The organism is Neptunomonas japonica DSM 18939 (genome assembly GCF_000422765.1).
GTDB lineage: Bacteria > Pseudomonadota > Gammaproteobacteria > Pseudomonadales > Balneatricaceae > Neptunomonas > Neptunomonas japonica.
In genome coordinates, this window is record NZ_AUGR01000014.1 from 57672 (window position 1) to 115342 (window position 57671).

The window sequence follows — 57671 nt, forward strand, 5'->3', positions numbered from 1 at the left end:
GATATCGCCAGCCCATGACTCTTCGCAAACAAACAACAGACCTTCACCGGTAACTTCTTCTACTGGATCTTCAACGTTAATATAATTCGTAATTGAATCTGGGTCTTTAAGAGTTTCATAGAATCTTTTCTTTCCCTGAAGAATCACCCAATTTCGAAAGTCTTCAAATACATCATCAGATATAAAACTGATCAATACAAAACTAGCCTTAAGCATCCGCCAAGTATATCCCTTACATAAAAGCTCTATATGGATATTTGCAAACGCTACTAAAACTTCTTTTGGCTCGCCTGTAAGCCGTTCAATTATGTTTTCACATTGCTCATCAGGTGAGCAGCTATCCGGCGAACCAGAAGACTCTATAATCTCCCAAAAATCATCTTCACTCACGTTATATCCTCAAGAGAGTTAACGCCCAAAGCACGCACCAAGTACCGGAGCTTTGTTTTTGTGCGAGTATCTCTTCGCACAAAAGCGAAGTGGAGAGTATTTGGTCGCAGTGACTTTGCTTGTTAAGTTTTTACCCACTGATTTACGTAAACACCTACCCCAAGACGAAGGCAATCACCTAGCTCTTTAGGCTCAACACCACAGTATATAGACTGAACAATCATTGTGTGATTTTCATCACCAGAGAATGCTAGCTCATACCCGTGACCATTCCAGACATCACCTATTTGCCGAGCTTGTGCGATGGTTTTCCCTACAAATTGCTCAAATGGTTGATGCATACAAATAATGTAGCCGTCTTGATTGGTTATCTCTGGTAGATCAGGACACTCATGAACACCAAGATATTCCCCGCCAACTTCACCTTGTAGCGCAAACACTCCATTCGAAGTGCCGAGGTAAACTACGTTAAATTCTGGATCTATTACATTGATCAAGACGGTATTCAAGACTGCTCCTTCCAGCTTGGGAAGGAGCTTGCTCGATTCTTTGGTATAACCTTCGTAATCTTCGTGCATAGTCATGTTTTAAACTTAACAGCTTATTCAAGAGCCTATGGCTTACTATCACTTTGGCACCCTATTTGGGTTTCAAGCAAAAGCACCATAAGCATTAATTTATTGAAATTCAAAGAGATAGGATGGTTTAAACAAACGTGGTTTTTATAAAAAAGAGCCAATCCTTTGCCCAATACATTCAATCCCTATCCTCAGATAATAGTTCGTTCATTATAAATATCAATAACTTAACTCTTCATTTCTTTGTTCAAGAGAAAAGGGTCTCGTTATTTGGGTCAAATTGGGTAGTTTTTAGTGACCACAAAAAGATGCCTTTGCTATTTAATGTTCTGCTTGAAAGGCAAAGTTCATGCGTTATCGGAAACCTGCTCCCTGCCCCACAAGCCATTGCAGCACCTGCCTTTGTTGCTGCTCATTTAATTGCATAGCTAAGCATTGTTCTTGTATGACGGCTAATTCATCAGGGCTACTTTGATAGGCCAGTACGATAGGTGCAAGCGGAACGCCATTAAGGTGCCACACACCTAATGGCTGGTCTGGCGAGGTGACTACATCTACTGCCTCAATCAAACCCTGATTAACCACTGGCAATGTTTTTACGCGTAACTGGGTTATATCAGGCTGTTGGTGCATTGGTTGTTTATCTGGCCATTGGGCACGCGCTTCCCAAAAAGGCTGTTCCTGCCATTGCTCTTCCATGGCATAAAAGTCGCGCCCTATACGAGCAAAACGAAAGAATAGTTCCGTTATACGTAATTGGTGAAACCGCTGCGCTAACAGCGCTTTTTCAGGTTCACGTAGCAGTGTATTGATCACAGCAGGCGCTTGTAGAGATGACGACAGTGCTTGGAAAATACCATTACCGGATAGTGGATCAACAGCCATGGCTGCATCACCAACTCTGATCCAGTTATCACCTACGGCTTCTTGGCATAATATAGGTGTGCTGGTACGCGCATGTATCTCACCCGTTGAGGTCGCATTAGCGAGGTAAGGTTGTGCTTGCTCTAAGGTGTTTAGTTTTTCAATGCAAAACTCAGCTAAACGGGATTTCTCAGGCAGTATTGATGAGGCCACATCAAACGTTAGCTGTAAGTAGCGTCTGCCTTTTTCATCCGCTGCCATCCATGCCCAGCCATCTTCAAAGCTTTGTACCGCCGACTGGCGCTCTCCCGGTTCACCTTCCCAGTACTGTAAAATTGAAACCGTTTCAGCGCCACGTAAGCGCTTAAGTTTAGCTGCGGGAGCGGCTCTACCTCGGGCTTCTACTAAAAAGTCGGCATTTAGCTGTATGCTTTGCCCTGACGAATCAACACTGACTTTATGCCCTGCGGGTGTAGATGCTACCTCTCCTGCACGGCCTTGGATAACGTGAATACCTTGCATCGCAAGATCCATTAATATGGCCGAATCAAATGCCGCACGATTAATCAAGCGCTCGGTATTGGCTTGGCTGGTAACACCATTCCAGGTAACAAAACGTGCCGATGCGGGCGGGAGTTTTTCTAATGCATGGCTAAAACCAGCACCACGCAAGCCATCTACAACACGCTCAGAAACACCTTCCATCGCACAAAAAGGGCGTGGTTCCCCCACTATGGTGATGTTTGTATAACCCAGTTTTTTTAAACCTAGGGCAACCGCACCACCGGCAGGCCCTGCACCAAGAATAACAATGGAAGTAGCTTCTACCGCTGTCATATCAACATAACTCCTAATGAATAAGGGTATTTTAAATTAACCTGCGTTCTGGGCCTTTATAACTCGCTTGCTGTTGCAGGGCTTTAATAACAGTCTCTGAACTGGCATCCGGTAAAGCCTGCAATAATCGAGTAATGTGGCCTGTCATATGTGCGCATCCAAGGCTCGCCCCTGCTGTTTGCTGTTGCTGGTCAAAGCCTAAAACATGCCCGCCAAAATCGGCATACTGGGTATTAAGCCATGATATCTCATCCAAAGCACAGCGCGCATCTCCGGTCATTCGTATCACGCCATCATAGGCTGAAGGGTATACCGGCTCGCCTCTGGCTGGCGATGATGCACACAAAATAACACCTGCTGATAACGCTTTATTAACCGCTTCTTTTAAAACGGGGCGATCATCGCGTAAGCCTAAACTCAAATTTATCACGCGTACCTGTTGGCTCACTAACCAATCAATCGCCGCCGCAACCTGTGCTGCTGTGGTTGTATTACGTTGATTAAACACCTGTGCTGCATAAAAAAGCGCTTCTGGGGCATGGTGATGAATAATATCTAATAACCGCGATCCATGGTTGATTGGATCTTCACTGGGCTCATCCATCCACAGTGCACCTTCGTGCAGTATAAATGCCGCGCCATCTTCAACCCAATCTTGTTGGTCCACACGAAACCCGCTATCAACTATTCCTACTCGAATGCCTGCTTGCATTCCGCCATCAATAGGTTCGCTCATGCCGTGAGGCCCTCACCCGCAATTAGCTTTCCATTTTCCAGAGTTAAACGCTGTTCAGCACCAGCGAGCGTTGAAGCACGATGACTAATTAATATACGTGTACGGCCAGCAAACAGCTTATCTACAGCATCTATCACCTGAGCCTCAGTGGCTTCATCAACAGCCGCTGTAGCCTCGTCTAATACCAGAATAGTTGGGTTTTGTAGCAAGGCTCTGGCAATAGCTATACGTTGTCGCTGCCCGCCAGAAAGCTGCTGCCCTCTCTCTCCAATAATACTGTCGATGCCTTGTGGCAACTCAGCAATTAAGCTCTGTAACTGAGCCTGTTCAGCCGCCGCTTCAACTTGTTGCTCACTTGCTTGAGGGCTGGCATAACGGATGTTTTCACGTAATGAGCCTCTGAACAGAATAATATCTTGGCTCACTACCGCTATTGTTTTACGTAGCTCTAGCGGATTAATGGTACGAATATCAATACCGTCTAACAAAACACTGCCGGATTGGGGGTCGTAGTAGCGCTGCATTAGGTCGATTAATGTCGATTTTCCTACTCCCGATGGGCCACTGAGTGCCACCTTACTGCCTGCCGGTAAGCTGGCCGATGCGTCAGATAAAATCAGTTGCTCACGGCCAGGATAAGAGAAACTAAGGTTATTAAACTGTAGCTCCCCTTTAATGTTATCCGGTAGTGGTTTCCAATTAGCATCAAACGGGATTTCTGGCTGCTCTATTCGCAGCTCATTAACACGCCCTAGACTGACGCTCATTCGCTGAATCGCTACATATAAACCTAATAAGCTGTTTACCGGGCCAACAGCCATTCCTAAATAGGTAGAAAAAGCGATCAAAGAGCCTAATTGCCAGCTTCCTTCTATCACCCAGTAGCCACCGATTAAAAAAGCAGAAGCACGCGTTAGCGATGTTAACGTACCGGGTATCGCCTGAGTAAAGAACTCTGTCACCTGTAGTTTAAGCAAATCACTCAAATAATTTTCATTGAGGTTGCTCAGTCGTTCCCGCTCACGATGCTCTTGGCCTACCGACTGGATAAACTTCATGGCGGGTAGTGTTTCTACCAAAAAGCTCGACAAGTCAGCAGAACGCTCACGAATAGTACGTACTCTTACTTCAACCTTGCGGCGCATCCAACGTAACCACAACACCTCTAGCGGAATCATAATCACGACTAATAGCGACAGCTTCCACGATAATGCCAACAGCATGACAACAGAGCCGATCAAACCCAAAATACTGCTCACAGCAGAAAACATACTATCCACGGCAAAGCGCTGGATTTCGGCTACATCACCGTCAAGTCTTGAAAGAAGATCACCGATACGGCGTTTTCCATAAAAGGTAGGGGATAGTGTTTGTAAGTGATGGTAAAGATTATCGCGCAGTGCAAAAAGAATTCGACCGGATAAACGCGTGTGTAAATAGCGAGTCACACCCGATAACGCCGTACTAACAATACCCACCGAGATCATCAATAAAGCAACGCTCACTAGCGTGCCGTAATCTTTGGCAATCAAACCGTCATCGATTAGCGTTTTTGTTAACCAGGGTTGAAACAACACCATGCCTGATACAAATACCGACAATAACATTAAGCCCATAATTGCTCTGGTTTGGGGCTTAACAAAGGTATAAAGCCAGCGAAACGCCTCTTCTAAACGGTCGCCACCCTGACCATCAATTGCGGCGCTTAACCATTTGAACATGATATCTCCACTTTCTTGCAGATTTAAAGAGCCGTCTCATCACGCCAATACTGCGTTAAAATACAAAAGGGCTGTCATCAGACAGCCCTTTTTAAACTCGTCTAGTTCACCCAGACTTACTTCTAAAAGAAGGGGTTAACCCTATACTATATCCTAAACTGTACGCCCTACAATAAGCGCGCAATACGCAGATCAGAAGTCGTCATATCACCGGGTAACTGAATCGAGCCAATCTTCTCTAACGTATCAGGGTTATGTACCGAGATGTCGCTAGAAGTCCCGCCGATATAGATAGTACGATCACGATCCATATTGATGCTGTAGAAGGTATGATCCAGGTCTTTTACCGCGATGGTCTTCTTTTTGCTGATGTCGTGCTTAGATAGCTGATTGAACGAGCCATACAAAATATTGCTGTCAGCAGGGTCTGTAATCCAATTGAACACAATAAACTCAAATGGCACAGTTTCACGCTCATCCACTTCACCGGTAGCCACATCTATACGGCTCATGCCCCACCAGAACTCAGCTTTCTCCATGTCACCGGGCTCACCGTTCCACTTAATGGTGAAGTACGGCATGATGTATTCGCCTACATGCTCACCTTGAGTAAACATGGCAAAAGCATCCGGTGGTATCCAGTCAGCACCACGCGCCCAATTTTGCAAAGCACTCAGCACTCGGGTTTCACCGTTGGCAGGATTAATCGCTTTAATATCTGCACCGCCCAAAATCACTTCGCCATTTTTCATGGTCATGATTTTGGTAATACGACGGTCAACGGGGAAGGTACGTACCGATTTAGCATTGAGCCCATCTTCTGTATTAAACACCGCCAAGCGAGGCGCTAGTACTTCATAACGGTCATTTAGTTTGCGCGTCGGATTTTGTACTGTGTACAGCTCCTTACCATCGCCACTAATCGCTAAAGAAACGAAGGTTTTAACCCGCTCTCCGTTCTGAGATTGCTTAGCAGAGAACACCATTTTACAATCTGTAATATCAAAGCCGTAAACATCTTCTACTTTATTAGACAGCACATAAGCGATACGGCCATCTGGCGAAGGTAAAACGGCTCCAGCACCAAAAGTACCGGGTACATCACAACTACGTATTAGTTTTTTTGTTTCAGTATCAATGATATGCAACTGGTTAGGGCGGCTCATCGTCAATAGATATTCATGGCCACCGGCCTTCATTCCATTCACTTGTGCTGTTTCGCCTACTGCATAACCAGACAACAATACGGTACTACCTGCAGCACCTAGCAACGCTGCCGCTTTTAACATTTTTAAAAATTTCATCTGCGCCTCCGTTACTTCTGTTCTTCTGGAAAGATGCCGTCCAGCTTGCGCCAGTCTTCATTGGCCTTAGATACATCTTGTGACCAGTCTGGATACTGGCTAATCGTATCTGGCACCTGAGCAGGCCACCAGCAAGCATCAGCACAGCCATACAAATCAGATTCCATTGGCTGGCACAGTGATCCCAAACCACCAAAAGGGTCAACTTCCCAACCCGGATCATTCGTGGAAGTACAGCCCACCACAGACTGCATCGCTACAACGTCTTCAACTTCATCAGGTGACGTTGTTCGGTCGAGCATTTTCGCTTTCTTATTGAAAGATTTAAGGTGTTTCATTTAAGCACTCCTTCTTGGAGAGACATGGGCTTCAAAAAACCCTGGATTCTCTAGCATGATGCGCGTGTACGCTTCTACACCGAAGTCGACCCAATCTCGTAACAGGTCACAGTAGTGGTAAGAAGGTACGGTCGCATCACCGTATTTTGCGTAACTTTCGTGATAGCAACCGCCAGAACAAATATTGCGGATACGACAGGTTTCACAGCCTGTTTCAGTGCGATCTAGCCGGGTTTCAATAAACTCTGCTAATGCAGGCTTATCCAACCCTTCACTCACATCACCAAACAATGCTTGATCAGACCCGGTAAAGCGGTGACAAAGATTTACACCGCCCTGAGTATCGACTGCTAATAAACCAACACCAGCACCACAAGGCAGCTGTTTCTTATTGCCTTCATGAATATCAGTCATCAGCATATGCATATTGCCAAACCCCATATTCTTACCGTCAAGCGCGGCTGCCAGATACTTTTTACCTAAGCGTTTCATGCCTTCGAACACTTCAACCATCTCATCGCCAGTCAAGTTGAACGAGGATATGTCACCTGATGTTACGGGGCCAAAACCAACTTCAGTGAAACCTAGTTCGCTATACAGATGATCAAAAATTGCTTCAACATCGGTAATACCGCGAGTTAAGGTCACTCGACAACCCACAGGACGAGCGTTATAACGAGACAGCAGCATTTGTGCTTTCTTTTTAACGACCTCATAAGTGCCCTGACCACCGACAGTGATGCGGTTTTTATCGTGCATCGCTTTAGGTCCGTCCATCGAAATGGTCAAGCCAAAACGATGCTCGTTCAACCAGTCCACCAGCTTCTCATTGAGCAAGGTGGCATTGGTCGTCATAGTAAAACTGACATCGGCTTCTAAGCTGGCAAAGCGCTCTTCACAGTACGCCACAACATTGCGAATTAATGGCAGGTTGCTCAGTGGCTCACCACCAAAGAACACTACGTTATACTGGCGCTGATCAGGAGATTCTTTGAGCATCATCTCTACCGATTGCACGGCTGTTTCATAGCTCATCTTGTCACCCTTAGATGGGGTGGTCAGATCTTCTTTGTAACAGTAAGTACAGCTCAGGTTACAGCCTGTATTGGTGTTCAATACGATGGTGGTCAATGGGAACTGTGTCACCGGCTGCGGCTCGATATTTATCTGCGCCTTATTGGCAGCAACCATATCGGCATCCGCTACGATTTTAAGCGTCTTAAACTCTTCCAACGTATCGACAACATCAGCAGCACTAAAGCGGCCATCAAAGCGTTCTCGAAGTTGTGGGGCAGAAACCTCCTTCTGACCTGAGAATAGTTCGATCATCTCCCTACTCAAATCATCCAGTTCAAACAGGCCACTCGTAGGTACATGGAACAGCATGCGCCGCGCCTCTACATCTACCAGATGCAAGTTTGGTTTTACCAGCGTTAAAGATCCCATGTCAGCCTCGCTTCTTTTTATTGGTTATAGCTGTTATTGGCAGTCGATTTGTTTCAACAGTCGCTATCACTAGATCAATTACTGAATGGCTCGTTTGATAAAAGTAGGTACTGTTACCAACAGATGTGCTTCGCCTTCAACCTTGTTATCTCCATCAGCAACCTGAGCAATCACTTTCAGATTTCCCACGTTGTTTGTAGAGAATTTACGTTCAGGGTTCAGTCCCGCATCACCGGGGGTAAAGATACCGTTGCCATCAATTGTTCCTGCATATTTCAGGTCATTCTCATGATCAGCAACTTCATCAAATGGCAGTAGTGACCATTGAGCTGGCATGTAGCCCAAACGCATGTCATCTTCGGTGCCAGGCTTTCCATCACTACCCGCACTAAACGCTAAAGCGCGGTAAGTCGATTGCACTTTCGCTAACTTACCGCCGTTACCACCAATACGCGCTATGGACTCATTAGGTGTCACTTGAATGGTGGCAATGCTGTCATACACGGCTAATTGTGCGTTTGCTTTCGTTCCACCAACGGCAACATCACGTAAGCCAACAGAGGCACGGGTTGATGCTTTTGCCAAAACAACAACGCGGTCAGCGTCACGTGACAATACCTTCACAACCTGAACATCTTTACCCAAAGAAATATCACCTTTGAGGCCACTACCGATGATAGTGATTTCTTGCTGTCCACCTTGCTTAATGGCTGAAGGAGACAATGCAACAATGGCTTTACCATTCATCGCGTTGAGTTCACCACCGATCTCGTCATGCGCTGCTTGGTACATGCGGCCAGTTAGCGTAGTGCCGTCTTCTGAGGCTGCCATCACTTGGCGCATTTTCACACCATCAAGCGTTAAGCTTGCGCGCCACTCGTAACCAGAAAAGACCTTCGCTTGGCCACTTCCTTTCAGAGGACTACCGTCAGCATAATGACCGGTCATCACGAGCGAGAAGTTATCTTTAGATACTTTAGTAATGTTCAATGTAGCGCTGTAGTTACCCTTGCCAGCTATAAAGCCTGCAACACTCCAGCTTCCTGCTAGCTTTGGCTTCGACATCTGCTGCCATTTTTTCCAAGCCGGGTCATTAAAGGCATAGTCCGTTGCTAACTTAGGGGCAACATCGTTATAAGCAATGTCATACCAAGAGCGATCTCGTGCCAGCGCATGTAACTCAGTGGTGGGGTTGATCGCCATGTGAGTATTCACATGCAGCTTCCACTCATCTTCGGTACGACGCTGCAAACCAAAACGTGCATTAGAGTGGCAACGCGCACACATCTCGGCATAAGCAGGATCCACGTTCTCAACTACATTCGGCTTTTGCTCCAACACGTAACGGTGTGGTGCTGACTCAGAGGGAGCCAAACCTTGCGTATCAGACAGGTACTTAATCACAGCTCGCTCTTCATCTGACGAGATAACTAAACCGTTCAAGCGCTGCATGCGGTTAATGGTCATCTGCCAGCCTTCAGGCGTTTTACGCTGCTCGCTTATGCGTGAGTATGGTGTTTCAGGATTGCCTGTCTGGGTATGACACAGCAAACATTTTTCTTGTATAACACTCTCACCATCCACCGCTACAACCGCGCTGGAAAGACCCATAAAAGCTATAGCGCCACTAAAATATAGTGCTCGCTTCATCATTGGTTTTTTCAAGACTATCACTCCTGGCTTTCGGTGATATTTTTATAGTTATCCATACATACAGCTCAAGCTTTAAGCTATCAAGGATGGGGTCTAGATAAAGTACGCTTCCCATGTAAATAAAGTACCGGCTATATGTAGTCTTTTGTTGTTAAATGTAACTAAATGTAACTGCCGCTCAAAATAGCCAACTAACTATTTGATATAAAAGAGTTATAATAATAATTATCAAGAAAAGACCTCGCTTTTCTTTACTCATCTGCATTGCTAGACTCAAACAAAGCCTCTGGATGAACTCTGCTCTATGACTAGCCACACAAACCATAAATACAGAATACTGATTGTTGAAGATGATTTTGCCTCACGATCGCTTCTTTCTAGCTACCTAGAAAAAGAAGGCTACTTCGTCAGTGAGACTGAACAAGCCGATAATCTGTGTGAGCGAGTACAACAAGAGCAGATTGATCTTGTGCTGCTTGATATCAACCTACCCGGAAAAGATGGACTAACTCTCACCCGGGAGCTGCGGTCAGTATCCAGCGTAGGTATTATTCTGGTTACCAGTAAAGGCGATGAAATTGACCGTATCGTCGGTTTAGAGCTTGGAGCAGACGATTACGTCACTAAACCCTTTAACCCACGAGAGTTACTAGTACGGGCAAAAAACTTACTATGGCGTGTCAAAGACAGCCAACAGGCTCGCCAACAAGAGAGCACTCAAAAGTGGAAATTTGAAGGCTGGGTATTAGATGCAAATAAACGCTTACTCACCTCCCCCACGAGTGTTGATGAGCGCCTACCCGAGGGTGAATTTAAATTACTTAGCGCACTGCTCTACGCGCCTGGCGCTATACTTTCACGTGATCAGCTAATGGATGCGATCCATGATCGCGAATGGACACCCAATGACCGCTCCGTGGATGTTATGGTGGGGCGCCTGCGACGAAAACTAGGCGACAATCCTTCTAATCCACACTTTATTTTGACTGCACATGGTGCCGGTTATGTATTTGCCGGTGAGGTACGTTAAATGCACACCAACGGAATCTCTCTTGTGCAGGAGTTGATTCATCAGGGTAAACGCAGCCGTGTTTCACGCGGTGTATCTGAAAGTAATCAAGCAGTTGTCATCAAACAACCCAGCCATCATGCCAACCCCATTGCAGCAAATCGGCGCTTACTCCATGAAGCTGACATTTTAAGCGAACTCAACATTAACGGGGTGATTCCGTTAGTAGAGTGCCTAAAATCTGATACAGACCATAGTCTGGTATTTTTGGATAACGCAGCGATTAGCCTACGCGAGTGGTTGTTGTTAGAACGGCCCGACCTTATAACACGCTTAACAGTAGCGCTAAGCCTTAGCAAAACATTGGGGCAAATACATGAAGCGCGGATTACCCACAAACAGGTAACACCCGATAACATTCTTATTAACCCAGCAACTGTGCAAGCCTATATTATTGACTTCTCGATGAGTAGCCGACTCAGCCGAGAGCACCCATCATCGAGCGCTCCACAAGCTCATTCAGACAACCTATCCTACATAGCCCCTGAACAAACAGGGCGTATTAATCGTTACATTGATTACCGTACCGATTACTACAGCTGGGGTATCACACTGTACGAGATATTTACTGGCTGCTTACCCTTTACACAACAAAATAACCAAGAACTCCTGCACTGTCACATCGCTCGCCAACCTAAAGCACCACACCTTATTAACCCAGAGCTACCCTTAGTATTATCTAATATTATCTTTAAGCTAATGGCAAAAGATGCAGCACAGCGTTACCAATCCAGCTACGGGCTATGCCACGATATAAATGCCTGCTTGGAGCAAGTGCACTCTAAAAATCTACAAGATTTCGCCGTCGGCTCTCAAGACGTTTCGGAGCGGTTTGAGCTACCACAAACACTGTACGGCCGTGCCTCCACCGTCACCCAACTAAAAGCCTGCTTTGATAATGTCTGCGCAGGCAAACAATCAATGGCCTTAATCACTGGCTATGCGGGTGTCGGAAAATCCAGTGTTGTGCATGAGTTACGCCATTATATTTCGCAACACCATGGCCTTTTCGCCAGTGGAAAATTCGATCAATATCATCGAAACCGACCTTATACTGCTATTTATCAGGCGATGCAGACGCTTATTCGCCAGCTACTAACAGAACCTGACGAGCGTATTAAACACTGGCGATCAAACCTTCAAGAAGCCTTTGGCAGCAATGCAGAGGTGCTACTAAAGCTGATTCCTGAACTTGAACTCATTATTGGCGAACAGCCACAAGCACCGCGTTTATCACCATCTGAGGAGCAGCATCGCTTCTCGCATATTTTTCGCCAAATGTTGAAAGTATTTGCTACAGCAGAACACCCCTTAGTACTTTTCTTTGATGATTTACATTGGGCCGACTTATCGTCATTAACACTATTAGAAAAACTGGCGCACCACCCGCAACATCCACACCTTTTTATTATTGGAAGTTATCGGGATAACGAATTCAACAAGCATCATCCGTTTCAACTATCACTCCAGCGCCTTAAAAGCTCACCGCTTGAGTTGTCTTTATTTGAAATCAAAGCCTTAACTCTTGAGGATATTCAGCTATTAATTGCCGATACACTGAGTCATTCAGTGGCGCAGAGCAAACCACTAGCTGAAATATGTTTTGAAAAAACTCAAGGCAACCCCTTCTTTTTAAATCAGTTTTTACTCGATTTATATGAGAAGCGCCTTATCCATTTTCAAGGAAGCCTATGGTCATGGAATGAAGAAGAGATTCGTGACTGTGAAATAACCGATAACGTTATTAGCTTTATGGTGGATAAAATCCGCCGCTTATCGCCACAAACACAATCGGTCATACAGATAGCTGCGTGTATCGGGAACCCTGTTGCTTTGCCGATTCTTGCTGCGGTATGTGAGCAATCACCTGAACAAACCGCTACAGATCTATGGCAGGCTATTTCTGAAGGTCTGATCTTCCCATTAGAAGCAAACCACCACGCCAAGAGTAAAGAGCAAGCAGAACAGCTGCGCTACCGCTTTGTACATGATCGTGTTCAGCAAGCGGCCTACTCTCTCATTCCTGACGATGACATTACCAACCTTCACTACCGCATAGGCCAAATACTACAAACAAAAACACCTCGCCACGAACAGGGCCGTCGTATTTTTGATGTGACGAATCACCTAAACCAGGCACAAGCATTAATTGAAACAGCAGCAGAAAGAGTAGAACTCACCCGCCTTAATTTGCAGGCGGGCTTACAGGCAAAAGAGGCCGCCGCGTTTGAATCAGCCTTTGACTATTTTCGAAAAGGAATTGAGCTCCTAACAGCTGATTGCTGGGAAAATCAGCCATCCATTGCTTTATCGCTATACCAACATGCAGCAGAAGCTGCCTATATCAAAGCAGACTTCGCTACACTGCACCAGCTTGTTGATACAGCGCTTCCACATTGCCATCAAATGGCCGATAAGGTACTGCTTCAGGAATTACAAATTCAGGCGTTGGTATCGACCAACCACTTTGATGATGCGCTAACAGTCGCCTTACATTTATTGAAACAACTCAATTTTCCACTCCCTAATGCCCCCGGAGCATTCGCTATTAATCGTGCGAGGCTCAGTTCATTGGTTAGGCTTTACCGCTATTCGGATGAGAAAATCCTGAGCTTACCGAAGATGGAACAGCCAGAAGCCCTAGCCGCTATGCCTATTCTGACCAGTATGTTTGGCGTGGTGAAATTTTCAAGTTCGGGCCTGCGTCCCTTAGTGATGGCGAAAGAAGTTGAATTAACATTACGCTATGGCCTAAGCACGGAATCAGCCATGGCATTTGCCGGTTACGGTGGTGTACTTTGTGGTAAATACCAGCAAATAAAACAGGGGTTCCGCTTAGGCGCGCTGGCTATTAAGCTCGCACAACAAACAGATAACAATCGAATAGAACATAAAGTCCAATCTCTGTTCAACACCTATATACGCCATTACAAAGAGCCACTTACACTATGTTCTGAAGCATTATTAGAAGCGCATAATAGCGGCTTAGAAACCGGAGACATAGAATGGAGCGCTTACTCATTAGCGGCACATATTCAGTACAGCCTGCCACTGAGTAACAACTTCGATCAACTCGCCATTAAACTGCAGGGTTACATTCTGCAGCTACAAGAAACCGGACAAAAGCAGTCACTACAATACTCATTAATGGCTCTGCAGTTTGTAGAAGTGCTAAGAGACCCCACTGCGACAACAACACTGAATGGCGAGTATTACGATGCTGAATTAATGCTCATCGAGCATCATGAGAATAATCACAAGACAGCTATCTGCTTACATTTTTTCTATCAATCCTTGCTCGCCTTTATTTTTAAAGAACACCAAAAATCGGACGATTACAGCCAACAGGCACTAGAGTTTAGCCCTTATATTAGCGGCACCTATACCGAGCCTTTTTTAGATTATATAAATGTCATCAATACCATAATGTTACTGGCCTCTTTACGTGAGGCTGAACAAATGCAGCGCATTAAAGAGATCAATGCTTACCTCAAATCCAGCAACAAACTGGCAGAACAGTGCCCACAAAATCATGAACACCGTCAACTGCTCGTAAAGGCAGCACTGCTAACTTACGAGCAATCTTACAGCGAAGCTATTGACCTGTTTGACCAGGCTCTTGCGTTAATGCAGGAAAATTCTTTTCATCTGGATTTTGCCATTGCCAACGAATTAGCTAGCCAATGCTACCGTAGCTGGGGAAAGCACAGCATTGCTCACCACTATATAACGCAGGCTTATCAAGCTTATGAGCGCTTAGGAGCAAACAGCAAGTTACGGCACCTAAAAGCTGAATTTAGCGACCTCAACCCAGTGCCTAATCAGCATAAGCAAACTGACTTTTCTGATTCAGCACTTTCAAACGAGCCAACAGAACAACCAAGCCGTGCATACGATGTCTCATCTGTTATTAAAGCATCACAGGCCATATCAGATGAGATCGTGCTTGAACCACTTCTCAGCCGCCTTATTAAGCTCGCTATTGAAAACGCAGGCGCACAGCGTGCCGTGCTACTGCTCAACCGAGAAACATTAGTTATTGAAGCAGAAGCCGGCATTGATGGCCCGACGCAACACTATGACGCGATGCCATTAGATGATGGTGCACACTTACTGCCAACCAGCATCATTCATTATGTTGCGCGCACAAAAGAAAATGTAGTGTTAGGCCATGCTAGCCAACATGAAATGTTCCAACAAGACGCTTATATTCAAGAGAAACAACCTCTCTCGCTGCTCTGTATGCCTATCATGTATCACGGAGCACTCACCGCCATTCTCTATTTGGAGAACAGCCAAAGTCGTGATGTTTTCGACAGAAACCGCTTAGAGGCACTACAAATACTATCGGCACAGGCCGCTATCTCGATAGAAAATGCCAAGCTATACCAAAGCTTGGAAAAATCCGAATATAACTATAAATCACTGTTTATGAACGCAGTAGAGGGAATTTTTAGAGCCGCTCCCCAGGGACGATTTATCTCAGCAAACCCTGCGCTTGCGACTTTATTGGGCTACCCTACGCCAGATGCTTTTCTTGACGAAATAACTGATATCGCCAGCCAATGCTTTATTGATGATACTGATCTTCGCTCTTTTATGGATACATTGAGCTCCCAACAAAAAATCATAAACTTTGAAACTCGCTGGCAAACAAAGTCTGGCTTTCCTATTTATGTCGCCATTTCTGCTCGCATTGTGCATAACTCACAAGGTGACCTTGAATACTACGAAGGCTCATTAACAGATATTAGTGAGCGCAAAGCAAAAGAAGCAGCAGAACAAGCGCGCAGTAAAGCAGAAGCCGAAAATGAAGAAAAATCACGCTTTCTTGCTACCATGAGCCATGAAATTCGCACACCCATGAATGGCATTTTGGGAATGACACAGTTACTCAAAAAAACTAATTTAGACGCCACCCAAATTGAGCAAGTCGATACTATCTTTAAAGCGGGACGATCTCTTTTAACCATTTTGAACGATATTCTCGACTTCTCTAAAGCAGAATCAGGCCAACTAGCGCTAGAGACTAACCCTTTCAAAATCGAAGATGTGCTTGATGAGGTATATTGTTTGTTCATGCCTCTGGCACAAGAAAAGTCACTACAAATTGTGCCTCAAATTGACCGCATGTTACCAACCGTTGTAGGTGATCGACGTGCCCTCACACAAATACTCATGAACCTCTGCTCCAATGCATTGAAATTCACACATGAGGGTTACATTACCTTAAAAACCATAAATCTAAAGCAAACCGACAACGATATTAGCGTGCGAATTGAGGTAAAAGATACGGGTATTGGTATTGCTGAAGCATCACAAAGTAAAATATTTCAGCACTTCATCCAAGCTGACAGCACTATCACCCGTCGCTATGGCGGAACCGGACTAGGTCTGGCAATTACCAAGCGAATGGTAGAGCAACAAGGAGGAAATGTCGGCTTTTCAAGTACACAGAGCCAAGGCTCTACATTCTGGCTTGAGCTGTCCTACCCTCTCTGTAGTGATGCAACGCTACCCGACATTGAAAAGAAAACAGCGGCAACCCCAACAGTACCAATGGATATTCTTCTCGTTGAAGATACGCCTATTAACCAGCAAGTCGCTAAAGGGTTACTCGAAAGTGATGGGCATCATGTCAGCATTGCTGAAGATGGTTTCACAGCACTTTCTATGCATAACGATCATCTTTATGATCTTATCCTGATGGATATCCACCTGCCCGATATGGATGGTATTACCACCACAGAAAAAATTCGCTCCCACCCAAACCCTAAATATGCCGCCATTAAGATCATTGCGCTAACCGCATCTGTATCCCAACATGAAATAGAGAAATACAAGCAAGCAGGCATGGATGGGGTACTCGCAAAACCTATTCAATTTGAAGCGATGCAGCAACTCTTAAACGACAAGATGGCAATAGACTCTGATCATATGCAAACCAAGCAAGGCAAATACCTAAACACCACACTACTCGATCAACATCAACAGCTACTAGGCACAGAACGTATTCACAAACTTATTGAACAGTTTTATCAAATGGCGAGCACATTACTGCCAGAGATAGAAAAAGCGGCAAAACAAAATCAACTAACACCACTGAGCACTGCTGCACACACGCTTGCTGGCGCTGCTGCAAACTTTGGCTTTGAAGCATTGCATGCACACTGTCAAAAACTAGAGCGCGCCGCTCAAGCCGACTTACTAAGCGAGGCGTCTGCTCTAGCAGAACACACCAAGCGTTTATATAACGACAGTCAAACAGAGCTTGCTCTCTATTTTGAACAACAAAAGGAAAGCGATGCAATGTAGGTATATAGATAAAGGGTATGGGGGAGATAAAAAAACCAAATGCCACGGAGAGAATACTAATGGCATTTGGTAAAGGTAAACCTAAGGGATCACTTATAACGAGCGACTAGCGACTAGCGACTAGCGACTAGCGATTAATATTCAAAAGCTGCGGAACTGTATATTCCAACAACCCTTCCAGCCCAAACTCAACACCAAAACCAGACATTTTACAGCCACCAAATGGCGCATGAGGTAACACTTCTGCATGACCATTAATCCATGCCGTACCGCACTCAAGCTGTGAAGCAACCTCTTGAGCTTGGTTAATATCGGCTCCCCATACTGAACCACCCAAACCATTTTCACTGGCGTTAGCACGGGCAACAGCATCATCAATATCGCTGTATTTAATCAGCGGCAGAACCGGGCCAAACTGCTCCTCATCAACAACACGCATACCATCCGTCACATTAGTAACGATCGTTGGCGCAATAAAGTACCCAGCGCCTTCAGGAACAGTAGCACTTGGGTGAACGACGCCACCATTAGCCTTTGCATCAGCAATCAATTCATTAACTAAATCGTATTGATCTTTGTTTTGAACAGGACCGAAGGTAACACCCGGTGTAGCGCCATCACCTACAGTTTGCTGCTGTGCAATTGCTATTAATTCCTGACTTAATTCATCATAAAGAGATTCGTGCACATACAGACGCTTAAGTGCTGCACATGTTTGCCCCATATTCAGAAATGCCGTTTGAAAAACGCCTTGAGCAATCGATTTCACATCTGTACCGGGTAAAACGATCGCAGCATCATTGCCACCCAACTCAAGCGTTAAGCGCTTCAAGTTATCAGCAGCATTACGCATAATATTTTGGCCTGTTGGCGTAGAACCTGTAAAAACAATCTTACGGATTTTTTTATGGCCACTCATCGCACGCCCTAAACCACCTTCACCTGTCACGATATTAGCAACACCTGCAGGAACAACTTCGTTAATAAGTTCAACCAACCGCATGGTGTTAAAGGGTGTCATTGAAGAAGGCTTAACAACAATGGTATTTCCTGAACGCAGAGCCGGCATAATATGCCAAACAGCAATCATCAACGGCCAGTTCCATGGCAAGATCGACCCCACCACACCTAATGGTTTACGGTGAAGTTCAATTCGCTTGTTCGGGCTGTCTTCAATCACTTCAACAGGGATTTCCAAATCAGCGGTGTAACGCGTCCAAGCAACAGCACCACCCACTTCCATCTGCGCTAGCGCCTGTGGTTTACCCTGCTCACTAGTAATAATATTTGCCAGCTCTGTTGCATGCTCTTCAAGCTTATCTGCAATTTTATGCAGCATGGCTTGGCGGTCTGTGTGGTTAGTTTTCTGCCATGTTATAAACGCCTTTTCAGCGGCGTCCACTGCCAGATCAAGTTGCTCTAGCGACGCAGCAGGACATTCTGCAAGCGCCTCTGCTGTCGCTGGGTTTATCACAGCAAAAGGTGTGTTTTCACCGGCTACTGCTTGCCCGTCAATCATCATTGAATAGTCATTTTTCATAGAAGAACCTGCTTATCAAAATAAATATAACCGGGCTCATTGAGCCCGGCATTTAGCAACGTTAGCTTTCTTGTTTCAGCATTAGAAAGGTACGATCGCTATCATCTGGAAATAAGTATTAGTATCGGAATTACCTATTTGAACACCGGCATTGTCTGGCGTATAGAAACCTAACAGAGGGCTGATTATCAAATGTTCATTCACCACCCACTCAGCATAAAGATCAACCTCTTGCCCATCTAAAGAGCCGTTACCCGCGGTATCACCAAAGTCAAAGAATAGGGCACCAAAGGATAAGGTTTCACTCGGGCTGGCTTTCAAGGCTAGATGATGAACATCAGTTTCGCTGTTAAAAGGACCTGCGTAATTAGATGCCACTTCACCTTGGAACCATGTTCCATAGCCACGGTTAAAGCCGAAGAACAATGGGTCAAAGCCTTCTTCAAAGGTACTATAACGATAATTCACACTCGGCGACCAAGGCACTTCTGCAAAGGTCCAACCTGCTTCTACATACCATGCATTAGCATCTTTTCGCGTATCATCACCCTGTTTTTGAGTTACAAACTCAGAAGACAAGAAGAGGTTTTCAACACCTGCATTACCCTGAAAACGTAAACTCAATGTATCTTGGCCATCGCGGTGGGTATTACCAAAGTCTTCGTTTACATCGAGGCCTTTTAAATACATCGCCCCAAACGTGCCCTTTTCATTACTATATTCAACATTAATACCGGCGAGTTCAGTTTCTGACTGTGCTTTGTTATCTGAGGCAATCCAGAAAATATCAGAGCGTAGTCCTTTACCATTAGCAATTTTTAAGACAGCGGTTTGATCAAATGCTTTGCGCGCTGCTAACCAATATGCGCCACCTCGGTTTAGCTCTTTACCCAAAGCATCACCAAAGTTAAGAGCGTCACCATTGATTAGAAATCCATCACCAAATGATAAGTTTTGACGCCCAAAAGAAAACTCTAACCCGTTCTCACCCAGAGATGAGATCATATTCCCTGAACGCCAACCTAGGTACGCATCCTCAACCTTGGTTTTACGCTCATCTCCGCTGGTAAAACCACCCGCATCACCATCTCCGAATGTTCCTGAACTCAGTAGGTTTAATGCGCCGTATAGGGTTGCTCCCTGATTCAGGTTACGTGTAGCACTAAGGCCATATTTGACATATGCCTCCTGCCAGTTTGAACTTCCCTCATCGTTAACTGCAGCACCCGTGACGTCATAGCTTTCTTGGCTACTAAACGTTCCTAGAATGGCTTCTATATCAAGGTTCACTTCACCTGCGTCACTGGTATGCAGATTATAAGCATGAGCAGGAAAAGCCATTACTGCAGCTACAGCAGCACCAAGCAGGTACGGTTTACGAATTTTGAAGGGGGTCTTCATCAGGATAGTTCCTCCACGGAAACAGTCGCTATTCTTATTAGTTATTGATGATTCCAGTTAATGAATCACTTTATAACGTTAAGCATACTGTTGTGGTGTAAACCAGCTTTGAGCTAAATGTTTGAAGTTGTTCTCAAATGTAATTAGATGTAACAGGCAAGGCCTATTAGGCCTCACACTCTCTTAACTTGCGGTAAATTGTTGCTCGGCTAATACCTAATGCGCTCGCTGTTGCAGAGACATTTCCTTCACATTGATCCAACGTATTGCGGATAAGCTCTAACTCAGTGACTTTAATAGTGCCTGCTCGGCCAGATGAGCTATTGGCATTTAACTCATCAATAAAGTCATCTGTTAAGTGATCAATGGTGATCTGTTTTTCTCCATCATCCAAAAAGGCGACGGCCGCTTTCATCACCATCTCTAACTGGCGAATGTTGCCCGGCCAAGCATACTGGCGAAACATATCAAGAACCTCAGCATGCACTGTGACATATGTGGCGCCCATACGTGCTAACAGGTCAGTTAACAAAGCTTCTAAGTCAGAACGTGCTCGTAATGCAGGCAACTGCACACCCACCCCGTTTAGGCGATAATAAAGATCTTCACGAAAATCATTATCTTTGACGAGTGATTTGATATCCCGGTGAGTTGCGCAAATTAAAGCAATATCAAGGTCGACCTCTTCTCCTCCACCTAGCGGAGCGACTCTTCGCTCTTGTAATACGCGTAATAACCGCGCCTGCAGAGCCAGTGGCATGTCACCAATTTCATCAAGAAATAAAGTACCGCTGTTAGCTTGTTGAAAGCGCCCGATCATCCCGCCTTTACGCGAACCTGTAAATGCACCCTCACGATAGCCAAACAATTCTGACTCAATTAAACCTTCAGGAATAGCCGCACAATTCACGGCTATAAAAGGTTTATCCGCACGCTGACTCTGGTTATGCAAGGCACGTGCAACAACTTCTTTACCGGTACCGGTTTCACCATTGAGTAAGATTGGCAGGTCATGATCAATCCCCTTTAACGCCATACGGAGTGCTTTAGCGAGGCGTGGATTCTCGGCACCGACCTTTTGTAATGAAGGGTGGCTTGATTGGCGTTTTAGTTTAGTGGGACCTTTAGAGAAAGACTCACTTCTAGCGGGTAAGCCTGTCAGTTGGCGAGGAAAGTGTAGTAATTCACAATAAAGAACAACATCTCTAAGCTGCAATGTTACACCGGTATTACGCAGTAACTGATTAAGCAACACCGTTGGCGCTTGGCCTGTAATAGTTTCAATCGGTTGATGTTGTAAGTTTTCGCGTGATTTTTTTAATAACTGACACGCCTGTTCATTCAGCGCCAGAATCATCCCCTCCATATCAATAGCAATAAGCCCTTGCCATGCAGAGTGCAGGTACTCTGTGCGACTATGAAAGGCAATAATTACATGTTCTTGAAAGTGGGAAATAAATAATCTGTTTTCTATATTGCGCGCCGCCAGCTGAACCGCACTCATATTACCTTGTATATGTTGAGCATTGGCTTCGGTGGTTAAATCAAGCACGCCCAATAGCTGACCATCCACACCTGAAATGGGCGTTGATGTACAAGAAAAGCACCCCGCACCATCAAGAAAATGCTCAGTACCGTTGATCATTACCGGTTTACCATCGACCACCGCTGTGCCTAACGCATTAGTGCCGTGCGTATCTTCAGACCAACAGATACCTGGATCTAGAGCATACTCCCCTGCATTTTTCAAAGAGCGCCTATCACCTAGCAAAGAGAGAATGGTGGCGTTGTCATTAGCAAGAATGACCATTCCTTTATCACGGTTAAATTGTCGCGACAAATGATCCATTTCAGGCGCAGCCATAGAAATTAGTGTCTGATGGTTCTCTTTTAATTCAAGCACATCACAAACAGAAGCATCTTTTGCAATCAATGGATCTTGAAAACGAACTCCCGCTTTAATGCTACGTTGCCAAGATGCTTCGATCTGGGCACGTAAAAACCCACCGGGAAGCTCCCCTTCTAAAAGAAGCCTTTCACGAGCACGCTGCGCATCATGAAGAGGATCGCTGTAAACCCTCTGCTCTAACTTATAAGACATAGAACATGGCCTCTTCATTATTGTTATTGGGCTGGATGTCTTTGAATAAAACGCTAATCGCTACCACTCTAAACCGACTGCAAAGCAAAATGCAATATCGACACATCTCAGAAGAAAAGCAGCCACTTCAATGAAGGGGGATTAAAGTGGCTAGCGTCCTTTTATTGCTTAAAAGAAATACATCACCACGGCTTGCGCATAAATATTACTATCATCATTACCTTGAGCTGCGACAACCGCATCACCATCAGGCATATATACCCCAAGTAACGGGCTAAATATCCAGTTATCTGTAATGCTCCAAAGTGCATACAGATCTACTTCGCTGCCGGCTAAATCAGGGGCATCATCTTGCGGTGAAAACTTCCAGTATTGTGCGCCCACTTGTAGATCAGCTCGCGGGGAAGCGGATATTTCTATACGGCTAACATCATTGCCGCTGTTAGCAGGGCCGGCATAATTTGAAGCTACTTCTCCTTGGAACCAAGTACCAAAGCCTCGCGTAAAGCCGAAGAACAATGGGTCAAACGCTTCGTTTTTAGTCGTTTCCGTTTTATCACCCGAGAATTGCGCATAACGATAATTTACATTAGGTGACCATGGCACATCCGCAAAAGTCCAACCAGCTTCTACATACCAGGCATTACCTGCATTTTTAACTGCTGAGTCTCCACCACTTTCCTTTACATACTCAAACGATAAAAAAAGATTTTCGACACCTAACGAACCTTGCCCGCGAACACTGACAACATTCATACCTTTGCGCTTATCCCACAAGCCCAGACCTGAGCCTTGGTCAACATCAAGTACCGAAAGATAACTAGCTCCTAACGTACCGAGTTTTTCATCAACATATTCAAGATTAACACCTGCCAGTGAAGTATCTTGATGATATGGGTTATTCGATTGTAACCAGAACATATCTCCTCTGAAGTTACCTTCAGGGTTGAGTTTCAATATGGCGGTATTACTAAAGCTTTTTTTGCCTGCCAGATAATAAGCACCACCACGATCAACATCGACACCCGGAGCGCCTAAATCACCTAAGCTAATAGCATCTCCAGCAATCAAAAAGCCATCACCTAGTTGAAAGGTTTGCTGCCCTACTGACAGATCTATTAGGTTACTTGAGGACCTAAACCCCAAATAAGCGTTTTCCAAATCAACCTGCCCTTCATTACCACTGGTTAACCCGGCAGCATCACCATCGCCCGCGGTACCGAGCGCGATAGCACCCAGCCCTGCGTATGCTTGTATGCCATTGGGTAACTTATGCGACACAACAAATGTTGGTTTAATAAAACCTTCTTGCCAAGTACGACCGTCATCACCGACATAATCTTCTGACGCTGAAAATACACCAGCCATTGCTTCAACATTGAGCTCAAATTGAGTCTCATCGGATGAGCTTAATACAGCAGATTGAGCTGTTGCAGCCATCGCCGACGCGACCAACCCCACTACGATTCTTTTTTGGATCATCATTTTTACACACCATTTTTATTATTTCAGGCAAAAAAGCCCCTAGGAGACCGAAAACGGTCTCTATTAGGGGAATAACCAGAGGATGTATTCAGGTATTAGCGGATAAAGATTTGAGAGGTACTTATCGCCATGTCACCACCTGGTAACTGGATATTGCCAAGCTTTTCTAAAGAGTCTGCATCATAGATAGCAACATCGTTGAATGTGCCACCCAGATATATTTTGCTGCCATCATGGTTCATAGCAATGCAGTAATAAGAATGATCAAGAGCCGCTGCTTTAATCAGCTTTTTCTCTTTAACATCATATTTAGCTAAACGATTAAGCACACCAAACACAATATTAGGGTCTTTAGGAGACATCATGCCCGTGAAGTAGATTTCAGTAATCGGCCCAAAATCAGTCGTTTGGGTTTCACCCGTTTCTAAGTTCACATTCATAAAGCCATAAATCCAATCCGCAGTATCTAGGTTGTACGAGTCATCCTGAAACTTAGCGGTGGTATAAAGAATCGTGAAATCTTTTGACGGTGTCTGGATCGGCCAAGCATTTAACACATCCGGTGGCGCGTACAATGGACGCTGCCAACTTCGACTAGCAATAGCCGTAGTATGTTTGCCTGTGTGCACATCAAATTTGTAGATATCGGCACCGGCCATATACAAACCACCATCTGCGCCAGTCGTCATCACGGTGACTTGTCGTGGCGCCGGGAAAGTACGAATAGGTTGTGCATCTAAGCCGTCATCCGCGCTATAAACAGCCAACTGCGTTGGCAAAATACGGTAATGATCATTATTCATCTTAGTGGGGTTATGCATCGCATAGATCTCTTTTCCATCTGGGCTGATGGCCATGGAAAAAATAGACTTAGTGCGTACCGTCGGATCGCTTGAAAAACGTGTATGAAAGCTCACATCACACGTATCTAAGTTAATACCGTAGATATCTTCATAGTGGTTCGACAATATATAAGCCGTCTTCTTATCCGGTGCAACCTGCATTACTCCAGGGCCATAAGCACCCGGCACCTTACACGTTTTAACCAGCGAATCCGTACTCAAATCAATCACATTAATTTGATTGGGATAGTTTGCAACAATCATATATTCGTTGCCGGGCTTTAATGCAGTATCAGTAGCCAGAGCAGCCGGTGATAATAAGCCTGCCGTCACAGTCAATAAAACCGCATTCAGACTAATAGCCAGTGATGGCTTTGTTTTTGTTATGTTCATTATGCTCATCCTGCCTTTACTTTTTATCTGCGGGGAAAACAGTACCCAAATTCCGCCAGTCGTCTTTAGAGTTCTGGGCATCTTTATTCCAGTCTTGATAAGTGTTCATCATGTCTGGCACCTGAGCAGGCCACCAGCAAGGATCAGCACAGCCATAAAGGTCTGATTCCATTGGCTGGCAAAGAGAGGTTACCGAGCCAAAAGCATCGATCTCCCAACCGGGATCTGTTGTCGCAGTACAACCTGCCAAGCTACTCATTGCCACGACCTCTTCTACCTGATTATCGGTGACGGCCTGATCGAGCAGTTGCGCTTTATTATTAATGGGTTTAAGAAATTTCATATCAGAGAGCCCTCCGAGGTGTAATGTAGGTATCGATAAAGGCCGGATTATCGGCCATGATGCGGCTATAGGTTTCGATAACAAAATCAACCCAATCACGCATCAAATCGCAATAGTGATAAGTAGGACGCGTTGGGTCTTCATAGCGAGCGTAGCTTTCGTGATAGCAACCACCTGAACATAAATTACGAATATGGCAGGTCTCGCATCCGGTATTAGTTCGGTCCAAACGCTGCGCAAGAAATCCACCCAAACGCTCTTTATCAATCCCCTGATGCACATCACCAAAGGTATTCAGGTCGGAACCTGTAAAGCGATGGCATAAATTCAGGTCGCCCTTATGATCCACTGCTAACATTTTCAAACCGGCACCACAGGGCAATGCTTTTTTATTCCCTTCGTGGATATCCGTTATCATCTGATGCATATTGCTAAAACCTATATTACGATTCTGCAATGCAGCTTCTAGATAACGATTTCCGAGTGCTTTCATGTTATCGAAAACCTGTTTAACCTCTTCATCAGAAAGGTTAAATTCAGACATATCGCCCGACGTTACTGGTGCAAAGCCTACTTCAGAAAAACCTAGATCGTTAAACAAGTGATCCCAAATAGCTTCAACATCTGTTACGCCTTTTGTGAGCGTAACTCGCGCTCCCACTGGACGAGAACGATAGCGTGACAACAGCATTTCGGCTTTACGCTTAACGACGGCATAAGTACCTTGCCCACCCACAGTGATACGATTTTTATCATGTATCGCTTCAGGGCCATCCATACTGATTGAAATACCAAAGCGGTGCTGATCAAGCCAGTCCACTAGGTCTTCATTTAGTAAGGTGGCGTTGGTCGTCGTTACAAAATTGACACGCTTGCCCGCCTCTGCAAAGCGTTGCTCACAATAAGCGACCATCTCTTTGATAAGCGGCAAATTACTCATAGGCTCACCACCAAAGAACACAACCGTGTAGGTCTCTTCATCCGGTGATTCTTTTAGCAGCATTTCAACAGATGCTTTAGCTGTTTCAAAATCCATTTTTTTGCCCGCTGAAGGCTTATCTAAGTCCTCTTTGTAACAGTAAGTGCAGCTGAGGTTGCAGCCCGTATTTACATTTAAAACGACCGTGGTTAACGGGAATCTATCCACAGTTTTGGCGCTAATTTCAGGTGTTAAACCCGAGCCATCGCTCACAACTTCTAATGCACATAAATTATGCACTAGTTCATGAACATCACCGCTTTTGTAGCGGCTATTAAGCTGCTGGCTAATCTCTTCAACCGACAAACTCCCGCTACGTAACAACCCAAAAACATCTTGTGTCATCGAGTCCAACTCAAACAACGAATTGGTCGGGATATGAAACATCATTTGTCGTTCGCTCACCCGAACTTCATGTAGATTGTTCTCAACTATGTTAAGTACAGCACTCATGATTCAGTTCCTCGTTTTACTTATTATTATGTGGCTTCTACTAACAAGCTGAGCATTATGGGATCGGAGGATTATTCCAACGCTGTATGGTTACGATGAGTTGTCCATCAGCCGTGACCGACTTTCCTTCATCATTAACTTGAGCAACGACTTTGAGGTTACCTGCATTGTTGGTGCTCATACGCCGCTCTGGATTTGGTCCAGCCAACGCAGGGGTAAACACGCCTGAAGCAGCATTCATTCGTCCACTAAAGTGCACATCATTATCGGCAGCTGAAGCCGCATCAAACGGTGCTACAGACCACGTCGCTGGCATAAAACCAATACGCACATCATCTTTCGTACCGGCAACACCATCAGTACCAGCAGCCCACGCCTCTGCTTCAAAAGCGGCTTCTATTTTTGGCGTAGAGCTATCGTTGCCACCCACACGCGCAACCTGGAATGCAGGAACAACTTTAAGACTAGCGACCTGGTCATAAACCGTAATATTAGAAGTGGCCTTACCTATGTGGATTGTCTGCATGCCAGTAACTACAGTGCTACTCGCTTTAACCTGCAAGACACGCTTGTTTTTGTCAGAAGGCATATCTTTGAGCAGCGTTAACCCTTTGCCTAATACCACATCACCCTGTAAACCCGTTCCAACAATGGATAACTCAACCGTATCACCCGCTTTAATATATTCAGGTTGAACTGCCAAAATAGCAGGCTGAGTGCTTCCCTGTTTAATGGCAGCAAAATCAAACCCGCGCTCATCATGTTCACGCTCGAACATACGACCCTGCATTTCTCCTGCTTTTGCGGTAGAAAAGACCTGTCTCATCGGTGTTCCATCAACCGTAAGATTAGCTCGCCACTCATAGCCGGTATAAAGAATGGCTTCACCCGAACCTTTGAAGGCTTTTCCGTCTGCATATTGGCCTGTCAGCGTAATGCTAAACTTATCTTTATTATCTTCGACAACCTGCATAACACCGTGCATTTCACCTTTACCCGGCATCTTGCCAGCAAACGTCCACTTACCCGCAACAATGGGCTTTACACTTTTCTGCCATTGATCCCAGGATTTGCTTTGTAAGGGCAGCATTTTTGCTAATTCTGGTACCATTTCATTCAGCGCCAAGTCCAGCCAGTCACGGTCACGTGCCATCGCCTGATATTCAGTCGTTGGCCATTGCCCTAAATGAAAATGCACCAAATGCTCCCATTCACTAGCAGGGCGACGTTGTAACAGTACTCGTGCACCAGAATGGCAACGCGCACAGGTTTCTGTAAACGCTTGTGATTCAAAACTTTCAGATGTGTTTAAACGACGTTCCAGTGCATAACGTGCATCTTCAGCTTCAGAAGGCGCAAGGCCCTGGCGGTCTGCTAAGTATTTAACCAAGGTATGGCGTTCATCATCACTGATTTTTAGCCCATGCATAATTTGCATGCGCGCAATACTCATCAACCAGCCTTCTGGTGTTTTTCGCTGATGGCTAATACGGCTCCAGGAGGTTTTGCCTTCCTGTGTATGGCACGCCAAACATTTTTGTTGGACGATACTTTCAGCACCTGCATCAGCAGCATTTGCCGACGGGATAAATGAAAGTGATACGGCTGTTAACAGCCCACTCATTAAGGAAACGATAGGGGGTGTCTTTTTCAAAACAAGACCTCCTGAATTATTATGATTATTTTAAGATGGATTTATTTGTTTCACACTTATGACAAAGCACATGATGTGCCATTACCTACTAAACCTTTTGTTAACAATTAGTTACGATGAAAACTTGTACTTTCGTACCTAAAAAGATAGCTTCCAAAACTGTTTTAAAATGAGACACCTGTGTAAAACTGATACACCTTGCTACAAACCAGCCTAAACAGTGCCCCAGCTCAAGCAACCCGCTCCTAGGCAAACAAACTGTTGTCGCACTCTGCAACAGCAGAGTGTCTTAAAAAATCACCATAAATAAAATTAAAGTTCTTTTATTACAAAAACTTAAATCAATAAATTACGAATGGCACAGCCTTTGCTTTTCTTAGGTAACATCAAACAACAATAAAAAGGCTTGTTATGACTACCTATACTCCCAGCGCAGCAACCCATGACTTTATTAACAGAAACCACAAGCTGTTCATCAATGGCGAATCTGTAGCCAGTGCTTCAGAACAAACTATTGATGTTTATAACCCAGCCACAGCTGAAAAGATCACAACCATACAAGCCGGCGGCCAAGAGGATATTAATCGTGCTGTTGCGGTTGCACGCCAAACTTTTGAAGATTCTGATTGGAGCCGAGCCCTTCCATCAGACAGAGAACGCTTGTTATGGCGTTTAGCTGACCTAATTGAAGCCAATAGTGACGAGTTATCTGAAATTGAGTCTATCGATAATGGCAAAGGCGTCGGTATTGCCAAAGGTGTGGATATTCGTTTAGCGATTGATTTTCTTCGTTACATGGCCGGTTTTGCTACAAAGATAGAAGGAAGTACTGTTGATGTATCGGTTCCCTTTATGCCGGGATCACAGTTTCATGGGTATACGCGTCGTGAGGCTGTCGGTGTTGTTGGCGCAATTGTCGCTTGGAACTTTCCGCTGTTATTAGCCTGTTGGAAATTAGGCCCTGCTTTAGCGACTGGCTGTACTGTCGTTTTAAAACCTGCCGAAGATACACCGCTTACGGCACTTCGCTTAGCTGAGCTAGTCATGGAAGCCGGTTACCCTGCTGGTGTATTGAACGTCGTAACAGGCTACGGACATGAAGCTGGCTCAGCGCTCTCGTCTCACCCTGATGTTGATAAGCTGACATTTACTGGGTCAACGCCTGTCGGAAAAATGATCGGTAAAGCCGCCATGGACAGTATGACGCGCGTTACCTTGGAGCTAGGAGGCAAGTCTCCCACTATCGTTTTGGAAGATGCTGACCTTAATATGGCAGTACAAGGTGCCGCTAACGCTATTTTCTTTAACCAAGGGCAAGTATGTTGTGCTGGCTCACGTCTTTACGTACATAAGAAACACTTCGAAAACGTAGTGGCTGATATCTCTGATATCGCAAACGGTATCACACTCGGGCATGGACTCGATCCAAGCTCACAAATGGGGCCATTAGTTTCTGCTAAGCAGTATGACCGTGTGAATGGTTACATTGAACAAGGGCGCCAAGACGGCGCAACCATCACTGCCGGCGGAGGTGTGGCCGAGCGCCCTGGATACTTCGTTAAACCGACAGTGATGGTAGATCTTGAGCAAAACTCAAAGCTAGTACAAGAAGAGATATTTGGTCCAGTATTGGTGGCTAGGCCTTTTGATGACATTGAAGAAGTAATTAAAGCTGCTAACGATTCTCCCTATGGGCTAGGCGCGAGTATCTGGTCAAATAACCTGTCACAAGTGCATCGTATGATCCCACGTATCAAATCCGGTAGCGTGTGGGTGAACTGCCATACCGCGCTCGATTCAGCCCTTCCCTTTGGAGGCTATAAACAATCCGGCCTAGGACGAGAGATGGGATCAGCAGTCATTGAGCATTACACAGAGCTTAAATCAGTGCTTATTCACCTTTAATTCACTCAAATACTACTGAAGGTTTTCTTAAATAGAGAACTTCAAGCACGGCAGGGATTACGCTATGTGACCTCCCTGCCATGCAGGCTATTATCTACTGGAAGTACGTATCCCGTATCGCGCCTAAGGAAACCTCTCTCAGCATAGATACAAATAAAAACTCCACCTCAGTTAAAGGGGTATTCTCCGGCGTCACTAAATACACATCGTTTATAGGCAATTGCTCATAAGGCGGTAACTGATATAGCATTTTTTGTTCAACAAAAGGCTTTGCGCCTTCCACAGTTAATGCACCAAACCCAACACCAGCAAGAATTAATCGCCGCACTTCTTCTTCATTGGATGACACTGCGACTAGTTTTCCCCAGCACTCGTTTTCGGCGCGTAACTTAGACACATCATTTAAACCCTCCCCTGGCTGATCACTTTCAAATGACACATAAGACAACCCACTCAGGTCATCTAAACTGAGTTTCTTTTTGCCAAACAGCGGATGAGTGCCTCCACAGTAAAAAGCCATTTGCTCATATCCCAACAAATCAAAGCGAAGCCCCGTATGCGCTATCTTTTTATTACTTAAACCAATATGTAACTCACCTTCTGCTACAGCACTAACAATGTCAGCACTGGGTTGAGCATTAATACTTAAAAGCACTTTTGGGTATTGCGCATGGTATTGCGCTAGCGTTTGATCAAAAGCAGGGCAATGAATATGGCTTGCTATCTGTATGTTTACTTCCCCCTGCACCGAGCCCTCTTCCTCTGCAAACTGCTCTGCCATATGAGAAATAATACTACTCGCTGATGAGGCGTATTCATACATACGCAGTCCTTGATACGTCAGGGAAAAGACACCTTTCTTTCGCACAATAAGGCGCATGCCAAGATGCTCTTCAAGCCTCTTCAAAGCATTACTAACACTCGGCTGGCTCAGTGATAATTTGCGTGCAGCGCCTGTAATGCTGCTCTCTTCAACGATAACAAGAAAGGTATACAGGAGATTCCAGTCCAGGTTACGTAGTAAGCGCTCTCGTGGTGATAACATTTTTTCATACCTCAAATAAGCACAACCAACACATAGCAACAGCCTATGAATAGCATAATAATAATACATTTTACAAATATGAATACATTCCAGACACTGTCCCTGTTGCACTGAATTGTCTTAGCAAAGAAATTAACTTTTCAGGGCTGCCATCTATGAGCGGAGCCAGACTCCAAGGGAAAATAAAATGAATAAAAACCTATGTTCGTTGGCACTATCTATCATTTTCACAGCTGCTCCTTTTTCAGCCTTACACGCAGAAGAAGTAACCACACTTCGTATAGGGACAGAAGGAGCCTACCCTCCATTTAACTATTTCACTTCAGACGGTGAATTAGCGGGTTTTGATATAGAAATTGGTAAAGCGCTTTGTGAAAAGATCAAAGCAAAGTGCAGTTTCGTTGCACAAGATTGGGATGGCATTATCCCCGCATTACTGGCCGGTAAATACGACGTCATTATTGCCTCAATGTTTATTACTGATAAGCGTAAACAAAAGGTTGATTTCACCCAGCCATATCAAAAATCAGCAATGACCTTTGTGACAGAGAAATCATCAAAAATTACTGATTTTTCTCCTAAGGCACTCGCGGGTAAATCAATAGGTGCGCAGGGCTCAACAACGCAAGGAGAGTTCCTTTCTGCTGCCTACCCAGATTCTGACATCCGCTTATACCCCACTCAAGATGCCGTTAATCTAGATTTAATTTCAGGCCGTATTGATGCACAGGTCGGCGACATGATTCCAATGCTCGACTGGACTCAAAAATCTGATGATGGTAACTGCTGTAAAATAGTAGGCACACCGATTACTGATCCAAAATATGTGGGTGATGGCGTTGGTATAGCATTGCGTCAGGAAGATGATGCTTTACGCCAGAAACTAAACCAAGCTCTGGACGAAATCGTTGCTGACGGAACCTACAAAGCCATTAACGATAAGTTTTTCTCAGTGAACATTCTCACACTGAAATAAAACACAAAACTCATAATGTCTTAACTCCGAGGATGCCTTATGGAGTGGTTTGAGTACCTTAGTTTCGGTAACAACGGTTGGGGAGACGAACTAGCTAGTGGGTTGGGTATTACCCTGTCACTAGCCCTCATCACCTTACCTATCGGGTTGTTTTTAGGCTTTAGTGTCGCCGCCGCTTCAGTGGCAAAAAAAACCTACCCACGCTTAATCGCATTTACTTTCACAACAATGATTCGGGGGCTTCCTGAGCTACTAACCTTATTTATTATCTACCATGGTGTAGGGCTGCTACTTAATAAAATAATAAAGTGGCTAAACCCCGATGCTGGTTTCTTTGAGTTAAGCCCTTTTGTAGCAGGAATTATTGCGCTTGGGCTGGTATTTGGGGGCTACTCTGGCGAAGTATTACGTGGAGCATGGCAAGCATTAGACAAAGGGCAACGAGAGGCTGCCCTCGCTACCGGCATGAACCAGCTACAAATATTTCGCCTCATTGAATTACCTCAAATGCTACGTCTAGCTTTACCCGGGCTAGGGAATTTATGGATTAACTTACTCAAAGATACCGCCTTAGTCTCAGTCATTGCACTAAACGACCTAATGCGAATGGCCAATATTGCAGTGGGTTCCACCAAAAAACCTTTCCTCTTTTTCCTCACCGTTTGTTTAACCTACTGGGCCATTTGCATCTTTTTTGAATGGTGCATAGCTCGACTGGAAAAAAGAGCAAATAGAGGAATACGAACCTCATGATTGAAGTACTTATCGACTATTGGCCAAAGCTACTTGACGGAATGTCCATGACCTTAAAACTGACCTTTATATCAGTTGTTATTGCCGGTCTGTTGTCACTCCCATTAGCTATTTTGCGTCGAAGTAAAAACAAAGCATTCCAATGGCCAATACGGCTGTTTGTCTCTTTTTTTCGCGGCACTCCCTTATTAGCACAACTGTTTTTGATTTATTACGGTTCGGGCCAATTTCGTGAAGAGTTAACCGACTTAGGGGTTTGGTGGTTTTTTAGAGACCCATTTTATTGCGCGCTTTTCACTTTTGCTTTGAACTCAACTGCTTACCAGTTGGAAATATTACGTGGCGGATTACAAGCAGTTCCTTACGGCGAGATTGAAGCAGGTGTTGCTCTGGGTATGCCTCGTACACTGCTCTATCGAAAAATAATCCTCCCACACACCTATAGAATTGCGTTACCTGCACTGGGCAACGAGATCATTCTCATGCTTAAAGGAAGTGCTATTGCCAGTGTTATAACACTACTGGATGTTATGGGGCACACCCGCCGTGTTTTCTCGCAAACTTTCGATATATCAGTTTATTTCTGGGCGGCATTAATTTACTTGATGATTACCACCTTGTTTGTTTTCGCATGGCGGTTATTAGAAAAACGACTAACACGTCACATGTGCTATCCCGTTAATAGCAAACTGCCGGCACCCAAAGCCCTCAACACACCCAAGGAAACATGCCATGTCAACTAACTTACAGTCCGAACCCGCACTGCACGTAGAAGAACTACATAAATCCTTTGGTGATATAAAAGTACTTAAAGGCGTGTCCCTCACTGCTAAAAAACATGATGTCATCAGTATTATTGGATCAAGTGGTTCTGGTAAAAGCACCTTTTTACGCTGTATGAATTTATTAGAGTTTCCTAATGCGGGAAGAATTAGAGTACATGGTGAACAGCTGGACCTTTCTCAAGGTGTAGAACAGGGGAATTCAAAAAACCGCCAAAACCAAATTGAACGTATTCGTTCACGCTTAGGTATGGTTTTCCAATCTTTCAATCTATGGTCTCACATGAGTGTTCTGGAAAATGTCATGCTCGGCCCATGTACTGTTCTCAAACGCAATCGTGACTCGGTTGAAGTGCAAGCCAAAGCACTACTAAGCCGTGTTGGCATGCTTGAAAAATGTCACATGTACCCGGACCACCTTTCTGGCGGCCAAAAACAGAGAGTTGCTATTGCTAGAGCCCTAGCAATGGAGCCTGACGTTATGCTCTTTGATGAACCTACTTCAGCACTAGACCCAGAACTTGTAAACGAGGTTCTACTGGTTATTCGCGAGCTTGCCGAAGAAGGTCGCACCATGATCATGGTGACTCATGAGATGCGTTTTGCGCGTGACGTTTCATCGCATGTTGTTTATCTGCACCAAGGAAAAATTGAAGAACAAGGCCCTCCTGAGCAATTATTTAATGCCCCCCAATCCGAGCATCTGCAGCGCTTTCTATCAACTCAGTATTAATTTATGCAGCAATTTCACTTCTACGAATACGAGAACATATTATGAACCAGGCTGTTGCTTTGCACCCATGGGAAAGACCGCACCACCTTAATAGTGAAGAAAATGTATTAATGATTGATGGTGTTAATGTAAATCATTTAATTAAAAGATACGGATCTCCTTTATTTGTCTACTCAGAAAACAAATTACGAGAAAACGCCTTAGATATCTTGAGTAGCTTTCGTCAAGTACACGAAAAAACACGTGTATGTTTTGCTAGTAAAGCTTGTGCCAACCTTTCTGTTTTAAAAGTATTTAAAGAGGCTGGGCTATCGATAGAAGTGAACTCAGGGGGTGAGTTTTTCAAAGCATCTGCCGCAGGCTATCTACCAGAAGATATGGTGTTTAATGGCGTCGCTAAACAACATAACGAGCTGCGCGAAGTCATCAATGCAGGGATTAAAGCAATAAATGTTGATTCTCTCTCAGAACTGCAACGCATTCTGAATATTGCATTGTCACTTAACAAACAAGCTAATATTGCTCTACGTATCATTCCAGAAATCAAGGGCGGGGCAACCGCAGGCTGGGAAACAGGAACATCCGCTTCAAAATTCGGTATGAGCCGCGATGAGCAGTTACATGCTATCCAGCTCATCAACCGACATCCTGATTCATTAAAAGTGCGTGGCATACATGCTCATATCGGAACACAAGTGAATGAGGTCAGCGCATTTCAAGCAGAAGCGGATTTTCTGATTGCATACGCTAACGAGATACGCTCATTACTGCCTTATCCTTTAGAGCATATTAACTTAGGTGGCGGATACCCTAAAAACTATACTAGCCACCAAGATAATCTGAATACCGTATCAGAGCATTACAAACAGAACTATCGTACGCAAATTGATTTTAGCGTTTTATCCGAAATTTTAATCAAACCCATCACAGATGCTTTGGGCTGTGAAATCGAAATTATTGTTGAGCCTGGCCGCAGTATGGTAAGCGATACAGCCATTATGTTGACACGTATTGAAGCAGAGAAAACCCGAAACCAGCATCCCGTATATTATTTAGACGCGGGCTATAGTGTGTTGTTTGATATTTATAATGGCTGGTATTTCCACATGGTAAATGCATCACGCACTGATGATACAGACACAAAATTATGTCGTATGGTGGGGCCTTTATGTGACAGCAGCGATACTTACTATGATATCGAAGGTGAAGGGTCAGTAAAGTCTCTCCTCCAAGCCGAACCTAACTTAGAAGCTCACCAGGAAATACTAAAAAAAGTATTAGTACGCCAGCCAAATATGCGTGAGCTACCCGCCGACACTCAAGTGGGTGATGTTATAGCATTATTAGACACTGGCGCTTATGCCTTAGAAATGATGAACGAGTATTGTGGCCGACAATCTGCAGCCGCCGTAATGCTAGATGGAAACCAAGAAAGCAGGCTCATTCGCAGGCGCGCGAAATATGAAGACTTGTTGACGTACGACATCTCATAAGACAGCTCCAAATAAACAACAGGCCCAAAGATCAGACTATCTAAGGGCCTATGATAAAGAGTTGTCCACGCGCCTTAACGATCCAGCAACTCAATCCAATGCTGCACAGGCACTTTAGCTTTTGACTCAAGGTGCAACTGACAACCTACGTTTGAGGTCACGATACGGTCTGGCTGCTCCCCTGTTAGCGCTTCTAGCTTATTACTCAACAGTTTTTGGCTCATTTCAGGCTGTAAAATTGAATAAGTTCCCGCCGAACCACAGCACAGGTGTTTATCCTTAGTTCGAGCCAGTTCAATGCCTGCTTGTTGAAGTATATTCTCAACCACACCACTTTGCTGCATCGCATGTTGCAACGTACAAGGGCAGTGCACCGCTACTTTTTCAGAAGGCTTATCTGCGCTGAAAACAAGCCGGGTGAGATCTTCAGCTTGCAGTACTTCGCTAATATCTTTGGTCAGTTCACTGATTTTTGCTGCTTTATCAACATAGCGAGCATCATGCCTTAGCGCGTAACCGTAATCTTGCAACATCGCTCCGCAGCCCGATGCCGTCATCACGATAGCTTCAACGCCGGCCTCTACTGCTGGCCACCAGGCGTCAATATTTCGCCTCATAAAATCTAAACCTTCATCATGTGCACCAAGATGATAACTAACCGCACCACAACAACCAGCTTTAGGCTCTTCCACCAGCGTAATGCCTAATTTATCGAGAACACGCGCGGTAGATATATTGGTATTTGGAGTTGTGCTGGGTTGTGCGCAACCTGCTAATGCCAGCATTACTCGAGTGTGACGCTTCGCAGGCCAAGGACTATTTACCTCTCGCTTAGGGGGTATTTTTGTTTTAACGGCTTCGGGCATGATTGGCCGAAGAACCTGCCCTACTTTTAGTAATGAGCCAAATCGCTGTGAATAAGGAAGTACCTGTCGAAGCGCCCAACGCATGAGCTTTTGATTAAACGGGCGCTCGAGTTTTTTCTCGATTTCAGCACGCCCAAAATCAATCAACCGGCCATATTGAACACCTGAAGGACAGGTTGTTTCACAACTACGACACGTTAAACAGCGGTCTAAATGCGTACGCGTTTTTTCAGTAATCTCTCCACCCTCAAGCAATTGCTTGATCAGATAAATACGCCCACGCGGTCCATCTCGCTCATCATTAAGTTCTTGGTAAGTTGGACAGGTCGCATTGCAAAAGCCGCAGTGCACACAGCTTCTGAGAATCTTTTCAGCGTCTTGCCCTTGCAGGGAGTCTTGATAGTGTGGAATTAGGTCCGTTTTCATAAAAGCCTACTCTACATCCAGTTATACAAACGCCCGGGATTAAAAATACCATCAGGGTCAAACGACGCTTTAATCCGTTTCTGGATTACCTGAAGAGCTTCCGGGGTTGAGTGCATCACTTCAGCGCTTCGGTCTCCACCAGAATAAAGGCTCACTTGCCCTCCAGCACTTACCGCTAGTGATTCCATATGAAGTTTATCTTGCTCGCCACGGAACCAGCGCTGTGAGCCTCCCCAATCAATAATAGAATGCTCATCAAGAGATGGAATGTTAGCTGCTGAATTAACCGAAAAACGCCACAACGGCATACCAGCATTGTCCTTAGATGAATCCTTATCAAAAAATGCTAATTCTTGCTGCCCTAGCTGCAGCCAAAACTCATCAGCCTTATTTTGCGCTAACTCTGCTGTTTTCCATTCTTTGACAGTAGCCTCAACCGCAGAAAGTGCACCAGACAAACGCACATATAACCGCCCCTGCAACCAACAGGCAGCAGACAGTGGTTTAGGCCGTGCTGCAAGTTGATTCATAAAGCCGATAGCATCCCGTGCGCCCATATCCCAAACTACGGTGCGACTTGCCGCCGGTTTTGGCAGTACTTTTAGGCTAATTTCAGTGATAACACCTAACGAGCCCATTGCTCCCGCTTGTAAGCGCGAGACATCATAACCGGCTACATTTTTCATCACTTGGCCACCGAACTTTAAATGTTCTCCAAGGCCATTAATTAAGCGAACACCCAATACATGATCACGTACTGATCCTGCCCAAGGTCGTCCCGGACCTGATTGATTACAGGCCAAAGTACCACCTATAGTCGCCATACCTGAAAAACGTGGTGGCTCAAACGCCAACATTTGGTTGTTCTCAGCTAGCGCCGCTTCTATCTCTGTTAATGGTGTTCCTGCTCTGGCAGTTAGTACTAGCTCTACAGGCTGGTAGTTCACAATCCCACTATGCCCAGAGACATCCAGCCGTTCACCAATGGCCTTGCGCCCCATAAATGACTTACTGCCACCACCTATAATATTCAGCGCCTGCCTATCATTGCGGGCAGCAAGGACCTGCTGCTGTAACTCAGTAGAGATATCATCCATGAGCAGCGCCCTCCTTATTTGTATTTATTTCCTTAGGCTCAATCGAGCGATATTCTTGGCAGCGACGTAAAGTAGGCACACCCTTGCCTGGGTTCAATGTACCCAGAGGATCAAAGGCATCTTTAATAGCGTTAAATTGGAGTAACTCCAGTTCGGTAAATTGCACCGACATCTGGCGTATTTTCTCGATTCCAACACCATGCTCACCGGTAATACAGCCACCGACAGCAACACAAAGTTCGAGTATCTTGCCACCAAACTCTTCGGTCTTTTCAAACTCACCGGGAATGTTTGCATCAAACAAAATTAATGGGTGCAAATTGCCATCGCCAGCATGAAAGACATTCGCTACACGCAATTGATAGTACTCAGATAAGCGCTGCATTTCGCTTAACACATGTGCTAACTGGCCGCGCGGAATAGTGCCATCCATACAGTAATAATCAGGAGAAATACGCCCTACCGCCGGAAAAGCTGATTTTCGACCTTTCCACAAAAGGGCACGTTCAGCTTCTGTTTGTGACGTTCTAATAGAGGTTGCGCCAAAGGAATTAAATAGCTTTTCAACTTGCTCAATATGCTCTTGAACCTCTTCTGAGGTGCCATCAACTTCACATAGTAATAACGCTTTAGCCTCTTTGGGGTAACCTGCTTTAGCAAAGTCTTCTGCTGCTGAAATCGCATAAGAATCCATCATTTCTAACCCTGCGGGGATAATACCGCTAGCGATAATACCGCCGACAGAGTCCCCCGCTTGCTGGACGTTATCAAACCCAGCCATCACCACGCGGGCTTTTTCAGGTATGGGCAGTAACTTAACCTGAATCTCGGTAATTACACCGAGCAAACCCTCTGAACCATTAATCAGTGCTAACAAGTCTAAGCCGCAGCTATCGAGCCCATCGCTACCTAATGTGACCTTCTCGCCCTCTACGGTAAGCATGTCTACACTCAAAACATTATGTACCGTAAGGCCATATTTAAGGCAATGCACACCGCCTGAGTTTTCAGCAACATTACCGCCAATCGTGCACGCTATCTGGGAAGACGGATCAGGCCCGTAATACAAACCATATTCAGCCGCAGCCTCACTAATGGCTAAATTACGCACACCAGGCTGCAATCTAGCCGTGCGTGTTTGCGGGTTAATCTCAAGAATGTTTATAAACTTAGCTAACGAGAGGACAACACCTTCAGCATTTGGCATTGCTCCAGCACATAGGCCAGTACCTGCACCACGCGCAACCACAGGAATAGCATGGCTATGGCAAATACGTAGAACGTCTTGCACTTGCGATACTGTTTCCGGCAGTACGACAATCAGCGGCATCTCGCAATACATCGACAAGCCATCGCATTCATAAGGCTTGAGTGTTTCTTCATCAGCAATTACATTTTGTGGTGCAATAAAGCCACGAAATAACTGACACAACTCATCTTTACTCAGCTTGTTTGTCGTACTCATCAAACGGCTCCGGCATCTGTATAGTGATACATATACACCATAAACGACTGGTTTTTACTAAATCTTATAACGTGATGCAAATCGATGGCATTTTATTTTTTGGCAATGATGATTTCAACCTTAACCTTGAAGCAAAAATCGAAAGCAAACAATAGCTTCTCAATAAAGGAAGCATTAACTGTGCTAGGCTTTAGCATTATTAAAAATAAAGAAATTGATACAGGCTTGATGAGTTGAACAAAATAACCCGTGTTGGTGTAAAAAAAGGCTTAATGATTGGCTGCGGTTGGTTCTTTATCGCGTTAGGTGCCATCGGCGTTGTCTTGCCTATTTTACCCACTACGCCATTTCTTATCTTAGCACTTGGCTGCTTTGCCAAAAGTTCGCCGCGCTTTCATCAGATGTTACTGAATAATCGTTGGTTTGGACCTGCGTTAAAAGAGTGGGAGTCCACTCATCGGATGTCACGCCAAACCAAAAAACGCTCTACACTCATGATTATTGCTACTTTCTCAATATCCATACTTATATTGTCTGACCGTCCTTATCTACAACTGATGTTGGTGAGCTGTGCCAGCATATTATTATTCTTTCTATGGCGTATTAAAGAAATACCGCCCGCTCATAACTCATAACCACCAGCACAGATTATAGCCGTTGCCACCAAGGGATCTCTTTGCGCAGCATGACACTCTCGCTTAAAGTATCAAATAGCTGATTCATATGTTGATAGTACTCAAACTTAACACCGTCATTTTCGCTCATTAGCACAAAGACAGTAATCGCCTTAGCACGCTTCTTATATAGCATGATCTTGAAGTCATCGAGCTGATACTCAGTATCACCCTCCTTAGTTGTAATAATGAGTGTCTCTTTATTGAGGGTTAGCTGCGTATAACTAAACTCGTCGAAGCCCTTCTTAACACTTGGAAGCCTAATAATTAAGACCGCTACAAAAAAAGTGATGGCTACGGTGCTAGATAAAATATTTTCGATGACAGTAACTACTAAAATTAAACCTAACCCCAATGCCATTTCTAAACGCTTACCTAAATAGCGATATACTGCGGTCCGGCTACGCTGGAAAACCATGATGAATCCTCAAATAATCTTCACTAGAGATTAATACCTCGATAATTTTAAAAAAGTACCAAAAAGCGTATTAATAACAACCAGCTCCTGCGATAAAACTAGCAAGCTTCTCAATCAGGCCTTCCCTGTATATATTGCGGGACTCCCACCGGAATCTTTTCCCATGATGCTTTTGAGCCAACATAGATGTGCATTCCAAGCTCAATGTCAGGGTCACCATTCACACACCCTAACGTCACACCATGAACTTCATCGTTATAGACTCCACAGATGGTAGAGCCGCACACCTTACAAAACTGCAGGCCAAAACCATGTTGACCAACATATGAAGTCAGGAGTTCTTTTCCAGACACCCAACTGAACTGGCTAGTTTCTACTAGCGCATATGCAGACGCTTGTGAGCTAAACGCCTTTCTACATCTAGAGCAATGGCACGAGCGTGCATCACGTAACTTTCCATCAATTTGATACTTAACGTCACCACAAAAACACTCACCTGTAATCAACACAAATATCTCCTAGATACTTAAACCACGTTTTACAAATACGTATCTACTAACAGCTTTATTCTTATTAGGCTCTCCTGCCTTGAGCATCTGGGTAAGTAGGAAAGCAGCAAACTAAAAAAGAAAAAGCAGATGAGTATCTACAATAGCACTCACATACATCATTGTGGAATCGATAAACCTTCTCAACGTTCTCTATAACGCCAGCGCTAAAAAGCATACTTACACTTGAGCCAAAACTGAAAATAGCGAGAGCATAAAACCCGTTGATTTTAATCTTAGCAGGTGCTTCTTATCCATTCACTTGGATCGATTACAACCGGTTGTACTCTTAGCCTAAAGACCACTGCAGGGCCATAAAAAAGGCACCAAAGTACCATGTTGACTGATCTACCAGCAGCTTATGTTGGTATAGAGCTTTACCACATCTACTATTTGAAATAATGAGTGCCTAATGCAAACCTTCGTATCACTTTTTTTTTCGAGCGTATTGTTACTGTTCTCTGCTCAGCTAAGCGCTCAAGAAGAGCCGCAAACCCAGCTACCCAAGCTAAAAGTTACCGTTATTGCATGGGGAACTGTTAACTGGGAACTACAGCATATTAAACAGACACAACTTGATCATAAAAATGGCTACGATTTAGTGATCGACCGTGTCGCAAGCTTATCGGCTGCACGCATCGCTATTACCGCGGGTCATACAGACTTTATCGTCTCTGATTGGCTTTGGGCCTCTGAACGCAACCACAAGGGAGCCAATCTACGCTTTATACCTTTTTCTAAACAAATTGGCAGCATTATCGCAGCAAAAGGCAACAGTATTACCCGTTACTCTAGCTTAAAAGGTAAACGAATAGGTATTGCAGGAGGCCCTATGAATAAAGGCTGGGTCCTCATGCGCGCAGCAGCAAAAAAAGAAGGTGTTGATCTTCAACAAGAGGCAAAAATACAGTTCGGCGCTCCTTCGTTATTAAGCCAAGCCATAAAAAATGGCCAACTCGATATGCTAGCCACCTTTTGGCATTACGGTGCCCGCCTTGAAACAGAGGGGTATCAAAAGCCCTATAGCCTTAGGGCCATCATGAAAGACCTTGGCCTAAAAAGTAATGTGCCTATGCTGGGTTATTTATATAAAACTAAATTAGGAGATCAACACCCACACCTTGTTACAGCCTTCTATAAATCCATTAACGACGCTAAAGCACAGCTAGCCGTGGACGACGCTGCCTGGCAAACATTACGCCCATTTATGAAGTCTGAGAACGATAAAATCTATCACACCCTGATAGCAGGTTATAGATCTGGTATCCCTGATGAACTTAGCCAGCAGCAAATAGAAGATGCAGCTAACTTCTATACAATCGTTGATGGCCTTAAACCTTACCCAACAGGTTTAAGGCTTAACCCTGAGCTTTTTCATAACGCACTCTTTGATCAAGGTGCCAAATGGCAATAGGCAGGATGGGTGATCAAGTAATAGCATTCGTTTGCTTGCTGTCTATTTGGTGGGTGATCGCTACGCTTGTATCCACCCCCCTATTACCAGCCCCCGCCGAAGTTTTTTCAGCACTCAGTAAAGAGTGGCATGAACAGCGCCTGCTCGAAAGCTTAATGGTTACCCTTAGGCGTGTGCTTATCAGTTTTATTTTCGCTATGGCCTTAGGCGGGCTTCTAGGCGTATTGATGGGTCGATTTCGGTTAGTAAACCGTGTGTTAGACCCCTTGCTCATTATATTGCTAAATATTCCCGCGCTCGTCGTTATCATCCTACTTTATATTTGGTTTGGTCTTATTGAGGTGGCTGCTGTCGCAGCAGTTATTATTAATAAATTACCCAATGTTGCTGTAGCCCTTCGTGAGGGAGGCCGCATGTTTGATCATGAGCTAGACGAGATGTCGATTATGTATAGGTTTAGCTTTCGCCAGAAGCTAATGCACCTATGGTGGCCTCAATTATTCCCATACATAATGATTGCTACCCGAAGCGGTTTAGCGCTAATTTGGAAAATAGTCCTTGTTGTTGAGCTATTGGGCCGGTCTGACGGGGTAGGTTTTCAGTTACATTTGGCCTTTCAGTTGTTTGATGTAGCCACCATCCTCGCTTATAGCTTTGCTTTCATCCTTGTTGTGCAATTAATAGAGTGGTTCATATTACAACCATTAGACCATAACGCATCTCGTTGGCAAAAAGGGGGGGACAATGCTTGAGTTCACTGTCGAAGGGCTTAAGCTATCCGATCAGAAAATTCTTGCTGCACTTAAGATACAGCTTAATCCAGGCGAGACGCACTGTTTGTTAGGCCCCTCGGGTTGCGGAAAAACATCGCTACTTAACGTGATGGCCGGCTTACAACAAGAAAGCATAATGACAAATACTAACGGCAAAAGTCAGAACCTATGGTCACAGCAAAAACCCGACATAGGCTACCTTTTTCAACAGCCACGACTTTTGCCTTGGCGCACGATTGTGCAGAACTTACAGTTAGTTGAGCCTAATAAAGAACTAGTACTTCGCATGTTAAACGAGGTTCGGCTACAAGATTACGCTGACTATTATCCCGCTAAAATATCATTAGGTATGGCAAGGCGCGTGGCGTTAGCTCGCTGCTTGTTACTTAAACCTGAACTAGTATTAATGGATGAACCCCTAACCTCGTTAGATTTACCAACAGCCAGAGAGATGAGAAAGCTAATTAAACGTTTAGTCTGCGACCATCCAACCCGCAGCATGATCTACGTGACTCATAATTTGGATGAAGCGCTTGAGCTGGGGGATACGGTATCGGTACTAGGTAATACACCCGCTGAAGTTATCTATAGTAATTCAATAGATAACGTGCCTCGGGAAGAACTTGAGGCCTTGCTCAAGTATTAGCGGCACTATACACGCGACAAAATAGCCTAACATTTTCAGTACGTTTACTTTCGCACTGCTGTAACGGTAACTTCAATTAAAACATCGCCTTCAAGGTTTACACCTAAGCAAGCTCGTTGAGGCCAGTGCTCAGGGTTAGCACCTAACCAGTTTCTCCAAACTGAATCCATTCGTTGTTTATCAGCCATATTAGCAATATACACTTGAGCTGAAACAATCCTAGTTTTGTCTGAGTTAAGCTCAACTAGGTTAGTTTGAATTGTTTCTAAAGTAAGCTTCGTCTGTTGCTCAATACCCACAGAGGTATCCGAAGATGTAGCAACGGTCCAAACCAAATCCTTGTAAGCTGATGATTTACTTCGCCCATCATACATTCCACTTTTTCTTTGGATCATCATTGTTACTCCTGCACTGCTGGCGTCCTGTTAAAAAAGCTATTCATTAATTAATGAGTAACGGTAAAGATAATATGGAAAATTAACTTTGTACTTATAAAAACACTTCATATTTTTTATAGAGCCCAAAGCTGGGACTCAAACTTTTATGCTAACCACATTATCAGTCATTGGCTAACCACTTTTAAAACCATTGTTGTGGAACCCGAAAAGCCTATTAACCATTTTAAGTAGGGGAAGTGCTCTGTTTTAATCGCCACAAAACCCTTTGATTCATATAGCTTTCTAGCTCTTGGATTGCTATCAATAACATCTAGTCTTACTGTATCAAAACCGTTATCCCTAGCGTGTGAAATGATACTGTCTAGCAGCTCAGAACCTATACCACTCCCTCTATAGTTTCCATCAACCACGATGCCATCCATCACAAGCTCACCTAGTTTAGGTTTACGCTCAAATAGACTTAATACCAAACCAGCCCAGAGCCCGCTAAATGCACCAAGCTCTTGTTGCAACTTACTAAAACTCATGCCTCCCGTTAAAGAGCCTTCAGGTACTTGAAATCCAGCCAGTCCAACTACTTCATCGCCAATAACTGCCACATATGAAAACTCGGGAATAAAGCTCCTTGATAGTATTGCTAGACGTTTTGTTTTATCTGGAATAGCACTTGAGAATTTAGCCCCAAAAGCTTCTTCATAAAGCCTTGCAACAGTTTCACTTTTCTCTAAGTCCCAACTTTTATTAATCGATATATTCATATTGCTCTGCGTTAACATTACTTTGCTGCTTGAGTTAAACACACCGAAGGTTAAGACTAGGTAAAGATGTAACGGGCAAAGTAACGGCGTTTGAGTATTAGGTGATGTGACTAATCAACCATAACTGCTGTTAAACGAAAACCAACCCAATACAACAAGCCAGATAAAAACCAAACGGCACCCGCAATAATCGAAAAGCTAATTACAAAACGTAGGCCCTGTTGTTTTTAGCACCAAAACGCGTTGTTAATGGCTTATTAGCATTATATATTTTCGCCGAAACGCCACAGTACTCCACTAGGGTCATGCAGTGTAAAATCTAACATTCCCCATGGCTGCGCAACAATTTCTGACACTTTAACATCATATTTTTTAGCAATCCCTGATACTTCAATCTGCTTGTGCCAAGAATGGATATCTTCAACCAGTAAATGCATCATGAAATTTTCTGCATATACTTTCTCATAAAAATCTTGTAATAAAAAACTACAATTTCCTTTGTGAAAATATGCAATACCATCAGAATCAGAGGCCTTAGTAAAACCTAGTTCTGAATAGAAATTCTTAGATATCTCAAAATCTTTTGCGGGCACAAATGCCTTAATTTCTAGAGTCTTTAAATTATTCAAAACCTACTCCTTATTCATATAATACTTTAATGCTAAGCAAATATATCCGCAGTGTTGCCTCTTAAATGTCACTCAAAACGCTATAGAGTGCATACTCAAGTCCAACTACGACACGGCCACAGGAGCCTTAAACGTTAACTTCTTTTGCACTATCAATCCCATAATAGGTATCAGAATAAACAACAACTGTAGCCCAACGGATTCAACAGTAGGAAACAATCCCAACCAAGAGATAAAAGGCACATAACTGATAGCCGTGGCAGAAATAAACCCAGCTACTTGTAGCTCCAATGCGGCTTTACCTACAAAAATCACAGATAAAGCGAACAACAAAGCGGCCGTTCCCGAGAAGAACTGCTTAAGAGGAAGCTTAAGAGATAATAAGAATATCGCGACATAGATAAACACTAAGGCTAACGCGGCGGCGGCGGCCCCCAATAGGATAGGTTCAATTCTTGAGACTGTGTCTGAATACAGTACTTGATAAAACAGAATCGTTTCGGCTCCTTCTCGATACACGGCAAAAAATGAAACAACAACAATCGCAGATAAACGCTTTTGATCCAGTGCTTGCCCCATTTTATTATGAATAAAACCCTGCCATTGCTGCATCTCTCGTCGTGCAAATAGCCAGACACTCATATAACTCAGTAATACGGCGGCAACCAGTAAGCTAAAGCCTTCTATAAACTCACGGGAAGAGCCACTATTTTTAAGTAACGATTGGAACAACCATGCGGTTAAAAAGCTCGCAATTATTGCGCTACCCGCTCCAGCCCAAATTAGCGGTATACGGTCGGCGGCACCGGCTTTACGCAGATAAGCAATTAACGCAGCTATCACTAATAGTGCTTCTACACCTTCACGTAAAAGGATGAGTAATGACTGGATAAACAACTCAGCATAGGTCGCTACTTCTCCTGCTATCATTGGTGCGCTATCTAACTTTAAGCGCAAGTCTTGCCATAAGCCCTGCACCTTTATTGTCGGCTGGCCCGACACTGCTGCATTAATCAACTGACTAAAAGATAGCTCTATCGCGACCATTTTTTCTGCATCGGCCTGCCCTACTGCAAATTCAAGCCCTTCTCCCTCAAAACCACCAAAATACAGATCAGAAAAACCACTACCAAACCTTAATGCATTCTCAGGTTGGTACTCCTGCGCCAATACATCCCCTTTACTTATAACCTGAGCCATTACTTGAGGATAGTCCTCTGCAGCCAAGCTAAATTGGCTCAGCAGTAACAGAATAATTCCTACTAAAAATTGCGATTTCATAAATTTATAGCATTCCTGTTAAACGTTTAATATCACGCTGCAAGCACTGGATGGCTTGTTGCTTCTCGGCTTCGGGCATTTGCTCATATCTAAGCTGTATGTACTGCTGGATGACAATTTCACAGGCGGGATATAGCTCACCGGCTAAAGGCTGTAAACGCCCTAGCCATTGGCTAGGACACTCCCCAGGCAAACATTGCCACTCACGTTTTTTAAGCCCTTTATCCAAACGAATAAATGCTTGTAATAACAGCTCTCTTTTCGGGCGCCTAAGATTAATAACAACGCCGTAAAACACCATGACTAATAGCAGCGCGAGCACACTAACAGCTAATAGAGATTTCCAATCAACCTTACGGATACCTGACTTCTCCATTAGCTCGACTTGCCGCTCAGGGTTATAGTTGAGTATCCAGTTTTCCATCCCCTGATTCAGTGTTTTTAACCAACTAAAACCAGAGATAGGTTGCGGTTTTTCACTCTTTTTTTGTTTAGGCTCCGACGCTTCCTTTACTTTTTCAACGGGCTTCTCAGCAGCGACTGCTGGTGATTCTTTAGCTGCTTTTTCGAGTGGTTTTGCGGCGGTAGATGTAGCAGATTTTGCTCTTTCAGGTTCTGGTGGGAGTACAAAATCTAATGCTTCTATACGCTGCCAGCCAGTATCAGCCAACCAAGCCTCAACCCATACATGCGCATTGGCTTGGCGAACTACAACAAAATTTGTCAGTGCTATTAAGCTTCCGCCTCTGTAACCCGCCACTAGCCGTGTTGGTATTCCTGCTGCACGAAGCACTACAGCCGTGGATGAAGCCAAATGCTCAACGCCACCTTCTTTGGCTGAAAAGAAGAATTCATCTAAGCTATGCATACTCGCTGCTATATCCGGCGTTTGAGTGATCTGGTAGCCACCTTCGGCCAAATGTACTCTTAGCGCTTGTATGCGATCACTCGCTTGTGGCCATTGGCTAGTAAGATTGCGCCCCCAGGCTTGCAGCTGCAGATTGGATTGCTCAGGTAGTTCTAGGTAAGACGCCAGCTCTTTTTCACTAAGTGGTCGCCCTCCTTGGTACTGTAAATAGGCTTTTTGCTGATAGTTAAACTCATGACGAAGCGGCCGAATACCGAGTACCTGAAAGTCTGACGAGATAAACGTTTCGGCACTACGACCAACGGGAAAATCTAGCCCGTACATAAAGCGTTCACCGTGAGCTGAAATACGCGCTTCATAGCTCACTAACTCTTGTTTAACTGACAGTGCATTTGTCAGCTCACTCTTTTGGCGAAACGCTTTACGTAATAACTGGCTGCGATTATCCCAACCACTGGGCAGGCTCCAACTTATCCCATCAAATACTTCATAAACAGGCCCGCGCCAGTACAATTTACTTTTGTAAGGAACGACTCCGTCAAACTCAGCTACTAAAACGGGTTGATCACTTTTTTTAAGACGGCTTATTTGCCCGGCTTGTAACTTTGCAGTTAACCCTTGCTGTCGCTGCTCTTGATCTATCATCAGCTCAATAGGTAAGCCAAAAACAATACCCAAATCCCAAAGCGGACCCTGTATGCGGGGAACTGTAACAAACAACAACGCCACCATTGGCAATGAAAACAGCAGTAATCGAGTTGCTCCATAAAAAGCAGATTTAAGACGAACACCAGCCTTCCAACCTAGCAACACGACTAAATAAAGCAGTACACCAATAACGAGGTAAAGTAACGCCATCAGCCCTGTAAAATAGAGGCTGCTGAGTGCAACCGGAACCAAGCTTAGCGTTGCTAACAGCTGATATTCGCGGTGACTTTTTGCTTCTAACCACTTAAAGCCAAGCACTAACAACAAGCCGCTGATGATAGTTTCACTACTAAACCAGCCGGATGGGCTTAAATATACAGAGCCAGCCCATAGAGTTAGCCCGAGAAGTACACTACTATTAATATACTTATATGACGTGTTCCACATGCCTAATAAAAAAGGCATCAATACAAGTGTAATTTGCAGCCAGGCTAAACTCGGTAATAAGGGCAATAAAGCATAAACTTGAAATGCTGCCAACCCGATAAAGGATGAGCTTTTAAGCCCAAAATTCAACTGTTTCATACGACTAACTCCGGCATATTCGCCAGCGCAGACAAACATCGATGACGCTGCTTTACACCCGATTCTGGAGCAATTTCATTACCTGGAATACGCAAACCAAAAATGCGCCCCTGTCGATCGCACTCAAGTACCCAATCAGTTAAGCAACTAATACGCGCTTCATAGGGTAGTTCAGAGGTATCGTCCCAACTTAACCAGCCAGAAGGGTCTCCCTGTTCTCCTTCAAACTGACGTACCTGCAACTGCTCATTACGAGCTAATGCACGCCAGTGAATACGCCGCATATTATCCCCGGGTTGATAGGCACGTAACCCAGCCAAAGAATCTACCGCTTCTTGGTGTTGCGCTTGAGCATCACTCAGCATTGTAATTAAAGGCAAACGCCCCCCTGTAGCGGGGTATACCAGCACTTCAGGCAAGGTGCAGAGCGACCTTTTAAACATAAAAAATCCCAGTGGCCAATCACTTCTCACTGTAGCGTCACGCTGTTCAATACTGCCACGTACTTGCGTTAATTGTGGTAGCTCTATGCTTTGTTGCGAGTGTGCAACTAAATCACTCTGCCCAGTATCATCCAACACTTGTAACTGGTAACGCCCCAAGCCTTTATCTTCACTGAGTATCAAATGAAACTTAAGTAATTGCCCCGCATGCACTGGTTCAACGTGCTGACAGCTAGCCTGAATGGCTTTCATATTTCGCAAGCCAAGCCAGAAACTAATCAAGAATATTGATACCAGCATAAAGCCGAATGTAAACAACAAGTTATTACTGTAATTTATGGCTAACAGCTGTATCAAGAAAAGCACAATAACCAGAACAACACCTGATAATGTTAACCGTATGCTTAGACGCTTATTCATCTAGGCACAGCCACACTACCCAATATTAATTGCCCATTACTCATTGGATCACTGGCACCTGCCAATAACTGCAAACGGTGGCCTGCAACATAAGGGAAAACGCTTTGGATATGCCCTGGCAATAGATACTCTTCTTGGCTTAACCACGCCCAAGCTTTGGCTGCATGTAAAACACCTAAACCTGCTCGTGTAGAAAGGCCGTTAACAAAAAGACCACTATCACGGCTAAACTTTAACAGCTCATACAAATACGAGAGCGCACCATCACTCGACTTTACCTGCGTCGCACTATGCTGTGCAGCCATGAGTGCTTCACGGCTAATAGCCGGTTTAAGTGACTGCATCATTTGGCGGCGGCTTTCACCAGAAAAAAGTGCGAGTTCGGCTTGTTTAGTTGGGTAACCCATCTGTAAGCGAATCAAGAACCTATCTAACTGGGACTCTGGCAGCGGCGATGTGCCTAGTTGCTCAATAGGGTTTTGTGTAGCGATAACGAAGAAAGGATTAGGTAGTGGACGCGTTTCACCTTCCAAACTCACCTGCTTTTCTTCCATGGCTTCTAACAGTGCACTCTGTGTTTTTGGTGTCGCCCTGTTAATCTCATCTGCCAATAATAGTTCACAAAATATCGGCCCTTGTATAAACCGAAATGCCCCACTTTCTCGCTCATAAATTGAGGCACCGAGCAGATCGGCTGGCAGTAAGTCATTAGTAAACTGCACCCTTTTATAATTCATCCCCAAAGTGATAGCGAGCGCATGAGAAAGAACAGTTTTTCCCATTCCAGGTAGATCTTCCAATAAAATATGTCCACCCGCTAACAAACCACTTAGAGCAAGTTTGACTTGGTGGTCTTTACCTAGCACTAGTTGGTTAATTTGTTGGTATGCAGCCTGCAGCTCTTCACGAACCTGTAGGTTTACTGGGCTAAATGCAGCCGTCATCGTATCCGTCCTTATAGAAAAACACCTTTGTAACCTGCTGTTACAAAGGTGATGGGTAGATCAAAGAGATTTTAGGAATTTCAACAGAGATTCACGCTCAGTTTTAGCTAGTGCAGTAAAACGTTGCTTGGCTGCTTCAGCTTCGCCTCCATGCCAAAGAATTGCTTCTTCCATGTTTCTGGCGCGCCCATCATGCATAAACCGGGTATGACCATTAACACGTTCAACCATGCCGATACCCCACAGTGGAGCCGTTCTCCATTCATACCCTGTTGCCGAAAAAGACGGGCGATGGTCAGCTAAATTTGGCCCCATATCATGTAATAAGAGATCAGTGTAGGGGCGAATTTCTTGGTTATGAAGGCGCCTTTGTCGTTGCTCTTCGCCTGTTGTAAACTCACTGCGATGGCAAGACTCACAACCAATCGCATTAAAAAGATTCTCTCCTAACTGCACATCAGGATTATCCAAGTAGTCACGCCCTGGCACCGCGAGGAATTCAAGATAAGTAACTACCTCATTCATCTGCGTTTTAGTCAGTTCAAAAGGCCCATCGGTAACACCTGACAACGCTTGCAGACAAAGACCTTGTGAACTTGTACAGTTTTCTTTTGGAAATAGCGGATTAGTTACTCCCATATCATTAATGGCAGCATCCATCGCTTGGTGCGCTAACGTTGGAGTTTCTGACTTCCAGCCGTATTTACCCACACGGTAATCTTTGTTCTCGACACTCCATACGCGGTTGGCTTTACCCGAAATACCATCGCCATCACTATCATTCTCATCCGCACGCGACAAAATATCTTCATCTGTAATGGCATCCAATAAACCCATACCAATCATGACGGGCGCTATACGTGGAGATATCATCGAGTCCTTACCTAATGGACCGTAATTCTGATCAGGGAAGCTATAAATAGGTTTTTCTAATTCATAACGTGTGCCATCAGCGTATTGACCAGTAATTGTTTCATAATCAATTTGATAACTAATTTCTGGTTGGTGGCCATCGATAGATTTATCCGCTAATTGCCCTCCGTAAATAGGGTGTGGCTTAGGCCCGCCATTGGTGTCCGTCCCAGCAACAGAAACACGGAATAACAGCCCCTCTAATGCTTGGCCAGGCGTTGTTGGTGGTGCAGCACGACCATCGGCAACATGGCAACCTTCACAAGACGCCATATTAAATATTGGCCCTACACCATCAGCATCTGCCCGATACCCCGACGCTAATGCAGTACTAAAGGGCCTTTCAAACACACCATCTCCGGCATCAAACAAGGCTGACAATTGCCATGGGAGGTTATGAGCTTCGGTTTCAAAAGAGATGTCGCCAAACATAAAGTGAGTTAAATCCCCACCTGATAGCGCTTTAGCTGGTTTGCTTTTTAAAACATCAATGGGTTTCCAATCATCACCGTAGCCATCCAAAGGCTTTAAGCGTGATTCATAAAATGTGTAGGCAAACACACCAGAACAAACAACTAGCGTTACTAAGCCTGTGCGTAACAGCCAAGGGTTTCTAGGTGCCTGAGATCGGTCCGTGGGGGTGTGGCTAGCAGCCAGCGAGGTGCTCATTAGAGACTCCATACAGTTAGTTAAAAAACACGTTTAAACTTTAATTAGATACACTGCCGATATCACATCCCCCACGGACACTGACACGGCAAACAAATTCTTTAAACCTACTAATTACCTATAAAAATCAACAAACTTAATTGATAAAAATTAATACTTCAAACGAAGAACATAAGCTTCTTCAGAGACCCTTTGCGGATAAACATACAGCTCTAACTCATCCTTTGAAGAAGCCGTTAATTGCGCTCCCCCAACAACATTATCAGCGCTTACTTTAGTAGCCGAAGAGCTCTCCAAAGAAGCGCAGCCAGAAAGCCATACCCACAACACCCCAACTAACACGTAACGCATAAATATCCTTCAAATAAATTAATGATAATGATAATACATCTCATTATTGATACAATTTACTATATCGGTGTAGAATATTCAAACAGATCTTAATCACAATTCATTCGCTGGGGTTTACTTTGTTTACAAGATTTAGAGGGCAAACACTTGCTGTTGTCAGTGCCCTATTGCTTAGCGCCACCAACTTCAGCCATGCAGAAACACAAACTGAAGCTTCCTCTAAATCAAACGAGCGTTCAAACACCGAGTTGAGCAATATTAAAAATTTGATCCCGGTTTTGGACGCTTACTATGGAGAGCTCAACAAGCAGCTCGACCGGCATTTAAGAAACAGAAAGCAAGGCCCTAACAGCCCCTTTGCTAAGCTCCCCGAAGCACAAAAACCCAGTAATCTTCAGTTTAAACCTAGCAACCAGCAAAAAGAGAACGCACGTTACAGCCTGCTCTCACAAGACAACCCGAGGCAACTCCCCTCTATGAATTTTCGTGGATTAATGCAGGCCAAAGGAAAAAAAATGGCACTACTTGAGGTAATGGGACTAGGCACATTTGTTGTTAAAGAAGGCGATAAAGTAGGACTACAGCAGGTGGGATCATCCGGTGCTGTATTACATATTTTAGAAATCAATGAACTTAATTTAATTGTCGAAACCGGCAGCTATGGCCAACAAATGGTGGTGCAGTAATGTTTAAAAAAGTATTAATAATCGCTCTATTATTAGCTTTACAGAGCACTCATGCCGCCACTATTACCCGTGTAGAATTTAAAGACGCCAATATCCGTGATGCTGCTCGCATACTAGCCACACTCAGCGGTGCCAATATCGCCGTTACTCGTGAAGCCAGCAACGCTTCGGTAGATCTGCTACTGCAAAATATCGAGCTAAAGCATGCCGTAGAGATGATCTCGCGTGTATCGGGCCTGTGGTATCGCTATAGTAAAAGTAATAACAGCTATATAATAATGACCGAAAAGCAATACCAAGAAGACATAGTTATCTACCGCGATGACATCATTCGCTCCTTCACCCTCAAGCATCAAAACGTCACAGCCACAGCGCTCACCATTCAAAGCCTTTTTGGTGATCGTGTTATTTTAAAACTACAAGAAGATCTGGATGATTTTAGCGGCATCCCATCCGACTATTTACAGTCAATCGATGAGCAAACCTCGTCAAACTCAAGAACAAATAGCAGCCGCGTCAACAATACCAGCAATAATGGCGGGAGCAGCAATAACAGCAGTGGAAACAGTAATTACAACGGCGAAAGCAGCGGCGAAGTAACCACGTTGCAAAACGAGGAAGACACTCAAACTTTAGTGAGCACAAACTCCAACCTTAGTACTACTCAACTACGCATGCTGAACACCACTAAGGTTAACGCCGATGTTAACGGCAAAAGAGCCGGTATCAAAACACCTATATTTATCGCCACCAACCGAATCCACAACCTGATGTTTATTCGCACCAGCGACGAACAGGCCATGAGCGATATTGAAGACCTTATCAATAAAAGTGACAAACCCACACCGCAAGTGCTGCTGGAAACCAAAATACTACGGATAAGCCAAGGAGAAAGCTTTGATCAAGACTTTGATCTTAGCTATAAAAGCGCGGTACAAACCCCAAAAACAGACTCGAACACCAGCATAACACTTGACGAAATACGTGACGCAGCCGTCACCGGAGCAGGCTTTAATGGCGCAACAGGAGGCTTTTATGAGTATTACAGCAAGTACGTTAATGCAAAAATAGAACTGCTCGAAGAAAAAAACATAGCTGAAATTATCGCCAAGCCCATTCTTTTAGCCTCTAACAACCGACCTTCTCGCTTATTTATTGGTGAAGATCAGGTTATTGCAGTAGGGCTAGATGGGGGCAGCACTACCTCCAACAGCAACGGCAATACCAGCGTAACCACCTCTACGGATACTCAACTCGAAACCGAGGTCCGTAAAATCGGCAACACTCTCGCCCTTTTGCCGAGCGTTAATGACGATGGCACAGTCACTATCGATATACTCCAATCTACCTCCGAACTAAAAAAGCAGGGTATGGACTTCCCCTTTTTCAACCCAACAACTGGCCAGATAGACTCTGTAAAGCTAGACACAGTTGAAGAGTCTACGCTCAAAACAATCGTAGTTGCCAAAGATGGCCACACCATTGCTTTGGGCGGCATGATCAACCAAGTTGATACGGATAAAAAATCGACTATACCCGTACTAGGCGATATCCCCTTTCTTGGCGAACTGTTTCGTACTAAAAACGAGATTCAGTCAGATGCGCAGTACATCATGCTGATTACGCCGCATATTATTGCCACACCTGAAGAAGCCGCTAAAAAATCTCGCGAGTTAGAAGAGATAGACTTTGCTCGCTATGAAGACACAGCCAGCTCAGTACAGGCACCGGCATCGATAACCGCCACAAACGAGATCAAGATTAACGACCTCATGCACCTTAATCGCTACGCCGCACGCCGCCTGCATGGCAAACCTACTAATAGCAGCAAGATACAAACACTCCCCATTAAACAAATAAAGCTACCTAAAACACTGCTTAGGCAAAACATGCACAGCTGGCCTGTTGCTGCTTACAAAAGCAATGGCACTTACCTAACAGTAGTTCGGGTGCAAAACCTATCGCAACAACCCTTTACGCTAGATCCTAAAGCTATTGATGGGCGCTGGCTGAGCATTGCGCGTGAGCGCTCTACTTTAGGGCCATTCCAGAATAAAGAGAACAACAAGCCCGATAGCAGCTACCTCTATTTCGCATCAAAACAGCCATTTAATCAATCGCATAAAAAATAATTACAATTAATGCAAATAAATCTCATTTGCATATTGACAGCAAACATTAAAGTAATGATAATCAATCTCATTAAGATTCAAGGTTAAAACAATGACTCAAACAGCAACATCAATAGCCCCAACGGAACTGGAAAAGCACAAAGAAGTACTAGGGAAATTAATAGAGCTGTATGGCGAATTGTTTAGCCATGATGGTTATGGCGACATTCGATTAGAAATGAAAATCTTACGTCGCGGCCAAAAAGAGATCATTATCCATTGCGGCAAGCAACACCGCTTTGTACTGGATTGTGATCAGGCACTGGTCGGTGAGTCAGCATTTAAGCACTTATTAAAACGCGACTTACTGTCCTGAAAGGCTCTTATTATCCAAGGAGGATAAAAGAGGAAGTAGGCTGCAAAGGATTGCAGCCGAACCGGTCACCAGCAATGTTGGTAACCAAAGGAAGCGTTTAAATCGTACTGGTTAAGTTGTCACAGTTCCCGCGGGGGGAATCTGCACTTATGTCAACGGTCTCCAATTTGATTTTAAACTTTAGGATTCACAACCATGTTTTCCAACATTAAAGCACTAGAACTTGTTAAAAAATTCAGCACAGTAGAAGTAAACGACATCCAAGACGCCAAGCTACGCAAGCAGGCTAGAAAACTAAAATCAAAGCAAGGCGGTTTCACACTGCTTGAGCTATTAGTCGTTGTTGCAATTCTTGCAGCTATTGCTGGTACGGCAACTATTGCTTTGCAGGATACAGATGCCCGTGCATCTGCTGCAGCTCACGTTGCCATGATGGACGAGCTAAACAAAGGTATTCGTACTTTCCGTGTTTTAAATGGAAATACTTTACCTAACAACTTTGATTCTTTGCTAACAACAACAACAGCTGACATTGCTACATTTGGTACAGCTGCAACCTTGTTACCTAACGCTGATGACCAAATCCTAGCTATTACAGATGTTACTGCAGGATCACTAATCAATGGTGCGGCAGAAGTAATGGACGCAATTGGCATGACTAACTTGCGCTATGTTATCAGTGACCCTGCCACTCTTCCGGACGATGTTGCAGCTGGTGGCTGTGATCCAGCAGGCCTTATAACAGCAGGACAATCTTTACAAGCATCTGTTGCTTCTCGTAGTAATGCTATGGTTGCAGGTAACATCTTTAATGGGGCAACAGGGAACGGTTGCGGTGATAGCGTCACAATGGACGACACTTCAGTAGTCGCATACTGGAGTGGCTCAGTAGAACGCCTATTAGGTCCTGGTGAATATGGCGAAGCAACCTTCGACGGAGCCGCAATGCAAAACCAAACAGCGGATTCTGTTGCTCCTATCTTGCTAGCTGTGGGTATGGGCCCAGCATCGAACCTATTCAATGCTAACTCATTGGGCGGCATGACATCTGTCCCTGTATATCGTCATGTGTCTGGCGACCAATACAACCGTTTCATCGGCTTATTCCAAGTAGGTCAGTCAACTGATGTTGGTGG

General features: G+C 44.5%; 48 protein-coding genes (2 of these 48 cut by a window edge). 16 read left to right on the forward strand and 32 right to left on the reverse strand.

Translation table 11 applies throughout. The features are described from left to right. The 9 genes from G511_RS0109800 to peaA (G511_RS0109840) all read right to left on the reverse strand — a co-directional run. On the reverse strand, positions 1-390 hold the 5' portion of the coding sequence (locus tag G511_RS0109800; RefSeq protein WP_028469474.1) for a DUF4240 domain-containing protein. Its footprint begins 147 nt before the window's first position; the window shows 390 of its 537 coding nt (coding positions 1-390); it begins with the start codon at positions 388-390; the stop codon falls past the left edge of the window. A gap of 122 nt (positions 391-512) precedes the next feature. Next, positions 513-974, reverse strand: coding sequence for a hypothetical protein (locus G511_RS0109805; RefSeq protein WP_028469475.1), 462 nt, complete (start codon positions 972-974; stop codon positions 513-515). Positions 975-1322: 348 nt separating this feature from the next. Continuing rightward, entirely contained in the window at positions 1323-2669 is a 1347-nt protein-coding gene (gene qhpG / locus G511_RS0109810) for a flavin-dependent monooxygenase QhpG (RefSeq protein ID WP_028469476.1), read from the reverse strand. 31 nt (positions 2670-2700) lie between these two features. Next, positions 2701-3405 (reverse strand): subtilisin-like serine protease QhpE, encoded by a 705-nt coding sequence (qhpE, locus tag G511_RS0109815; RefSeq protein ID WP_245573898.1) that lies wholly within the window; start codon positions 3403-3405, stop codon positions 2701-2703. Further along, positions 3402-5126: an ABC transporter ATP-binding protein gene (locus G511_RS0109820; RefSeq protein ID WP_028469478.1), complete on the reverse strand. Its 1725-nt coding sequence runs from the start codon at positions 5124-5126 to the stop codon at positions 3402-3404. Before G511_RS0109820 ends, qhpE begins: the two co-directional genes overlap by 4 nt. Before the next feature lie 167 nt (positions 5127-5293). Next, complete coding sequence (peaD, locus tag G511_RS0109825) at positions 5294-6430, reverse strand: quinohemoprotein amine dehydrogenase subunit beta (RefSeq protein ID WP_028469479.1); 1137 nt, start codon at positions 6428-6430, stop codon at positions 5294-5296. 11 nt (positions 6431-6441) lie between these two features. Next, on the reverse strand, positions 6442-6768 hold the full coding sequence (gene qhpC, locus G511_RS0109830) for a quinohemoprotein amine dehydrogenase subunit gamma (RefSeq protein ID WP_028469480.1): 327 nt from the start codon (positions 6766-6768) through the stop codon (positions 6442-6444). Further along, positions 6769-8214, reverse strand: coding sequence for a quinohemoprotein amine dehydrogenase maturation protein (gene peaB, locus G511_RS0109835; protein WP_028469481.1), 1446 nt, complete (start codon positions 8212-8214; stop codon positions 6769-6771). It lies immediately after the preceding gene. A 78-nt stretch (positions 8215-8292) separates the two neighbouring features. Beyond that, positions 8293-9888 carry a quinohemoprotein amine dehydrogenase subunit alpha gene (gene peaA, locus G511_RS0109840; protein ID WP_425411396.1) on the reverse strand — a complete coding sequence of 532 codons (1596 nt, stop codon included), beginning with the start codon at positions 9886-9888 and terminating at the stop codon, positions 8293-8295. Between the two features lie 283 nt (positions 9889-10171). Between peaA (G511_RS0109840) and G511_RS0109845 the strand changes: the two genes are divergently transcribed. Further along, positions 10172-10897, forward strand: a complete 726-nt coding sequence (locus tag G511_RS0109845; RefSeq protein WP_028469483.1) for a response regulator — start codon at positions 10172-10174, stop codon at positions 10895-10897. Then, positions 10898-17251 carry an AAA family ATPase gene (locus tag G511_RS22435; RefSeq protein ID WP_051221827.1) on the forward strand — a complete coding sequence of 2118 codons (6354 nt, stop codon included), beginning with the start codon at positions 10898-10900 and terminating at the stop codon, positions 17249-17251. It begins immediately after the preceding gene. A gap of 127 nt (positions 17252-17378) precedes the next feature. Here G511_RS22435 and G511_RS0109860 read toward each other — a convergent pair whose 3' ends face one another. The 8 genes from G511_RS0109860 to peaA (G511_RS0109895) all read right to left on the reverse strand — a co-directional run bounded on the left by G511_RS0109860 (position 17379) and on the right by peaA (G511_RS0109895) (position 28442). After that, positions 17379-18791 carry an aldehyde dehydrogenase family protein gene (locus G511_RS0109860; RefSeq protein ID WP_028469484.1) on the reverse strand — a complete coding sequence of 471 codons (1413 nt, stop codon included), beginning with the start codon at positions 18789-18791 and terminating at the stop codon, positions 17379-17381. An 81-nt stretch (positions 18792-18872) separates the two neighbouring features. Beyond that, a complete protein-coding gene (locus G511_RS0109865) occupies positions 18873-20192 on the reverse strand; it encodes an alginate export family protein (RefSeq protein WP_028469485.1) in 1320 nt (439 codons plus the stop codon). A gap of 166 nt (positions 20193-20358) precedes the next feature. Further along, the gene (locus G511_RS0109870) at positions 20359-22293 is read right to left on the reverse strand and encodes a sigma-54-dependent Fis family transcriptional regulator (protein WP_028469486.1); all 1935 of its coding nucleotides are present in this window, start codon (positions 22291-22293) and stop codon (positions 20359-20361) included. A gap of 168 nt (positions 22294-22461) precedes the next feature. Then, the gene (locus G511_RS0109875; RefSeq protein ID WP_028469487.1) at positions 22462-23778 is read right to left on the reverse strand and encodes an alginate export family protein; all 1317 of its coding nucleotides are present in this window, start codon (positions 23776-23778) and stop codon (positions 22462-22464) included. Between the two features lie 95 nt (positions 23779-23873). Further along, positions 23874-25013 (reverse strand): quinohemoprotein amine dehydrogenase subunit beta, encoded by a 1140-nt coding sequence (peaD, locus tag G511_RS0109880; protein WP_036551807.1) that lies wholly within the window; start codon positions 25011-25013, stop codon positions 23874-23876. Positions 25014-25029: 16 nt separating this feature from the next. After that, complete coding sequence (gene qhpC, locus G511_RS0109885) at positions 25030-25356, reverse strand: quinohemoprotein amine dehydrogenase subunit gamma (RefSeq protein WP_028469489.1); 327 nt, start codon at positions 25354-25356, stop codon at positions 25030-25032. Position 25357: 1 nt separating this feature from the next. After that, the gene (peaB, locus tag G511_RS0109890) at positions 25358-26788 is read right to left on the reverse strand and encodes a quinohemoprotein amine dehydrogenase maturation protein (protein ID WP_028469490.1); all 1431 of its coding nucleotides are present in this window, start codon (positions 26786-26788) and stop codon (positions 25358-25360) included. Between the two features lie 55 nt (positions 26789-26843). Next, entirely contained in the window at positions 26844-28442 is a 1599-nt protein-coding gene (gene peaA, locus G511_RS0109895; RefSeq protein ID WP_245573913.1) for a quinohemoprotein amine dehydrogenase subunit alpha, read from the reverse strand. A gap of 411 nt (positions 28443-28853) precedes the next feature. Between peaA (G511_RS0109895) and G511_RS0109900 the strand changes: the two genes are divergently transcribed. Further along, a complete protein-coding gene (locus G511_RS0109900; protein ID WP_028469492.1) occupies positions 28854-30347 on the forward strand; it encodes an aldehyde dehydrogenase family protein in 1494 nt (497 codons plus the stop codon). A 94-nt stretch (positions 30348-30441) separates the two neighbouring features. Here the strand turns inward: G511_RS0109900 and G511_RS0109905 are convergent, their stop codons facing one another. Beyond that, positions 30442-31392 carry a LysR family transcriptional regulator gene (locus G511_RS0109905; RefSeq protein ID WP_028469493.1) on the reverse strand — a complete coding sequence of 317 codons (951 nt, stop codon included), beginning with the start codon at positions 31390-31392 and terminating at the stop codon, positions 30442-30444. A 187-nt stretch (positions 31393-31579) separates the two neighbouring features. Here G511_RS0109905 and G511_RS0109910 point away from each other — a divergent pair, with 187 nt between their 5' ends. Genes G511_RS0109910 through lysA form a run of 5 tightly spaced genes read left to right on the forward strand, consistent with a single transcriptional unit; the run spans position 31580 to position 36129 of the window. Beyond that, positions 31580-32368, forward strand: coding sequence for an ABC transporter substrate-binding protein (locus tag G511_RS0109910; protein ID WP_028469494.1), 789 nt, complete (start codon positions 31580-31582; stop codon positions 32366-32368). A 39-nt stretch (positions 32369-32407) separates the two neighbouring features. Continuing rightward, the gene (locus G511_RS0109915; RefSeq protein WP_028469495.1) at positions 32408-33121 is read left to right on the forward strand and encodes an ABC transporter permease; all 714 of its coding nucleotides are present in this window, start codon (positions 32408-32410) and stop codon (positions 33119-33121) included. Beyond that, the gene (locus tag G511_RS22440; RefSeq protein WP_036551810.1) at positions 33118-33864 is read left to right on the forward strand and encodes an ABC transporter permease; all 747 of its coding nucleotides are present in this window, start codon (positions 33118-33120) and stop codon (positions 33862-33864) included. Before G511_RS0109915 ends, G511_RS22440 begins: the two co-directional genes overlap by 4 nt. Continuing rightward, positions 33854-34636, forward strand: a complete 783-nt coding sequence (locus G511_RS0109925; RefSeq protein ID WP_028469496.1) for an ABC transporter ATP-binding protein — start codon at positions 33854-33856, stop codon at positions 34634-34636. Before G511_RS22440 ends, G511_RS0109925 begins: the two co-directional genes overlap by 11 nt. A 41-nt stretch (positions 34637-34677) precedes the next feature. Next, a complete protein-coding gene (gene lysA, locus G511_RS0109930) occupies positions 34678-36129 on the forward strand; it encodes a diaminopimelate decarboxylase (RefSeq protein ID WP_028469497.1) in 1452 nt (483 codons plus the stop codon). A gap of 74 nt (positions 36130-36203) precedes the next feature. Here lysA and glcF read toward each other — a convergent pair whose 3' ends face one another. From glcF to G511_RS0109945, 3 genes are read right to left on the reverse strand one after another with little or no spacing between them, the layout of a single operon-like run. Continuing rightward, positions 36204-37421, reverse strand: a complete 1218-nt coding sequence (glcF, locus tag G511_RS0109935) for a glycolate oxidase subunit GlcF (RefSeq protein WP_028469498.1) — start codon at positions 37419-37421, stop codon at positions 36204-36206. A gap of 11 nt (positions 37422-37432) precedes the next feature. Beyond that, positions 37433-38518 (reverse strand): glycolate oxidase subunit GlcE, encoded by a 1086-nt coding sequence (gene glcE, locus G511_RS0109940; RefSeq protein WP_028469499.1) that lies wholly within the window; start codon positions 38516-38518, stop codon positions 37433-37435. Then, entirely contained in the window at positions 38511-39983 is a 1473-nt protein-coding gene (locus G511_RS0109945; RefSeq protein WP_028469500.1) for an FAD-linked oxidase C-terminal domain-containing protein, read from the reverse strand. Before G511_RS0109945 ends, glcE begins: the two co-directional genes overlap by 8 nt. A 233-nt stretch (positions 39984-40216) precedes the next feature. Here G511_RS0109945 and G511_RS0109955 point away from each other — a divergent pair, with 233 nt between their 5' ends. Further along, complete coding sequence (locus G511_RS0109955) at positions 40217-40618, forward strand: YbaN family protein (protein ID WP_245573916.1); 402 nt, start codon at positions 40217-40219, stop codon at positions 40616-40618. Between the two features lie 13 nt (positions 40619-40631). Here G511_RS0109955 and G511_RS0109960 read toward each other — a convergent pair whose 3' ends face one another. Both G511_RS0109960 and G511_RS0109965 read right to left on the reverse strand, forming a co-directional pair. Then, entirely contained in the window at positions 40632-41075 is a 444-nt protein-coding gene (locus G511_RS0109960; protein ID WP_028469502.1) for a hypothetical protein, read from the reverse strand. A gap of 110 nt (positions 41076-41185) precedes the next feature. Further along, complete coding sequence (locus tag G511_RS0109965) at positions 41186-41584, reverse strand: GFA family protein (protein WP_028469503.1); 399 nt, start codon at positions 41582-41584, stop codon at positions 41186-41188. A 451-nt stretch (positions 41585-42035) separates the two neighbouring features. Here G511_RS0109965 and G511_RS22445 point away from each other — a divergent pair, with 451 nt between their 5' ends. Genes G511_RS22445 through G511_RS22450 form a run of 3 tightly spaced genes read left to right on the forward strand, consistent with a single transcriptional unit; the run spans position 42036 to position 44456 of the window. After that, positions 42036-43037 (forward strand): ABC transporter substrate-binding protein, encoded by a 1002-nt coding sequence (locus tag G511_RS22445; RefSeq protein WP_051221829.1) that lies wholly within the window; start codon positions 42036-42038, stop codon positions 43035-43037. Beyond that, positions 43028-43789, forward strand: a complete 762-nt coding sequence (locus G511_RS0109975) for an ABC transporter permease (RefSeq protein ID WP_211224889.1) — start codon at positions 43028-43030, stop codon at positions 43787-43789. The genes G511_RS22445 and G511_RS0109975 overlap by 10 nt, the downstream gene beginning before the upstream one ends. Continuing rightward, entirely contained in the window at positions 43782-44456 is a 675-nt protein-coding gene (locus tag G511_RS22450) for an ABC transporter ATP-binding protein (RefSeq protein ID WP_051221831.1), read from the forward strand. Before G511_RS0109975 ends, G511_RS22450 begins: the two co-directional genes overlap by 8 nt. Before the next feature lie 44 nt (positions 44457-44500). On the opposite strand, the gene G511_RS0109985 is transcribed toward G511_RS22450, so the two are convergent. The 9 genes from G511_RS0109985 to G511_RS0110025 form a co-directional block, all read right to left on the reverse strand. Next, entirely contained in the window at positions 44501-44854 is a 354-nt protein-coding gene (locus G511_RS0109985) for a RidA family protein (RefSeq protein ID WP_211224890.1), read from the reverse strand. A 164-nt stretch (positions 44855-45018) separates the two neighbouring features. Continuing rightward, entirely contained in the window at positions 45019-45612 is a 594-nt protein-coding gene (locus tag G511_RS0109990; protein WP_028469506.1) for a GNAT family N-acetyltransferase, read from the reverse strand. Between the two features lie 263 nt (positions 45613-45875). Continuing rightward, entirely contained in the window at positions 45876-46241 is a 366-nt protein-coding gene (locus tag G511_RS0109995) for a VOC family protein (protein WP_028469507.1), read from the reverse strand. Positions 46242-46346: 105 nt separating this feature from the next. Then, positions 46347-47522, reverse strand: a complete 1176-nt coding sequence (locus G511_RS22455; protein ID WP_051221833.1) for an FTR1 family iron permease — start codon at positions 47520-47522, stop codon at positions 46347-46349. A 4-nt stretch (positions 47523-47526) separates the two neighbouring features. Beyond that, positions 47527-49623, reverse strand: a complete 2097-nt coding sequence (locus G511_RS0110005) for a transglutaminaseTgpA domain-containing protein (RefSeq protein WP_028469508.1) — start codon at positions 49621-49623, stop codon at positions 47527-47529. Further along, positions 49620-50486 (reverse strand): DUF58 domain-containing protein, encoded by an 867-nt coding sequence (locus tag G511_RS0110010; RefSeq protein WP_028469509.1) that lies wholly within the window; start codon positions 50484-50486, stop codon positions 49620-49622. The genes G511_RS0110005 and G511_RS0110010 overlap by 4 nt, the downstream gene beginning before the upstream one ends. Next, the gene (locus G511_RS0110015) at positions 50483-51430 is read right to left on the reverse strand and encodes an AAA family ATPase (protein WP_051221835.1); all 948 of its coding nucleotides are present in this window, start codon (positions 51428-51430) and stop codon (positions 50483-50485) included. The genes G511_RS0110010 and G511_RS0110015 overlap by 4 nt, the downstream gene beginning before the upstream one ends. A 60-nt stretch (positions 51431-51490) precedes the next feature. Continuing rightward, positions 51491-53011, reverse strand: coding sequence for a di-heme oxidoreductase family protein (locus G511_RS0110020; RefSeq protein WP_051221837.1), 1521 nt, complete (start codon positions 53009-53011; stop codon positions 51491-51493). Between the two features lie 150 nt (positions 53012-53161). After that, on the reverse strand, positions 53162-53362 hold the full coding sequence (locus G511_RS0110025; protein ID WP_028469512.1) for a hypothetical protein: 201 nt from the start codon (positions 53360-53362) through the stop codon (positions 53162-53164). A gap of 119 nt (positions 53363-53481) precedes the next feature. Between G511_RS0110025 and G511_RS23825 the strand changes: the two genes are divergently transcribed. The 4 genes from G511_RS23825 to G511_RS0110045 all read left to right on the forward strand — a co-directional run. After that, the gene (locus G511_RS23825; protein ID WP_028469513.1) at positions 53482-54048 is read left to right on the forward strand and encodes a hypothetical protein; all 567 of its coding nucleotides are present in this window, start codon (positions 53482-53484) and stop codon (positions 54046-54048) included. Continuing rightward, a complete protein-coding gene (locus tag G511_RS0110035) occupies positions 54048-56180 on the forward strand; it encodes a DUF3438 family protein (protein ID WP_028469514.1) in 2133 nt (710 codons plus the stop codon). Before G511_RS23825 ends, G511_RS0110035 begins: the two co-directional genes overlap by 1 nt. Positions 56181-56271: 91 nt before the next feature. Then, positions 56272-56535, forward strand: a complete 264-nt coding sequence (locus G511_RS22465; protein WP_036551812.1) for a hypothetical protein — start codon at positions 56272-56274, stop codon at positions 56533-56535. A gap of 195 nt (positions 56536-56730) precedes the next feature. Then, positions 56731-57671 carry the 5' portion of a type II secretion system protein gene (locus tag G511_RS0110045; protein WP_028469515.1) on the forward strand. 115 nt of this gene lie beyond the right edge of the window, so the window shows 941 of its 1056 coding nt (coding positions 1-941); its start codon is at positions 56731-56733; its stop codon lies beyond the right edge, outside the window.

Bases quoted from the DNA above. Each gene is read 5' to 3' on its own strand.
- G511_RS0109805 (WP_028469475.1), bottom strand. From the start codon at position 974: ATGACTATGCACGAAGATTACGAAGGTTATACCAAAGAATCGAGCAAG.
- qhpG (WP_028469476.1), bottom strand. From the start codon at position 2,669: ATGACAGCGGTAGAAGCTACTTCCATTGTTATTCTTGGTGCAGGGCCT.
- qhpE (WP_245573898.1), bottom strand. From the start codon at position 3,405: ATGAGCGAACCTATTGATGGCGGAATGCAAGCAGGCATTCGAGTAGGA.
- G511_RS0109820 (WP_028469478.1), bottom strand. From the start codon at position 5,126: ATGTTCAAATGGTTAAGCGCCGCAATTGATGGTCAGGGTGGCGACCGT.
- peaD (WP_028469479.1), bottom strand. From the start codon at position 6,430: ATGAAATTTTTAAAAATGTTAAAAGCGGCAGCGTTGCTAGGTGCTGCA.
- qhpC (WP_028469480.1), bottom strand. From the start codon at position 6,768: ATGAAACACCTTAAATCTTTCAATAAGAAAGCGAAAATGCTCGACCGA.
- peaB (WP_028469481.1), bottom strand. From the start codon at position 8,214: ATGGGATCTTTAACGCTGGTAAAACCAAACTTGCATCTGGTAGATGTA.
- G511_RS0109845 (WP_028469483.1), top strand. From the start codon at position 10,172: ATGACTAGCCACACAAACCATAAATACAGAATACTGATTGTTGAAGAT.
- G511_RS22435 (WP_051221827.1), top strand. From the start codon at position 10,898: ATGCACACCAACGGAATCTCTCTTGTGCAGGAGTTGATTCATCAGGGT.
- G511_RS0109860 (WP_028469484.1), bottom strand. From the start codon at position 18,791: ATGAAAAATGACTATTCAATGATGATTGACGGGCAAGCAGTAGCCGGT.
- G511_RS0109865 (WP_028469485.1), bottom strand. From the start codon at position 20,192: ATGAAGACCCCCTTCAAAATTCGTAAACCGTACCTGCTTGGTGCTGCT.
- G511_RS0109870 (WP_028469486.1), bottom strand. From the start codon at position 22,293: ATGTCTTATAAGTTAGAGCAGAGGGTTTACAGCGATCCTCTTCATGAT.
- G511_RS0109875 (WP_028469487.1), bottom strand. From the start codon at position 23,778: ATGATGATCCAAAAAAGAATCGTAGTGGGGTTGGTCGCGTCGGCGATG.
- peaD (WP_036551807.1), bottom strand. From the start codon at position 25,013: ATGAACATAACAAAAACAAAGCCATCACTGGCTATTAGTCTGAATGCG.
- qhpC (WP_028469489.1), bottom strand. From the start codon at position 25,356: ATGAAATTTCTTAAACCCATTAATAATAAAGCGCAACTGCTCGATCAG.
- peaB (WP_028469490.1), bottom strand. From the start codon at position 26,788: ATGAGTGCTGTACTTAACATAGTTGAGAACAATCTACATGAAGTTCGG.
- G511_RS0109900 (WP_028469492.1), top strand. From the start codon at position 28,854: ATGACTACCTATACTCCCAGCGCAGCAACCCATGACTTTATTAACAGA.
- G511_RS0109905 (WP_028469493.1), bottom strand. From the start codon at position 31,392: ATGTTATCACCACGAGAGCGCTTACTACGTAACCTGGACTGGAATCTC.
- G511_RS0109910 (WP_028469494.1), top strand. From the start codon at position 31,580: ATGAATAAAAACCTATGTTCGTTGGCACTATCTATCATTTTCACAGCT.
- G511_RS0109915 (WP_028469495.1), top strand. From the start codon at position 32,408: ATGGAGTGGTTTGAGTACCTTAGTTTCGGTAACAACGGTTGGGGAGAC.
- G511_RS22440 (WP_036551810.1), top strand. From the start codon at position 33,118: ATGATTGAAGTACTTATCGACTATTGGCCAAAGCTACTTGACGGAATG.
- G511_RS0109925 (WP_028469496.1), top strand. From the start codon at position 33,854: ATGTCAACTAACTTACAGTCCGAACCCGCACTGCACGTAGAAGAACTA.
- lysA (WP_028469497.1), top strand. From the start codon at position 34,678: ATGAACCAGGCTGTTGCTTTGCACCCATGGGAAAGACCGCACCACCTT.
- glcF (WP_028469498.1), bottom strand. From the start codon at position 37,421: ATGAAAACGGACCTAATTCCACACTATCAAGACTCCCTGCAAGGGCAA.
- glcE (WP_028469499.1), bottom strand. From the start codon at position 38,518: ATGGATGATATCTCTACTGAGTTACAGCAGCAGGTCCTTGCTGCCCGC.
- G511_RS0109945 (WP_028469500.1), bottom strand. From the start codon at position 39,983: ATGAGTACGACAAACAAGCTGAGTAAAGATGAGTTGTGTCAGTTATTT.
- G511_RS0109960 (WP_028469502.1), bottom strand. From the start codon at position 41,075: ATGGTTTTCCAGCGTAGCCGGACCGCAGTATATCGCTATTTAGGTAAG.
- G511_RS22445 (WP_051221829.1), top strand. From the start codon at position 42,036: ATGCAAACCTTCGTATCACTTTTTTTTTCGAGCGTATTGTTACTGTTC.
- G511_RS0109975 (WP_211224889.1), top strand. From the start codon at position 43,028: ATGGCAATAGGCAGGATGGGTGATCAAGTAATAGCATTCGTTTGCTTG.
- G511_RS22450 (WP_051221831.1), top strand. From the start codon at position 43,782: ATGCTTGAGTTCACTGTCGAAGGGCTTAAGCTATCCGATCAGAAAATT.
- G511_RS0109985 (WP_211224890.1), bottom strand. From the start codon at position 44,854: ATGATGATCCAAAGAAAAAGTGGAATGTATGATGGGCGAAGTAAATCA.
- G511_RS0109990 (WP_028469506.1), bottom strand. From the start codon at position 45,612: ATGAATATATCGATTAATAAAAGTTGGGACTTAGAGAAAAGTGAAACT.
- G511_RS22455 (WP_051221833.1), bottom strand. From the start codon at position 47,522: ATGAAATCGCAATTTTTAGTAGGAATTATTCTGTTACTGCTGAGCCAA.
- G511_RS0110005 (WP_028469508.1), bottom strand. From the start codon at position 49,623: ATGAAACAGTTGAATTTTGGGCTTAAAAGCTCATCCTTTATCGGGTTG.
- G511_RS0110010 (WP_028469509.1), bottom strand. From the start codon at position 50,486: ATGAATAAGCGTCTAAGCATACGGTTAACATTATCAGGTGTTGTTCTG.
- G511_RS0110015 (WP_051221835.1), bottom strand. From the start codon at position 51,430: ATGACGGCTGCATTTAGCCCAGTAAACCTACAGGTTCGTGAAGAGCTG.
- G511_RS0110020 (WP_051221837.1), bottom strand. From the start codon at position 53,011: ATGAGCACCTCGCTGGCTGCTAGCCACACCCCCACGGACCGATCTCAG.
- G511_RS0110025 (WP_028469512.1), bottom strand. From the start codon at position 53,362: ATGCGTTACGTGTTAGTTGGGGTGTTGTGGGTATGGCTTTCTGGCTGC.
- G511_RS0110035 (WP_028469514.1), top strand. From the start codon at position 54,048: ATGTTTAAAAAAGTATTAATAATCGCTCTATTATTAGCTTTACAGAGC.
- G511_RS22465 (WP_036551812.1), top strand. From the start codon at position 56,272: ATGACTCAAACAGCAACATCAATAGCCCCAACGGAACTGGAAAAGCAC.